Below are 46,890 nucleotides of genomic sequence, written 5' to 3' on the forward strand. Positions count from 1 at the left end.
CGGCCTCTTTGGGAGTGTTAAACCCCAACGTCTCCAGCTCCCGCTCCACAACGCCACTGGCTCCGCGCACTGGAAGCCCTGCCATCGCATCCAATGCGCGAAGTATCCGCAACAGCGTGTTGCGTTCGCGCCCGTCAAACGGCTTTTTCTTGGGCGGCTTATCCTCGCCGACCTCAGGCCATCCACCGGGTTCAAGGAAGAAGAAGAATGCGCCGCCCCGAAGCTGGCTTGGCAATGCCTTTTCAAGCCATGCCCGAAAGACGGCTTGATCTACTTCTGGCTCGATGTAGTCGGTCGAATGGTGCCGCCTCGCTTTGCGATTCAACCAGCCATTGGCAGGTTTAAGCTCGCCCGTCTCTAAAGCAGTTTCGGCGGCTCTGAGTAGCGGGGTAAACGTCCGTGGGTGTGGCGTTCCAAAAACCGGGGTGCGGCCGACGGCCAGGCTCACTGCATCTTCCAGTTTCAGCGGATTGACGAGTAACCACGCCAGCAACTCATCCGTTTCAGTCGGCTCGCCTGCCATACGCACACCTCTGCGCCCTTCAAAGGTGCCGCGCCAGCCGGGGAAGGTGCCCGGTTTTCGGGGATCAGCCTAGGCGCGGCTTTCAACGGTTTTCGGTCAGCTTGCCTTGCGCGTCATCGGTAGGACGTTGCCCCCAACCTTCAATGTGTCCAAGTAGTCCGCCCATGCCGCCATCATGTTGCGGCGTTCGGCAAGGTGCGCGGTGCGGTTGTAAGCGCGACCGTTTGGGTCTTTGACGGCGTGGGCTAACTGGTGCTCGATGTAGTCCGGGCGGAAGTGCAGCACTTCGTCTAGAACCGTGCGCGCCATTGCTCGAAAGCCGTGGCCGCTCATTTCGCCGGTGCCGTAGCCCATTCGGCGGAGCGCCGACAGCACCGCGTTGTTGCTCATGGGGCGCTGCGGACTGCGCGCGCTTGGGAACACATAGCGCCCCCGGCCAGTGAGGGCCTGCAGCTCGCGCAGGATTTCGACGGCCTGCGGAGCTAGTGGCACAAGGTGCGGCTCGCGCATCTTCATTTTCTCGGCTGGGATGTTCCATTGCGCCGTGTCCAGGTCGAACTCGGCCCACTCTGCTTGCCGCAGCTCGCCGGGGCGCACGAACAGCAGCGGCGCAAGCTTCAGCGCGCACTTGGTCACCAGTGAGCCTTGGTAAGCGTCCATGGCGCGCAGCAGGCCGCCGATGGCGTGCGGGTCGGTGATGGCGGCCAGATGGGTCTGCTTGACCGGGGGCAGGGCGCCCTTCAGGTCGGCAACGGGGTTGCGCTCCGCGCGGCCGGTGGCGATGGCATAGCGCATTACCTGCCCACAGTTCTGCAGCACGCGATGCGCCGACTCGACCGCGCCGCGATCCACGATGCGGTTCACCGTGGCCAAAAACTCCTTGGCCGCTATGTCGGCAATCGGCCGACTGCCCAGCCATGGGAAAATGTCGTTTTCCATCCGCAGCATGATCCGGCTGGCGTGCAGCTCCACCCAGGTGGCGGATTGCTTGGCATGCCACTCGCGCGCGATCACTTCAAAGCTGTTCGCCGCCCGTTCCTCGCCGGCGCTCTTTGCGGCCTTCCGCTGCTGCCCGGGGTCGACGCCTGCGGCCAACAACTTGCGCGCTGTGTCGCGCTTCTCGCGGGCGTCCTTCAGGCCGGTATCGGGGTAGGTGCCCATGCTCAGGGTCTTGCGCTTACCGTCAAAGCGGTAGTCAAAGCGCCACCAGCGCGAGCCGTTGGGGTTCAGCAGCAGATACAGCCCGCCGCCGTCGGCCATCTTGATCGGCTTGGCACCGGGCTTGGCGGAGCGTATGGCGGTATCGGCGAGCGGCATGACGGTAACACCCAGGCCAGAAGGGCCATCTACCGCCAAAGCTACCGTCAGTTACCGTCGGATTGCAACGGACTAGGTTGGACGTCTTTGGGCACAAAAAAGGCCGGAACCTTTGCTTTTGCTAGGTTTACCGGCCTTCGTTGGACTTCTTTGGAGCTTGAAATGGTGGAGGTGGCGGGAGTCGAACCCGCGTCCGAAGGTGTTCAACGCCTGAATCTACATGCGTAGCTCAACGTTCGATCTCGTTCCGCGACAAGCACGATGAGCAAAGCGCACCGCGAAACCAGCCTGCTTGATTTGACCTAGGACCGACAGGCGGCAGTCTTTGGCGATCCCGTGATAATGACCCTACACCGACGAGCACGAGCACAAGTGGGTTCGGGGCTTACGCCTTAAGCGGCGAGAGCGTAGTTGTCGTCGTTGGCAACTATAAGTTTGCTGCTGGATTAACGAGGAAAGCTGCCCCCTCGGCATGCATCAAGCCATCTCACTACCCCCGTCGAAGCCAGGACACCCCCGGGGAAACTTGTGACAGCCAATGAAGTATATGGTGTCGGCTTTGCGCACATCAATGAAGGCTTCGCGCCAGCGGTGCAAGAACGCACCTGCGGTTCAGCCGACGCGCCCATCAACCTTGGCGATTGTGTGCGTTCATCGTGCGCTGCTTTTCGCGTTGCCAGTCGCGCTCTTTCTCGGTGTCGCGCTTGTCGTGCTCCTGCTTGCCGCGCGCCACGCCGACCTCGACCTTCACCTTGTTGCCCTTCCAGTACATCGCGGTGGGCACGATGGTGTAGCCCTTGCGCTCGACCGCGCCGATCAGCTGGTCGATCTCATGTTTGTGCAGCAACAGCTTGCGGGTGCGACGGTCCTCGGCAATGACGTGGGTGGAGGCGCTGATCAGTGGCGGAATGGACGCGCCATGCAGGAAGATCTCGCCGTCACGGATCATGGCGAAGCTCTCGCCGAAATTGATGCGCCCTGCGCGCAGCGCCTTCAGCTCCCACCCCTGCAGGGCGATGCCCGCCTCGTAGCGTTGGTCGATGTGGTACTCGAAGCGTGCGCGCTTGTTGAGCGCGATGGTGCCGCCGCCCTTGGTGTCCTTGTCCTTGCTTTTGGCCATGTCCGCTAGACTTCCGGGCTGTTGCCCTGTGCCGGCTTGGCCGCATATCGGGCCGTACCTGGATGTTTTTTTGAAGAGGCTACCGTGATCGAGATTCGCCGCAGCGCGCTGGTGCCGTATACGCCCGCGCAGATGTTCGATCTGGTCAACGATGTCGAAGCATACCCAAAGCGCTTTGCCTGGTGTTCCGGTTCGCAGGTTTTCGAGCGCGGCGAGAACATGCTGGTGGCGCGGCTCGATCTCAAGATGGTGGGCTTCAACCAGAGCTTCACCACCCGCAACACGCTCGATCGCCCGCATCGCCTGCAGATGAGCCTGGTCGATGGCCCGTTCCGCAGCCTGGAAGGCTTGTGGTCGTTTACCGCGCTCGGCGACAGCGGATGCAAGATCGAATTCGCGCTGGACATCGACTACGCCGGATGGCTCGGCGCCGGCGCGGTGAAGCTCGGGTTCCAGGGGCTCGCCAGCCGCATGGTCGAGGACTTCAGCCGCGAGGCGAAGCGGGCCTATGGCTGAGCCGCAGGTCGAGATCGAGATCGTGTGGCCCCGACCGGAAGGGCCTCGTTCCTGGCGACTGCGGCTGCCGGCCGGTTCGACGGCAGCCGATGCATTGGCCACGGTGGTGCTGGCCGAGGGTTGGTCGCAGGACCCGTTCGAGGGATCGCCGCTGGGCGTGTTTTCCCGTCGAATCGAGCCGGCCTATGTCCTGCAAGGCGGCGACCGGCTGGAAATCTACCGATCGCTGCAGGTCGATCCGAAAGACGCCCGCCGCCGACGGGCGTCGCGCTCGCGCTGAGCAGCGCGAGCGCCCGGCACGCAGGTAGCGATCATTTGTCCGAGGGCTTGTCCCCGGCGCCAGCGTCCGACGGCGACTCGCTCTTGTCTCCGCGGGTTTCGTCGACGGGGTAGTTCACCTTGTATTTCTTCGTGTCGTTCAACAGCTGCTGGGCGTCTTGGGCAAAGAAGTCGCCTTCGGTGCGCACCAGCGTGTCGTTGTTGAAGGTGAGGGTGAAGGTGCGAACCTTGATCTCGCCGCCGCGATGCTGCTGGGTGGAGACGTAGTCCCAGCGATCCTGCTCGAACGGGCTGGCCACCGAGGGCGAGCCCATGAGCACGAGGACCTGGCGCTTCGTCATGCCTGGCTTGAGTTGCGCAACCGCTTCCTTGGTCAGGATGTTGCCCTGCTGCACGTCGGGGGTATACACAAGGCGGCAACTGGCCAGGGACAGCGCCAGCGTGGCGAAACCCAGCGTGCGAATCAGCTTTTGCATGCGTGTTGCGTCCCGAACGTAAAGGTGGTGGATGATACACTAACGGTCTTGCGGTACCGCGCGTGGAGCTTGCAATGGATCAGGAAACCCGGGAGCTGCGCAAGGCAGGACTCAAGGTCACGCACCCGCGCATGCGCATCCTGCAGATCTTCGAGGAAGAGGGAGTCCAGCACCTCTCCGCCGAGGACATCTATCGGAAACTGCTCGCCTCCCAGGAAGACATCGGGCTCGCCACCGTCTACCGAGTGCTGACCCAGTTCGAGGCCGCCGGCATTCTGATGAAGCACAATTTCGAAGGTGGTCAGGCGGTCTATGAACTTGATCGCGGCAAGCACCACGATCACATGATCGATGTGGACAGCGGAAAGGTGATCGAGTTCGTCAGCGAGGAGATCGAGCGTCTGCAGAAGGAGATTGCCGCCCGGCATGGTTACGAGCTGGAAGACCACAGCCTCGTGCTTTACGTGCGTCCCAAGGGCAGCCGGAAATAACCCGCTCCGCCGGTTCACGGCGGGCCGACGACGGGTCGCCTCCAACCTGCCACTGAAGTACAGACGAAAAAAAGCCGCAGGAGGACTCCTGTCCACCCACGGCTTATCCGTTACCTGGTGGCGTCCGGATCGTAGGCGAATTGCTCGCGCTGATCCGAAACGCCGTTGGTACCGGCCGAGCAGCAGTCCTTGCCACCCTTCGAAGCCACCGTCCCCACGGTGACTTCGGCACGCCATCTTGCAATGGCGGCTCCCCCACATCGATGGATTCGATCCTAACGAACCCTTCACGAACCGTGTATCGGAAAAATTCCTAGGCCGTGCGCGCGCTGAGGGTGGATTTCGGAGGCGGGGCGTTGTTGCCGCGCAGCAAAATGCGCAGGTGAACCCCCGAAGGGGACTGCCGCAGGCGGAACAGTCCACCCAGCGACGTCACCCGATCACGCATGCCTTGCAGGCCCCGCCCGCCGCGGGGCACCGTGCCGGGCAGGCCAATGCCGTCGTCACGTATGTCCAGCAAAGCCAGCGGGGTGCCGTGGCGTTCCCCGATGCGCAGCCGGAGCCGGAAATGGCTTGCCTGTGCATGTTTGACGGTATTCGTAGCGCTTTCCTGCACAAGACGGTAGATCGCCGTGCGCGTGTCGTCATCAAGCAGCCGGGGATCGCCATACATGTCCGTCATGTAGGCGATGCCCGCTGTGTCCAGCAGGTCGCGGATCGGTCCTTCCTCAAGCGCCCGCAACAGGCCGAATTCATCCAGCACGGCCGGGCGAAGGTCATCCAGCAACCGGTGCAAGGCGCGTCGCATGTGGCCGAGGATGGTGTTGACCGAATGGCCCACATCTTCCATGCCGACCGCCTTCAGGCGCCCCTGCGCGAGCTTGATGTGGGTCTGGATGGCGGTGATGTTCTGCCCCAGCTCGTCGTGGAGTTCGGCGGCCATGTAGCGTCGCTGGCTTTCCTCGGCCTGCAGGTTGCCACGCGCGGCATCGCGCAGCTGGCGGGCAAGCTGGTCGAGTCGTCGGTTCACCGCGGCCAGGTAGACGTTCTGCTCGGCGACCCGTTCGCTGCTGCGGCGCAAGGCGTCGGTCGCCGAGCCGAGCATCAGCGCGCCTGTGCCTGCTACCGCAAGGAACAGGTAGCCGGAGGCGCTGGGCATCGATTGGCCGACCACGTAGTCCACCAGGCTCATGCCCATGCTGGTGGTGACCATGGCGAGGCTGGCGCCGCGCCAGCCATGGCGGAAGGCGAAGAACATCACCGGGGCGAGTGAAAGCACGCGCGCAAACTGGGGTTGTGGCGCGGCGTGCTCGGAAAGCATCAGCAGGATCGCCATCGACGGCAGCATGACCAGCAGGCCATCCATGATCAGATGGGCCAGCATCCGGCGACTTGGGCGGGCTCGTGCCAGCATGATCATCACCGGGACGATCAGCAGCACGCCCAGATAGTTGCTCAGCAGGTCCAGTCCGAGCGCTTCCACCATCGGGCTGGAGGGGGTGGTCTGGTGCATCAGTGCCAGCAGCGCCGCATCGATGGCGGTAGTGGCCGTCACGATCAGCACGGCCGACAGGAGCAGGCGCGTCACGTCCTCCGGAACGCGCAGGCTTGGGTGCAGGTTGGCCTTGCGCAACAGCCACAGTCCGGTGGCCACGATCAGCGGATCAGGCAGGTCTCCCAAAAGAAAGCCGAGCCAGCCCATCGCGGCGTCGCGGTGGATTTCCAGCGCCGCGCTGGCACCCAGCTCCAGGCCCAGCAGCCATGGCCACTGGCGTGTGGGGGTGAGCAGCAGGGCGCCGAAGCGCAGCCCGAAGGGAAGCATCCAGTAGGGTTGCTCGGTGGGCCACAGCGCCAGCCAGGCGAGCAGGTAGCACGCGCCCAGAAACGGGCCGGAAGTGAGGAGACGGGTGGTCTGGATCCGCATCGGGGCATGTTACATGTGCGATGCTTCGGCAGGATGAGGAGGCCGCACCGCGGTCGAGGGAGAGGCATGTACAGCATCGTTCTGGTCGATGACCACGCCATCGTGCGCGAGGGATTCAAGCGCCTGATCGAGATGGAGCCGGATCTGGAAGTGGTCGCGGAATGCCGCTGCGCGGACGATGCGGTCGACGCGATCAACCGGCGTTCGCCGGACCTGGTGGCGCTGGACCTGTCTCTGCCCGACGGCAGCGGCCTGCCGTTGATCGAACACCTGCTGAGCGTCTCTCCTTCCAGCCGCATCGTGGTGCTGAGCATGCACGACGGCGAGCCTTACGTGTCCGAGGCGCTGCGTCGTGGAGCGAGCGGCTACGTGACCAAGGGCGTGGCGCCGGAGGAACTGGTGGCCGGGCTTCGCGCCGTGATGAACGGGGAGTGCTATCTCAGCTCCGATCTGCGCCGGCGCCGCGCCGAGCGGCCAGCCGAAGCGCTCGATCCGATCCAGCGCCTGACCGCCCGCGAGCGCGAAGTCTTCCTGCTGCTGGCAGCCGGGCGGGCCCCCAAGCAGGTGGCCGCCGAACTGGGTATTGGCCAGAAGACCGTCTACATCCACCGCGCCAGCCTGATGGGCAAGCTGGGCGCCGGTTCGGAGCTCGATCTTTACCGCATGGCCGCCGAGCGCGGTTTGCTGGAAGGCCCCGGCTGAGCTCAGCCCGCCTGCGCGCGCTCGAGCATCTGCTTGGCGTGGGCGCGGGTCGCCTGGGTGATCTCCACGCCGCCGAGCATGCGGGCCAGCTCGGCCCGGCGGCCGGCCGCGTCGAGCGCTTCGATGCGCGTGTGGGTGGAAGCCTCGTCGCTGTGCTTGCTGACCAGCAGGTGGGCATGTCCCTGTGCTGCCACCTGCGGCAGATGGGTCACGCACAGCACCTGTCGCATCGCGCCCAGTGAACGCAGCTTCTGCCCGACCACTTCGGCCACGGCGCCGCCGATGCCAGTGTCGACCTCGTCGAAGACCATGGTGCCCACACTGTCCTTGCCCAATGTAGCCACCTCGATGGCGAGGCTGATGCGGGCCAGTTCGCCGCCGGAGGCCACCTTGCGCAGTGGACGCGGCGGCTGGCCGGGATTGGCGCTGACCAGCAGCTCGCAGCGCTCGTGCCCTTGCGGGTCCGGCTCATTGTCGCCCCCGGGCTCCAGTTCGATCCGGAGCACGCCGCCGGCCATGCCGAGCTCGCCCATCAGGGTGCTGACCTCGCTGCCGAGGCGTTCGGCGGCGGCTAGGCGTTGCCGGCTCAAGCGCTCCGCGGCCGTCGCATATTCGCTTTGCAGCCGCGTCTGTCGCGCCGCCAATGCTTCCAGCGCTTCGCCCGCACCTTCGAGCTCGGTCAGCTCCTCGCGCATGGACTGCAGCTTGTCGTGAAGTTCGGCCGGTGGCAGGCGATGGCGGCGACCGAGTTCGTGCAGGCGGGTGAGGTGGGCGTCCACCTGGGCGAAGCGATCCGGGTCGAGATCCACATCCTGCGCGTAGCGCGCCAGGTCATCGGAAGCTTCGCCGAGCTGGATGCCGGCGTTGTCGACCAGCTCCAGCAGCGGGTTGAGCCGCTCATCCAGCGCGGCCAGCCGGGTCAGCTCCGCATGCGCCCGGCCCAGGGCACGGCGCAGGGCAAACTCGCTGTCTCCATCGATCAGTTCGACCACGCCGGAAGCGCCTTCGGCCAACCGCCCGGCGTTCGCCAGGCGCTTGTGCGAGGCTTCCAGCTCGACCAGCTCGGCCGGCGGAAGCGCCCACTTTTCCAGTTCGCCGACCTCGTGGCGCAGCAGTTCCAGGCGCTTGTCGCGATCGTCGCCGCCGCTGAGCTTGCGGATGCGCGCACCGAGCTCGCGCCACTGCACCGCCAGCTCGCGGACCTGGCCCAGCGTCTCCTCATTGCCGGCATAGGCGTCCAGCAGGGTCATCTGGTGCGCACGCGACAGCAACGCCTGATGCTCGTGCTGGCCGTGGATTTCCACCAGCAGGGTGGCCAACTCACCGAGCTGGCTGGCGTTGGCCGGGCGCCCGTTGATCCATGCGCGCGAGCTGCCTTCGGCGCGGATCACGCGGCGCAGCTGGCAGGCGCCGCCGTCGTCCAGTTCCTCGCGCTGCAGCCAGGCATGCGCCTCGGGCAGGTCGCCCAGCTCGAATTCCGCGGCCAGCTCGGCGCGGTCACTGCCGGCACGCACCATGCCGCTGTCGGCGCGTGACCCGGCCAGCAGCATGAGCGCGTCGACCAGCAGCGACTTGCCGGCCCCGGTTTCTCCGCTGACCACGGTCAATCCGGGGCCGAAGGTGATCTCGGCTTCTTCAACGACGGCGAAATGTCGGACGTAAAGCGAAGTGAGCATGGTGACCGGGTGTCTGGCGAATATATGGATTGTAGGGAGCATGGCCGGTGCCGGCGAGGTCCCGCCGTGCGACCGGGCCGCCCGGCGTGGTCGGCTTGCAAAGCGGGGCGCTAAACCTTATTTCTTGCCTGTCTCACGGATTGCCACAGCGCATGCCTCTTCTCCATGGTCACGAACTCGATGCACGCGCCCGTCGGCTGCTGCGCACGCTCATTGCGCAGTACCTGGTGGATGGCGAGCCGGTGGGCTCGCGCACGTTGTCGCGCTCGTCGGGCCTGGATGTAAGCCCCGCCACCATCCGCAACATCATGGCCGATCTCGAGGAAGCGGGGCTGGTGGTGTCGCCGCATACCTCGGCCGGGCGCATCCCCACGCCGCGCGGTCTGCGCCTGTTCGTCGACAGCCTGATCGAGCTGCAGCCGCTGGCCCGCGACGACATGGCGCGCCTCAAGCGCGAGCTGCCGCCGCAGCCGTCGACCACGCGCGATCTGCTCGGCAACGTGTCCTCGCTGCTGTCGGCGATGACCCATTTCGCCGGCGTCGTCAGCGTGCCGCGGCAAGGCGATTTCCCGTTGCGCCACATCGATTTCGTCGCGTTGCCGGATGCCCAGGTGCTGGTGGTGCTGGTGTTTTCCGACAACCAGGTGCAGAACCGCATCGTCCGCCTGGCCAAGCCGCTGGACACGCGCGAGCTGGAGCAGGCGGCCAACTACCTCAACGCCCACTTCGCCGGCCTGCGGCTGGACGATATCCGCGCCCACCTCCTGCGCGAGATCCGCGAGGCGGGCAGCGAGCTCAACCGGCTGCTGGCCAGCTCGGTCGAGCTGGCCGCGGCCTCGTTCGTGCCCCATGCCGAAGGCGAGGACGTACTGGTCAGCGGCCAGACAAACCTCATGGCGTACTCGGAGCTGGCCGATCTGGACCGCCTGCGCGAGCTGTTCGAGGCCTTCCAGAAGAAGAGCGAGCTGCTCCAGCTGATGGAAGTGTGTGCCCGCGCGCCGGGCGTGCGGCTGTTCATCGGTGAGGAGTCGGGCTTTACCGCGCTGGATGGCTGCAGTGTGGTCACCGCCAGCTACGGCGCCCAGGGCAGGGTGCTTGGGGCGATCGGGGTGATCGGTCCGACCCGCATGGCCTATGAGCGGGTGATCCCCGTGGTGCAGGCCACTGCCGGATTGCTCAGCGACGCCTTGAATCGGGCCGCGACGACCCTATAACCGCCCCCGGGAGGCGGGATTCCCCGCGCATATCGACGGTCGGCAGATCTTGCCGGCCAAGGTTTTCTGTTGGAGTGGATATATGCAGAACAACGATCCGCAGGCGCCGGAGCCGGGCCAGGAACACGCTCAGTCGCGGGAAGCCGCGTCCGGTGACGTTGCCAGCCTGCAGGCGCGCATCGCCGAGCTGGAGGCCAGCAACGCCGAGTTGCGCGAGACGGTGCTGCGCGAGCGGGCCGATCTGGAAAACCAGCGCCGGCGCCTGCAGCGCGATCTGGACCAGGCGCGCCGCTTCGCCAACGAGAAACTGCTCAATGACCTGCTTCCGGTGTACGACAGCCTCGAGCGCGGCCTGGCCGTTGAAGGTGGCGACATCGCGGCCATCCGCGAGGGCATCAGCCTGACGCTGAAGTCCCTGCTCAAGGTGGCAGAGAGCAACGGCATGGTGCAGGTCGATCCGCTCGGCCAGCCGCTCGATCCGGAGCGCCACCACGCGGTGAGCATGGTCGCGGCGCCGGGCCAGGCGCCGGGTACCGTGGTCAGCGTGCTGCAGAAGGGCTACGTGCTCAATGACCGCCTGCTGCGGCCGGCGCTGGTCGCCGTGGCGCAGGACTGACCCACGCGATAGACGGCAACACATACCAAAGCTGCGGGTCCGCCGGCATTGAATCGCCCAGGCCGGGCCCCATTCTGAAAACCAGTTCGCGGCCGCGGGGGCCGCTCAAAAGATTCGGAGCATAGACATGGGCAAGATCATCGGCATCGACCTGGGTACGACCAACTCCTGCGTCGCCGTGATGGACGGCACCTCGGTCAAGGTCATCGAGAATTCGGAGGGCGATCGCACCACGCCGTCCATCGTCGCCTTCAACAAGGACGGCGAAGTGCTGGTCGGCGCCTCGGCCAAGCGCCAGAGCGTGACCAACCCGAAGAACACCTTCTACGCGGTGAAGCGCCTGATCGGCCGCAAGTTCACCGATGCCGAGGTGCAGAAAGATCTCCACATCGTGCCCTACGGCATCGTGGCGCACGACAACGGCGACGCCTGGGTGCAGACCTCCGACGGCAAGAAGATGGCGCCGCAGGAGATCGCCGCGAAGGTGCTGATGAAGATGAAGAAGACCGCCGAGGATTATCTCGGCGAGACGATCACCGAGGCGGTAATCACGGTGCCGGCCTACTTCAACGACAGCCAGCGCCAGGCGACCAAGGACGCCGGCAAGATCGCCGGTCTCGACGTCAAGCGCATCATCAACGAGCCGACCGCGGCCGCATTGGCTTATGGGCTCGACAAGAAGGGGGGCGACCGCAAGATCGCAGTGTACGACCTGGGCGGCGGTACGTTCGACGTGTCGATCATCGAGATCGCCGAAGTCGACGGCGAGAAGCAGTTCGAGGTGCTGGCCACCAACGGCGACACCTTCCTCGGCGGCGAAGACTTCGACATGCGCGTCATCGACTACCTGGTCGAGGAATTCCAGAAGGAGCAGGGCATCGACCTGCGCAAGGACGCCCTGGCGCTGCAGCGTCTGAAGGACGCGGCCGAGCGGGCGAAGATCGAGCTGTCCTCCAGCCACCAGACCGACGTCAACCTGCCGTACGTGACGGCCGACGCGTCCGGTCCGAAGCACCTCAACATCAAGCTGACCCGTGCCAAGCTCGAGTCGCTGGTGGACGACTTGGTCAAGCGCACCATCGAGCCGTGCCGCACCGCGCTGAACGACGCCGGCCTGCGCGTGTCCGACATCAACGAGGTGATCCTCGTCGGTGGCCAGACCCGCATGCCCAAGGTGCAGGAGTCGGTGAAGGACTTCTTCGGCAAGGAGCCGCGCAAGGACGTCAACCCGGACGAGGCCGTCGCGGTCGGTGCGGCAATCCAGGGTGGCGTGCTGGGTGGTTCGGTCAAGGACGTGCTGCTGCTCGACGTCACCCCGCTGTCGCTCGGTATCGAGACGATGGGCGGCGTGATGACCAAGCTGATCGAGAAGAACACCACGGTGCCGACCAAGGCGTCGCAGACCTTCTCCACCGCCGACGACAACCAGACCGCGGTGACCGTGCACGTGCTGCAGGGTGAGCGCGAGCGTGCCAGCGCGAACAAATCGCTGGGCAAGTTCGATCTGCAGGGCATCGAGCCGGCGCCGCGCGGCATGCCGCAGATCGAGGTCACCTTCGACATCGACGCCAACGGCATCCTGCACGTGTCGGCCAAGGACAAGAAAACCGGCAAGGAACAGAAGATCGAGATCAAGGCCGGCTCGGGCCTGTCCGAGGAGGAGATCCAGCGGATGGTGGCCGACGCCGAGGCGAACAAGGAAGAGGACAAGAAGTTCCACGAGCTCGTCGCCACCCGCAACAAGGCCGACCAGCTGGTGCATGCCACTCGCACCGCGCTGAAGGAGCACGGCGGCAAGATCCCGGCCGAGCAGATGTCCACCATCGAAGGCGCGCTGTCGGATCTGGAAAAGGTCAAGGACGGCGACGACAAGGCCGCCATCGAGGCCAAGGTCGAGAAGCTGGAGCAGGCTGCGCAGGCGCTTTACGCGGCGGCGCAGTCCGCTGGCGGCGATGCCGGTGCGCAGTCGGCACCGGGTGGTGGTTCGGCCCAGCCCGATGACGTGGTGGACGCCGAGTTCACCGAGGTCAAGGACGGCGACAAGAAGTAAGCATCGGCGATCGGTGCAGCCGATACGCGACAGCCCGCGCCGGAGCCGCAAGCCGGCGCGGGCTGTTTGCTTGAGTGGGGCAGGCAGGTCCGTGGGCCTGATGCAGGGGCGTGATCGAGGTTGTGGGTATCTGAATGAGCAAGCGTGACTACTACGAAGTGCTGGGCGTGGAGCGCAGCGTCACCGAGGTGGAGTTGAAGAAGTCCTTCCGCCGCCTGGCGATGAAGTACCACCCCGACCGCTGCCCGGACGATCCCGCGGCCCAGGAGAAATTCAAAGAGGCCAAGGAGGCCTACGAGGTGCTCTCCGACGCACAGAAGCGCGCCATGTACGACCAGCACGGCCACGCCGCTTTCGAGGCCGGCATGGGCGGTCGCGGCGGCGCCGGCTTCGGCGACATGGGGGACATCTTCGGCGACATCTTCGGCGATATCTTCGGCGGTGGCGGCGGACGCGGGCGCCCCCGCCGCGGCGCCGACCTGCGCTACATCATGGAGCTGGATCTGGAAGAGGCGGTGTTCGGCATCGAGCGCACCATCGAGATCCCGACCCAGGTGAACTGCCACCACTGCAACGGCTCCGGTTCGGCCGACGGCAAGACCGTGCAATGCCGTACCTGCCACGGCCATGGCCGAGTGCGCATGCAGAACGGCATCTTCTCGATCCAGCAGGCTTGCCCGCACTGCGGCGGCAGCGGCCAGACCATCGAGAAGCCCTGCAAGCACTGCCACGGCGAGGGCCGCCTGGAAGAGACTCGCAAGCTGGCGGTGCGCATTCCCGCAGGCGTCGACAACGGCGACCGCATTCGCCTGGCCGGGCAGGGCGAGGCCGGTCCGGCCGGCGCCGAGTCCGGCGACTTGTACGTGGAGGTGCGGGTGCGCGAGCACGCCATCTTCCAGCGCGACGGCAACGACCTGTATTGCGAAGTGCCGATCCGCTTCTCGCAGGCCGCGCTCGGCGCGCAGCTGCCGGTGCCCACGCTGGAGGGCGAGGTGGAGATCACCATCCCGCCGGAGACGCAGACCGGCCATCAGCTTCGCCTGCGCGGGCGCGGCGTGAAGTCGGTGCGCAGCGGCCGCCATGGCGACCTGATCTGCCGCGTGGTGGTGGAGACACCGGTGCGCCTGACGCGCGAGCAGCGCGAGCTGTTCGAGCAACTGGAAGCCACCTTCGCCGGCAGCGGGGCGGAGAAGCACACGCCGCAGGCCAAGAACTGGGTCGACGGCGTCAAGCAGTTCTGGTCGCGCGTCACCTCCTGACACGCGCGCTGCAACGTCGTCGGGCATGATGCCGGCGCAATCGTTCCGTAGAAGGGGATGGACAGATGGGTGAGATCGTTCGCGTTGCCGTCAACGGCGCCACCGGCCGGATGGGACGGGCGCTGCTTGAGCTGCTGCGCCGCGATCGGCGCTTCGCCCTGGTGGCGGCCATCACCGCGCCGGATGCGCCGGAGATGGGCGCGCCGGTAGCCCACGGCAGCCAGCTCTGTTTCACGCATGACTGGTCGGCCATCGGCCCGCTCGACGTGGTGATCGATTTCAGCGGCCCGGACGGTCTTGCCTCCGCCCTGGCGCATTGCGAGGCGAACGGCGTCGCACTGGTCGTCGGCACCACCGGATACGGTGACGAGCTGGCTCGGCGGATCGACGCTGCCGCGGCGCGTATCGCGGTGCTGCGCTCGGCCAACTTCAGCCTCGGCGTGGCCGTGCTGGCGCGCCTGTTGCGGGAAGCTTCGGCTGCACTGGCCGACTGGGATCTCGAGATCGTCGAGGCCCATCACGGTCGCAAGGAGGATGCACCCTCCGGCACGGCCTTGCTGCTCGGTGAGTCGGCGGCGGCGGCGCGTGGTGTCTCGCTCGACGCACAGGCGGTGTATGCCCGTGAGGGGCGCACCGGGCCGCGCCAGCCGGGAACGATCGGCTTCGCAGTGGTGCGTGGCGGCGACATCGTCGGCGAGCACACCGCAATGCTGATCGGGCAGGGCGAGCGGCTGGAGCTGTCGCATCGGGCGACCGACCGATCGATCTTCGCGCGCGGCGCGATCGAGGCGGCGCACTGGCTGGCCGGCAAGCCGGCCGGCGCTTACGGTCTTGACGCGATGCTGGCCGAGCGCAGCGGACGCTGAGCGGCGTCAGTCGCGGTGCGAGGCGTCGCGCGCGCGACCGGCGCCGAGGCGGGTATCGAGCTTGCCGAACAGCTTCTTGAAGGCGCGTGAGAACTTGCCACGCCTGGTCTTGCGCAGCTTCTCCTCTTCGCTGGTCAGCCACGCCACCTGGATCACCCGCCGTTCGCCCTCGTAAGGCAGGTGGCCGTGGAAGGAGTTGTCGCAGCGCTTGAACACCGCGAACTCGCCGAATAGCGGCTTGAGTTCCGGCACCACGACGTCGTCGATGTTGTCGATGCGGTGCAGGAAGCGCAGGCAGCCGTCGCTGGTGTCAGGCCACTGCGCGTTGAGGTAGAGCAGGGCGGTGGCCACCTTCGAGCGGCTGTCGGTGTGGATGGTGCCGTGGCGCTTGTTCAACGAGCGGCACAGCGTGATCAGGGTCGGGTACTGGCCCAGGTTGTCGATCCCCAGGCGCTTGCCCACCGCATGGGCGAAATCCGCGGCGGTGAGGTGTTCGACCAGTGCGTTGATCGACGGCCCGCAGTCGGTCGGATCGTAGGGAAAGAATCCGGCGCTGGTGTAGCGCGGAAAGTCGCGCTCCAGCTCGCCGCGCGCGTCGTCCGGCAGCTGGCCGTGAGCGATCATGAACGGAAACGGCTCAAGCCGAACCTCGGTGTCCGGACGGTCGAGACGGGCGGGATCGAGCAGGACAACAGCGTTCATGGCCGGAAAATCTCCCTCAGGCAGCGGCGCAGTGTAGCGCCGCGTTGCGGCCATCGGCACACCTGCGCGAACCGCCTGTTCATCAGTGATCGGTGGACAGCAAAGGCCGCGGAGCCTATCATTGCGACCCGCCCAGACCCATCCACGACCTAAGGTCCACAAGCCAGCTTCACTGCGGCTTGCGGGCTTTGCTGCACCCAAAGGCGGCCTTCCCCATGCTTATTCCTGCTCTGCTTGCTCTCGAAGACGGCAGCGTTTTTCACGGCCACGCCGTGGGTGCCACCGGCCAGACGGTGGGCGAGGTGGTGTTCAACACCGCCATGACCGGTTACCAGGAAATCCTGACCGATCCGTCCTATGCCCGGCAGCTGGTCACGCTGACCTATCCGCACATCGGCAACACCGGCTGCAACGCCGAAGACGCCGAATCCACCTCCGTGCACGCCGCCGGCCTGATCGTGCGCGACGTGCCGCGCCGTGCGAGCAACTGGCGCAGCAGCGAGAGTCTGCCCGACTACCTCAAGCGCCACGGTATCGTCGCGATCGCCGGCATCGACACCCGTCGTCTGACGCGCATCCTGCGCGACAAGGGGGCGCTGGGCGGCTGCATCGTGGCGGGCGAATCGATCGATGTGGACGCCGCCATCGCCGCTGCCCGGGCCTTCCCGGGCCTCAACGGCATGGACCTGGCCAAGGTCGTCAGCACCACCAAACACTACGAGTGGAACGAGGGCATCTACGACCTGGACCGTACGGCCTTCAACCATCCGGAGAAGCGTTTCAAGGTGGTGGCCTACGACTTCGGCGTGAAGCAGAACATCCTGCGGCTGCTGGCCGAGCAGGGCTGCGACATCACCGTGGTGCCGGCGCAGACGCCCGCCGCCGAGGTGCTGGCCATGCAACCCGACGGCGTATTCCTCTCCAACGGCCCCGGTGACCCGGCGGCCTGCGATTACGCCATCGCCGCCACGCGCGAGTTGCTCGACGCCAAGCTGCCGCTGTTCGGCATCTGCCTCGGCCACCAGATCATGGGCCTCGCGCTCGGCGCGAAGACCCTGAAGATGAAGTTCGGCCACCACGGCGCCAACCATCCGGTGAAGGACCACGACGACGGCCGCGTGCTGATCACCAGCCAGAACCACGGCTTCGCGGTGGACCCGGCCACTCTGCCGCCAAACGTGCGGGTGACCCACAGCTCGCTGTTCGACGGTTCGCTGCAGGGTTTCGCCATGACCGACCGCCCCGCGTTCTGCTTCCAGGGTCACCCCGAAGCGAGCCCCGGACCGCACGACATCGGTTACCTGTTCGATCGATTTGCCGCCCTGATGCAGGAGGCCCGCTGAGATGGCCAAGCGTACCGATATCAAGTCCATCCTCATCATCGGCGCCGGCCCGATCGTGATCGGCCAAGCCTGCGAGTTCGACTACTCCGGCGCCCAGGCCTGCAAGGCGCTGAAGGAAGAGGGCTACCGGGTGATCCTGGTGAACTCCAACCCCGCCACCATCATGACCGACCCGGACACCGCCGACGCGGTGTACATCGAGCCGATCAACTGGCAGACGGTGGAGCGCATCATCGCCAAGGAGCGCCCGGACGCGGTGCTGCCCACCATGGGCGGCCAGACGGGTCTCAACTGCGCGTTGGACCTTGCCGATAACGGCGTGCTGGAGAAGTACGACGTCGAGCTGATCGGCGCCTCGCGCGAGGCGATCCGCATGGCCGAGGACCGCGAGCTGTTCAAGCAGGCGATGGCCGAGATCGGCCTCGATTGCCCCAAGGCCGCGGTCGCCCGCACCTACGAGCAGGCGGTGGAGATGCAGGCTGCCGTGGGCTTCCCCACGGTCATCCGCCCCAGCTTCACGCTGGGCGGCTCCGGCGGCGGCATTGCTTACAACGTCGAGGAGTTCGAGGAGATCGTCAAACGTGGCCTCGAGCTCTCACCGGTGCACGAAGTGCTGGTTGAAGAGTCGGTGCTGGGTTGGAAGGAATTCGAGATGGAAGTGGTCCGCGACAAGGCGGACAACTGCATCATCGTGTGCTCGATCGAGAACCTCGATCCGATGGGCGTGCACACCGGCGACTCGATCACCGTGGCACCGGCGCAGACCCTTACCGACAAGGAATACCAGCGCCTGCGCGACGCCTCGATCGCGGTGCTGCGCAAGATCGGCGTGGATACCGGCGGCTCCAACGTGCAGTTCGGCATCAATGCCGAAAACGGTCGCGTGGTGGTGATCGAGATGAATCCGCGCGTGTCGCGCTCGTCCGCGCTGGCGTCCAAGGCCACCGGCTTCCCGATCGCCAAGATCGCCGCCAAGCTGGCGGTCGGCTACACGCTGGACGAGCTGAAGAACGACATCACCGGGGGCCTGACCCCGGCCTCGTTCGAGCCGGCCATCGACTACGTGGTGACCAAGATCCCGCGTTTCGCGTTCGAGAAGTTCCCTTCGGCCGACGCCCGCCTCACCACCCAGATGAAGTCGGTGGGCGAAGTGATGGCGATCGGCCGCAGCTTCCACGAGTCGCTGCAGAAGGCGCTGCGCGGCCTGGAGATCGGCAAGAACGGCCTCAATCCGACCGGCCTGGACATCACCACCGACAGCGGTCTGGCCACGCTCAAGCGGGAGCTGCGCGAGCCGCGCCCGGATCGCGTGTTCCATCTGGCCGATGCGTTTCGCGCCGGCATGACGCTGGAAGAAGTCCACACGCTCAGCCGCGTCGATCCCTGGTTCCTGGCAGCATTCGAGGACATCGTGTTGACCGAGGGCGAGGTGCAGTCGCAGGGCATCACCTCGCTCGATGAGCCGCGCATCCGTGCGCTCAAGCGCATGGGCTTTTCCGACGCGCGCCTGGCCGAACTGGTGGGTACCGACGAGGCGGCCGTGCGCCACCTGCGCCGCACCTTGGGCGTGCGCCCGGTGTACAAGCGCGTCGACTCCTGTGCCGCCGAGTTCGCCACCACCACCGCCTACATGTACTCGACCTACGAGGAAGAGTGCGAGGCGGCACCAACCGATCGCGAGAAGATCATTGTGCTCGGCGGCGGCCCCAACCGGATCGGTCAGGGCATCGAGTTCGACTACTGCTGCGTGCATGCCGCGCTCGCCCTGCGCGAGGACGGCTACGAAACCATCATGGTCAACTGCAACCCGGAGACCGTCTCCACCGACTACGACACCTCCGACCGCCTGTACTTCGAGCCGCTGACGCTGGAGGACGTGCTGGAAATCGTCGATCTGGAAAAGCCCAAGGGCGTGATCGTGCAGTACGGCGGCCAGACCCCGCTGAAGCTTGCCCGTGCGCTCGAGGCGGCCGGGGCGCCGATCATCGGCACCTCGCCCGACTCGATCGACCTCGCCGAGGACCGCGAGCGCTTCCAGCAGATGATCGAGAAGATCGGCCTGCGCCAGCCGCCGAACCGCACCGCACGCAATGCCGACGAGGCGCTGGCGCTGGCCCGCGAGATCGGCTATCCGCTGGTGGTCCGTCCCAGCTACGTGCTCGGCGGCCGCGCCATGGAAGTGGTCTACGACGACGCCGATCTGGCGCGCTACATCCGCGAGGCGGTGCAGGTCTCCAACGATTCGCCGGTGCTGCTGGACCGCTTCCTCGACCATGCGGTCGAGGTGGACGTGGACATCATCGCCGACGCCGAGGGCAACGTGCTGATCGGCGGCATCATGGAGCACATCGAGGAGGCCGGCGTGCACTCGGGCGACTCGTCCTGCTCGCTGCCGCCATATTCGCTCTCCGGTGAGATCCAGAACGAGATGCGCCGTCAGGTCACCGCGATGGCCAAGGAGCTCAAGGTCATCGGCCTGATGAACACGCAGTTCGCCATCCAGGGCGATACCGTGTTCATCCTCGAGGTGAACCCGCGCGCTTCCCGTACCGTGCCGTTTGTCTCCAAGGCCACCGGCGTGCCGCTGGCCAAGATCGCCGCGCGCTGCATGGCCGGTCGTTCGCTGGCCGATCAGGGCGCGACGCGCGAGGTAATCCCTGCCTACTACTCGGTGAAGGAGGCGATCTTCCCGTTCCTGAAGTTCCAGAACGTCGATCCCATCCTCGGTCCCGAGATGCGTTCCACCGGCGAGGTGATGGGCGTGGGCCGCAGCTTCGGCGCCGCGTTCGCGCGCGGCCATGATGCCGCCGGGATCAAGACGCCGCCCAAGGGCAAGGTGTTCGTGTCGGTGCGCGACGCCGACAAGGATCGCCTGCTGCCGGTGGCGCAGGACGTGCTCAACCGCGGTTTCAGTCTGGTTGCCACCGCCGGCACCGCCGCGTTCCTTATCGAGCATGGCGTGCCATGCGAGCGCATCAACAAGGTGCTTGAGGGCCGGCCGCACATCGTCGACCTGATCAAGAACGGCGAGATCGTCTATATCGTCAACACGACCGAGGGCAAGCAGGCGATCGCCGATTCGTTCTCGATCCGGCGCGAGGCGCTGCAGCACCGCGTCACGTATTCCACCACCGTTGCCGGCGCGCGCGCCCTCGTCCATTCGCTGGATTTCCACGGCGACGGCGAGGTGCACAGCCTGCAGGAACTGCACAGGGAGTTGAACGTATGAGCCGTGCACCCATGACCAAGGCTGGCGCCGAGCGCCTGCGCGCCGAACTGGACCGGCTGAAGTCGCAGGACCGCCCGAAGATCATCGCGGCGATTGCCGAGGCGCGTGCGCACGGCGATCTGAAGGAGAACGCCGAGTACCACGCCGCCCGCGAACAGCAGAGCTTCATCGAGGGGCGCATTGGCGAGCTGGAAGCGGCCTTGTCCACCGCCGAGGTGATCGACATCACCAAGCTCGGTGCCGGCAACCGTGTGGTGTTCGGTGCCACCGTCGACCTGGAGGACGAAGACAGCGGCGAAGCGGTGACCTACCAGATCGTCGGTGACCTGGAAGCGGACATCAAGAAGCGCCTTATCGCGGTCTCCTCACCGATCGCCCGCGCGTTGATCGGCAAGAGCGCCGGCGACAGTTTCGAGTTCACCGCCCCCAACGGCGTGAAGCACTACGAGATCATTGCGGTGCGCTACGACTGATCAGCCGTCATCCCGTGGTGCAGCAGGTGCCACGGGATGATCAGGCAGCGTGGGTCGTGCCAGGAATCCAGGCAACAAAAAAGGCCGCTTGCGCGGCCTTTTTGCGTGACACGCAGTGCTGATGGATCAGCGCTGACGGGCCTTGAAACGCGGGTTGCTCTTGCAGATCACGAACACCTTGCCGCGACGGCGCACAACCTTGCAGTCACGGTGCCGCTGCTTGGCGGACTTCAAAGAGGAAAGCACCTTCACGGCCAGCTCCTGATACAAAAAGAAAATTCAAGTCCGCAAGTGTAACCGGCTCGCACGGGCATCACAAGCCGCCCGAGACTACCGTTTCCGTGACCACTGCCAGGAACTGGGCCAGTACCGGCGAGTCGTCGTTCGCCCGGCTGGCGACGGCCAGCAGCATGTAGGCATCGGGATCTTCCACGGGCACGTACGTAAGGCCGGCCAGGCGCACCGTGCGCATGGTCGCCGGTACCAGCGCAAGGCCGAGCCCTGCCGCCACCATGGCCAGCATGCCGTTGACCTGCTGGGCATGGCGGCGGATTTGTGGCTGGAAGCCCGCCTTGTTGGCCAGCAGGACCAGTCGGTCGTACAGCGTGGCGGCGACCTCGCGGGGCTGTGCCACGAAGGATTCGTGGGCGACCTCGTCCATGCGCAGGCTGCTTCGCCCGGACAGCGGATGGCCGGAGGGCAGGGCAAGGAGCAGCGGCTCGCGATCGAGCACCGTCATGCGCAAGGCCTTGGCATCGATGGAACGCTGGGGTTCGTCGCGCACGAAGCCGACGTCGATCTTGCCATCCAGCAAGGCCTCGAATTGCGGCTCGGTGTAGAGCTCGCACAGCTCGACACGCACGTTGGGCGCCACCTGCCCGTAGCGCAGCAGTACCCGCGGCAGGGAGGGGTGGAACGAGACCGACACGGTATAGGCGAGGCGGAGTTGACCACTGTGGCCGGCCGCGGCCGCGGCCACCTGGGTGCGCGCCTCATCGGCCTTCGCGAGGATCTGCCGGGCGTGGTCGAGAAAGATCCGCCCCGGTTCGGTCAGCGCCACCGAGCGCTTGGTGCGTTCCAGCAGCCGGACGCCCAGATCCTGTTCCAGCGCCTGGATCTGCTGCGAGAGCGGCGGTTGCGACAGATGCAGGCGCCGCGCGGCCCGCGTGAAGCTCAGCTCCTCGCAGACCGCCACGTAATAGCGGAGCTGGCGGAAATCAAACATATATGGAAATCAGATAAGTAAGGCGCCAAATATATATTGGAAGCGCGTACCCGGCGACCGTATGATTCTGCTCGTCCGTCACCTTCCCCTCCCCCTGGTGACGCGGCCCCGCCTCGCAGCGACGCTATCCCCGCGACTTTCGGCCTCCCCCCCTGAGCCACTGTCGACGCGTCGCTCGCGAGGCGCTTTCTTTTATGCGGTCGGGCGCCGGCATGCGTCCGATGAGCTCCTCCGCTGCAGCGGTCAGAGACGCGCTGCCAACCGGGTCCCCTGGTCGATCGCTCGCTTGGCGTCGAGTTCGGCCGCGACGTCCGCGCCGCCGATCACGTGCGTGGTCACGCCGGCCGCGGTCAGCCCATCGAGCAGGGCTCGATTCGGCTCCTGTCCGGCGCAGACCACTACGTGATCCACGGGCAGTACCCGGGGCGCGCCGTCGATGCGCACGTGCAGTCCCTCGTCGTCGAAGCGCTCGTAACTGACTCCGCCGATCATTTGCACCTGCCGGGATTTGAGCGTGGCCCGATGCACCCATCCGGTGGTCTTGTTGAGGCGCGCGCCGGGGCGGCCCTCGCTTCGCTGAAGCAGCCACACCTGGCGCGCGGGCGGTTCCGGATGCGGCGGCTGCAGGCCCCCGCGATGTGCCATCTGCATGTCCACGCCCCACTCGCGACTCCAGCGTGGGATATCGGTGCTGGTCGCCGGCCCCGATTCGACCAGGAATTCGGCGACATCGAAGCCGATACCCCCGGCGCCAATGATCGCCACCCGCGCCCCGACCGGATGGTCGCGCGCCAGCACCTCGAGATAGCTCAGCACGCGAGGATCATCGCTGCCGGGGAAGCTGATCTTGCGTGGCGTGATGCCGGTTGCCAGCACCACGTCGTCGAAGCCGGTGTCGATGAGCGACGCTGCCTCCACGCGAGACCCCAAGGCGAGCGTGACGCGGGCATCGGCCAATCGGTGGCCGAAGTAGCGCAGCGTCTCGTGGAATTCCTCCTTGCCTGGAATCCGCTTGGCGTAGTTGAACTGGCCGCCGATGCGGTCGGCCTGGTCGAACAGGGTCACCGCATGACCGCGCTCTGCCAGCGTCGCGGCACAGGCCATGCCCGCCGGCCCTGCGCCGACCACGGCAATGCGCCGGGCCGCAGTGGTCGGCGCCACAACCAGTTCGGTCTCGTGGCATGCGCGCGGGTTGACCAGGCAGCTGGCGCGCTTGTTCTGGAACACGTGATCCAGACAGGCCTGGTTGCAGGCGATGCAGGTGTTGATCCGGTCAGCGTGGTCCGCCGCGGCCTTGCGCACCCAGTGCGGATCGGCCAGCAGCGGGCGGGCCATCGACACCATGTCAGCCTGGCCGCTGGCGAGGATCTGCTCGGCGACGGCGGGCATGTTGATGCGGTTGGTGGTGATCAGCGGAATGCCGATCTCGCCTTTCAGGCGCTGGGTCACCCAGGCGAAGGCGCCGCGCGGCACCGAGGTCACGATGGTGGGGATGCGCGCCTCGTGCCAACCGATGCCGGTATTGATGAGGCTCGCGCCGGCCGCCTCGATCGCCTTGGCCAGCGTGACGATCTCGCTCCAGTCCTGGCCCTGTTCCACCAGGTCCAGCATCGACAGCCGATAGATCAGCAGGAAGTCCGGGCCGACCGCCTCGCGCGTGCGGCGCACGATCTCGATCGCCAAGCGCATTCGCCGGGCCGCATCGCCACCCCAGGCGTCGCTGCGGTGGTTGGTGCGCTCGGCGATGAACTGGTTGATCAGGTAACCCTCCGAGCCCATCACTTCCACGCCGTCGTAACCGGCATCGCGGGCCAACTGGGCGCTGCGCACGAAGTCGCCGATCGTGCGTTCCACCCCGCGGGCGCTCAGGGCGCGCGGCGTGAATGGGGTGATCGGAGACTTGATCGTCGACGGCGCCACGGAGAGCGGGTGATAGCCGTAGCGGCCCGCGTGCAGGATCTGCATGCAGATGCGTCCGCCTTCCGCATGCACCGCGCGGGTGACCTTGCGATGGCGCCCGACATGCCATGGCATCGACAGACGGCCACCGAACGGCTTGAGCCAGCCCTCGATGCTGGGAGCGATGCCGCCGGTCACCATCAGGCCGACGCCGCCGCGCGCACGCTCGGCGAAATAGGCGGCGAGCTTGTCGTAGTCGGCCGCGCGGTCTTCCAGACCGGTGTGCATCGAACCCATCAGCACCCGGTTGGGCAGGGTGACGTGGCCCAGGTCGAGGGGGGCCAGCAGGTGCGGGTAGGGCATGGCGGCAATCCGATCAAACGATCGTATGAATCTGCCTGCAAGCGCCACTCAAAAGCAAGCGCCGGCGCCCTGCGGGATCAGGCCAGCAGCCGCTCGACCAAAGCGATGTAGCGGCGTCGGGCCTCGTCGCGTTCGATGCCGCGCAGCTGCGCCCATGCCTCGTATTTGGCCGTGCCGACAAAGTCGAAGAAGCCCGGCTGCGGTCCCTGCACGTCGCCCTCGGAGCCCTGCTTGAACAGGGCGTAGAGCTTGAGCAGCGTATCGTTGTCCGGGCGCGTGCCGAGGCGTTTGACGTCTTCGGCGGCTTGCTCGAACGCGCGCTGCAGATCGCTCATGGATGGCTTGCCCCCGAGGCCCGGAACGGACCGTGCGCGGCTTGATAGCACGCACCCCGGTGGGGGTCAACGCGGTAACATGGGCGTTTGATTCCCAGCAGGAACCGCCCATGAGTCGCTCAGTCACCGTGCCCGTACTCACCATCGACGGGCCGTCGGGATCGGGCAAGGGCACCATCAGCCGGTTGGTGGCCGAGCAGTTGGGCTGGCGGTTGCTCGACTCGGGGGCGCTCTACCGGGCGGTGGGCTATGCGGCCGGCGCGGCCGGGCTGGATCTGTCCGATGTCGAGGCGGTCACGCGCTGTGCCCAATCCACCAGGATCCGGTTCCAGCCCTCCGCGGACGGACACGACACCCGGGTGCTGGTGAACGGCCATGATGCGACCGACGAGCTTCGTACCGAAACGGCCGGCGCCGCGGCGTCCGCCATTGCCTCGATTCCCTCGGTACGTCAGGCGCTTGTGGACATGCAGCTGGGGTTTCGCAAGGCGCCGGGACTGGTCGCCGACGGGCGCGACATGGGCACCGTGATCTTCCCGGATGCCGCGCACAAGGTGTTCCTCACCGCCAGCGCTGCCGAACGGGCGAAAAGACGCTATAAGCAGTTGAAGGAAAAGGGCCTCAGCGTTACACTTTCCGGCCTGCAGCGCGAAATTGAAGCGCGTGACGCCCGCGATGCCTCGCGAGCCGTCGCGCCGCTCAAGCCCGCCGCCGATGCGGTTCTGGTGGATACCACCGGCATGCCGATCGCCGACGTCGTCGCCAAAGTATTCGCCGTCGTTCGACCCTGACCGGTCGATCGACGGTTTCAGCGCCCCAGCCGCGGCATGGGGTTTTGGTCAACGGTGGCGAGGGGAACGTTCCCCGAATCACCCACAACCGGTGGGCCCATCAGTTCTTTGCGCATTACATCCGACGGCGCGCAGGGAATCACGGCCTTTCTTATTTCTGGAATCAACATGACTGAAAGTTTTGCCGAGCTGTTTGAACAGAGCCAGCAGGCCATTTCCAAGCTCAAGCCGGGCGCCATCGTCACGGGCATCGTGGTGGAGATCCGCAACGACGTTGTCGTGATCAACGCCGGCCTGAAGAGCGAAGGCATCGTCCCGATCGAGCAGTTCAAGGACGAGAAGGGCGAGTTGGAAGTGCAGGTGGGCGACGAGGTGAAGGTTGCCCTCGACGCACTGGAAGACGGTTTCGGCGAGACCAAGCTGTCGCGCGAGAAGGCCAAGCGTTCGATGGTGTGGGACGACCTGGAGCAGGCGTTCGACAAGGAAGAGACCATCACCGGCATGATCTCGGGCAAGGTCAAGGGCGGTTTCACCGTCGACATCAAGGACGTCCGCGCATTCCTGCCGGGCTCGCTGGTCGATGTGCGTCCCGTGCGCGATCCGGTCTACCTCGAGGGCAAGGAACTCGAGTTCAAGATCATCAAGCTCGATCGCAAGCGCAACAACGTGGTGGTCAGCCGCCGTGCCGTCGTCGAGACCGAGTTCTCCGAGGAGCGCGAGAAGCTGCTTGAGCGCCTGACCGAGGGTGCGGTGGTCAAGGGCACCGTCAAGAACCTCACCGACTACGGCGCGTTCGTGGACCTGGGCGGCATCGACGGCCTGCTGCACATCACCGACATGGCGTGGAAGCGCGTGCGTCACCCGTCCGAAGTGGTCAACGTCGGCGACGAGCTGGACGTCCGCGTGCTGAAGTACGACCGCGAGCGCAACCGCGTCTCGCTGGGCCTGAAGCAGCTGGGCGACGATCCGTGGGTCGCGATCGCCCGCCGTTACCCGGTCGGCAGCCGTCTGTTCGGCAAGGTCTCCAACGTCACCGATTACGGCTGCTTCGTCGAGATCGAGCCGGGTGTCGAGGGTCTGGTCCACGTGTCCGAGATGGACTGGACCAACAAGAACGTCAATCCGGCCAAGGTGGTGCAGGTCGGCGACGAGACCGAAGTCATGGTGCTGGACGTGGATGAAGAGCGTCGCCGCATCTCGCTGGGCATCAAGCAGACGCGTTCCAATCCGTGGGAAGCGTTCGCAGCGATGCACAAGAAGAACGACAAGGTCTCCGGTCAGATCAAGTCGATCACCGACTTCGGCATCTTCATCGGCCTGGACGGCGGCATCGATGGCCTGGTGCACCTGTCCGACATCTCCTGGCAGGCCTCGGGCGAGGATCTGGTTCGCAACTTCAAGAAGGGCGACGAGATCGAGGCCGTGGTGCTGGCGGTGGACCCGGAGCGCGAGCGCATCTCGCTGGGCATCAAGCAGATGGAGCAGGATCCGTTCGGCCAGTTCATGGCCAGCAATCCGCGCGGCACCATCGTCAACGGCACCGTGAAGGAAGTCGATGCGAAGGGCGCCACGATCGATCTGGGCGAGGGCGTCGAGGGTTACCTGCGCGCCAACGACATCGCCAAGGAGCGCATCGACGACGCCACCCAGCACCTGAAGGTGGGCGACAAGGTCGAGGCCAAGTTCACCGGCATGGATCGCAAGGGCCGCGTGCTGCAGCTCTCGATCCGCGCGAAGGACGAGGAGGAAGTGCAGGACCTGATGGCGGACTACGGTTCGGCCAGCACCGGCACGACCAAGCTCGGCGCGCTGCTGCAGGAACAGCTCAACAAGGCTGACTAAGTCCGGCGACCCGCCGGCAAGCAGAACGCGGGGCGGCTTCACGGCCGCCCCGCCGTTTCACGTCACGGACACTGGGGACCATGACCAAATCCGAGTTGATCGAGGCGCTGGCGAAGCGCCAGCAGCACCTTGCGTTCGGTGACGTCGAGCTAGCCGTCAAGAGCGTTATCGAACAGATGAGCCATGCCCTGTCCAACGGCGAACGCATCGAGGTGCGCGGGTTTGGCAGCTTTGCCTTGCACTACCGACCGCCGCGCATGGGTCGCAACCCCAAGACGGGCGAAGCGGTGGCGCTTCCTGGAAAGCATGTCCCGCATTTCAAGCCCGGCAAGGAGCTGCGCGAGCGGGTAAACCAGCAACTGGAGCTGGAGCAGGACTGAGCGGCTCTTTCCCGCAATGGACGAAGGCAGGCGACGATGAGTCGGTCCTGCCTTTTTTGTGGGCGAAACATCAGATGGTCGAGAGCCTGTGCCGGTCATGGGCGATCGGTTAAAGTCACGCGATGCGACTGCTTTCCTTGCTCATCGTGCTTGTCTTCATCGCGCTCGGCATTTTGCTGGGGGCGCTCAACGCCGATCTCGTCACCTACGACTTCGCCTTCGCGCGGCTGACCCTGCCCAAGGGGGCAGCATGGCTGGCGGCATTGCTGATCGGCTGGCTGCTGGGCGGGCTCACTGCCTGGTGGGGCATGCGCTGGCGCCAGCGCGCCACGCTGCGCCGTTCGCGCGAGGCCAAGCCGGCCGCGAATCGCTCATGAATCCGCTGTACGCGTTATTGCTCTTGCCGGTGGCTTTCATCAGCGGCTGGTGGACAGCGCGACGTGCCGGCGCGCGTCGTTCCGGCGCCAAGGTGAGCGAGCTCTCGTCGGACTATTTCCGCGGCCTCAACTATCTGCTCAACGAGGAGCAGGACAAGGCGATCGAGGTATTCCTCAAGCTCGCCGAATACAACCGCGATACGGTGGAAACTCATCTGGCGCTGGGCAATCTGTTTCGCCGGCGCGGCGAGGTGGATCGGGCCATCCGGCTGCACCAGCACCTGGTCTCCCGCCCGGGGCTCTCCGACGCGATGAAAACCGTGGCATTGCTGGAGCTGGGTGAGGACTACATGCGCGCCGGCCTGCTCGATCGCGCCGAAACGCTGTTCTGCGATCTCGTGGCGATGGACGCCCACGCCCCGTCTGCCTTGCGCCACCTGATCTCGATCTACCAGCACGAGCGCGACTGGAACAAGGCCATCGAGCACGCGCGGCGGTTGGAAGCGATGACCGGCGAGGATGAGTCCGCGATGGTCGCCCAGTTCTATTGCGAACTGGCCGAACGGTCGCGCCAGCATGGCGCGCACAAGGAAGCGGCCGACTACCTGAAGCAGGCCTTCGAATGCCAGCCGGACTGCGTGCGCGCCTTCATGCTTACCGGGCGCTTGCACGCCGAACAGGGCGAGCATGCTGCTGCGATCGTCGCCTACGAAGCCGCGGTGGCGGCGGATATCGCCTTTGTGCCGGAAATCCTCCCGCCGCTGCTCAACAGCTACGCCTGCACCCAGCAGATGGAGCGTGCGGAACACTTCCTGCAGGACATTCTGGGCCGTTACCACGGCATCTCGCCGGTACTGGCGTTGACGCGCCTGTACCAGCAGCGCGACGGCGAACGGGTGGCAGTGGATTTCCTCACCGCCCAGCTGCGCCAGCGCCCCTCGGTGCGCGGATTGATGGCGCTCATCGACGCCACCCTGGACAAGATCCACGGCGAGGCGCGCGACAATTTCCTGATCCTGCGCGACCTCACCAAGAAGCTGCTGGAAGGGCAGGCGATGTATCGCTGCAGCCGCTGCGGCTTCGGCGCCAAGGCGCACCACTGGCAATGCCCGAGCTGCAAGAGCTGGAGTACGATCCGCCCGATCCACGGCGTGGCCAACGAATAGCATGGGGATGGACGTGCCAGGGCTGGCCTTGCTGATCCCGCTGCTCTCGTTCCTGCTTTCCATGCTGATCGTGTGGGCGGCGATCGGCTACGCGCACCGCCGCGGCATGCTGGATCAACCCGGACAGCGGCGTTCGCACACCACGCCGACCCCCCGCGGCGGCGGCATCGGCATTGTGGTGGCGGCGCTGGTCCTGTTGCCGGCATGCCTGATCGTGCCTCCTGCGCAGCTGCCGCCCGCTGAAGCCGCCGCTCTCTGGCTCGGGCTGGCCATGGTGGCGGCCACCGGCTGGTGGGACGACCATCGACCGCTGCCGGTGGTGCCGCGCCTGGCCGTCCAGTCGCTGGCCGTGCTGGGCATGGGGGCGGCGATGGTGGGCTCAGGCATGCCGGTGCTCTGGTTGCCGCTGCTGCTGCTGGCCGGCGTGGGCAGCATCAACCTGCACAATTTCATGGACGGCATCGATGGCCTGCTCGCCCAGCAGGCCCTGTTCGTGTTCGCGGGAACCGCCGCACTGGCGGCAGATCAGTCGGCCTGGACCCTGGCCGACACATCACTGGTCCTGATGCTGGCGTGCCTGGGGTTCTGGCTTTTCAATCGACCGCCCGCGCGCATCTTCATGGGTGACGTCGGCAGTGGTGCCGTCGGTTTCATGGTCTTCGCGCTGGCGGCCTTGCTCTGGCGTGATCGCGCCGCGCTCATCTGGCCTCTGGCAACGCTCAGCGCGAGCTTCATTACGGATGCGGGATTGACCCTCTCAGTCAGGATCTGGCGCGGTCGCCGCTGGTACAGTGCGCATCGGGAGCATCTGTACCAGTGGCTGGTGCGCAAGGGAGCGACGCACCGCCAGGTGGGCATCGGTTATGCCGCATGGAACCTCGTGGTATGCGCTCCGCTCGCTGCGCTCGCCTGGCGCGAGTCAGGGAACGGTTGGTGGCCCTGCCTGGCAGCTTATGGGCTGACCGCCGCCGCATGGACAAGGCTGAAACGGCGCTGCCTGCGTCGTGGGCCGGTTAGGATTTGACATGTCATTGCGCAAAACCATCGCAGCTATCCACCCTCGTGCGGCCGTGGCCCTGCATGATCTCTTGGTGGCGGCACTTGCCTGGTGGATCGCCAAGACGCTCCGCTACGCGCTGATGCCGGATGCGGGGGTCAGCTTCTTTGCGCTTGAGTTTCCGCTGGTGCTGCTCGTGCAGGGTCTGCTGTTTACCTGGACTGGCCTCTACAAGGGGGTGTGGCGTTTCGCGAGTCTGCCCGACCTGTGGAACATTCTACGGGCTGCCGCGTTGGGAAGCTTTGCGATCGGCTTGGCGCTGTTTCTCTACAACCGCCTCGAGGGTGTGCCGCGCTCGGTGCTGCTGCTGTACCCCGTCGTGCTGGCGACCTTGCTGGGCGGGCCGCGTCTGCTCTACCGGTACTGGAAAGACAGCCGCGTGGACTTGTTCGAGTCCAAGGCCGTCAAGCGCGTGCTGATCGTTGGCGCGGACCGGGCCGGCGAAGCGCTGTTGCGCGACCTGCGCCGCGACAGCCGCTATTCGGTGGTCGGGTTCGTCGACGACCAGGGCAATCTGCGCGGCGCCAAGATCGGTGGCTTCCCGGTGCTGGGTACGCTGGATCAGCTGCCTGACGTGGCGCGCGAAACCGGCGTGGAAATGCTGCTCATCGCGTTGCCCGGCGCCTCGACCGCGCAGATGCGCCATGTGGTGGAACTATGCGACAGCACCGGGCTGCCGTACCGCACCGTGCCCCGGCTGGAGGACGTGGTCGCCGGCCGCGCGCATTTCAACGAGATCAAGGAAGTCGCGATCGAGGACCTGCTCGGGCGCGACGCGGTGGAACTCGACTGGACGGCCATTCGCGAAAATCTTACCGGGCGACGGGTGCTGGTCACCGGCGGCGGCGGCTCGATCGGCTCGGAACTGTGCCGGCAGGTCGCACGGCTCGGCGCGCAGTCGCTCACGGTGGTGGAGAACAGCGAATACAACCTCTACCGCATCGGCAAGGAGCTGGCGACCGAGTACCCGGAGCTGATCCTCAACGGCGTGCTGGCCGACTGCAGCGATCGCGTCGCGATGGCGCATGCCTTGGCCGAATACCGACCGCAGGTGGTGTTCCATGCCGCCGCCTACAAGCACGTGCCGCTGCTGCAGAACCAGCTGCGCACGGGCTTTCGCAACAACGTGCTGGCCACGCGCAACGTCGCCGAGCTGGCGCACGAGCACGGCGTCGAATGCTTCGTGCTGATCTCCACCGACAAGGCGGTCAATCCCACTAGCGTGATGGGTGCGTGCAAGCGCATCGCCGAGATCTGGTGCCAGAACCTCGGCGCGCGCTCGACCACGCGCTTCATCACCGTGCGTTTCGGCAACGTGCTGGACTCGGCCGGTTCGGTGGTGCCGCTGTTCCGCCAGCAGATCCGCGACGGCGGACCGGTGACCGTCACCCATCCGGAGATGTCGCGCTATTTCATGACCATCCCCGAGGCTTGCCAGCTGATCCTGCAGGCCTCCAGCTTGGGCCGGGGTGGCGAGATCTTCGCGCTGGACATGGGCGAGCCGGTCAAGATCCGCGACCTCGCCGAGCAGATGATCCGCCTGGCCGGCAAGAAGCCGGGCACCGAGATCCCGATCGTCTACACCGGCCTGCGCGCCGGCGAGAAATTGTTCGAGGAGCTTTTCCACGCGCTGGAAAACTACAGCGCCACCGCCCACGCCAAGATCTTCCTCGCGCAACATCGCGAGGTCCCGTGGGAGCTGCTGCAGGCCGTGATCAACAAGGCGGCCGAGGCCGTCGAGCGATTCGATGAAGAAGAATTGCGCCGCTGTGTGTCGAGTCTGCTGCCGTCGTTCCGCTGGAGCGATACGGCGCAGCCCGCCAACGTGGTGTCGATTCGCCGCCAGGAATCAGGAGAGAAGTAAGTGAGCAAGCCGCTGCGCAAGGTCGTGTTCCCCGTCGCCGGACTCGGCACGCGTTTCCTGCCCGCCACCAAGGTGGTGGCCAAGGAAATGCTGCCCGTACTGGATCGTCCGCTGATCCAGTACGCCGTGGACGAGGCGGTCGACGCGGGGGCCGACACGCTGATCTTCGTCACCAACCGCTACAAGCACGCCATCGCCGACTACTTCGACAAGGCCTACGAGCTGGAGGCCAAGTTGCAGGAGAAGGGCAAGGCCGAGCTGCTGGCGATGGTGCAGGGCACGCTGCCCAGGCACGTGCGCGCGATCTTCGTGACCCAGCCCGAAGCGCTGGGTCTGGGACACGCGGTGCTCTGCGCCAAGCCGGTGGTGGGCGACGAGCCGTTCGGCGTGATCCTGCCCGACGATCTGATCTGGAACGGCACCCACCGCGGTGCGCTGGGCCAGATGGCCGATCTGGCGCTGTCGCAGGATGCAGGCGTCATCGCCGTGGAAGAAGTCCCGCACGACGAGACCGACAAGTACGGCATCGTCGACGCCACGCCGGTCGACGACCGCAGCGCCGCCATCCGTCACATGGTCGAAAAACCCAAGCCGGCCGACGCGCCGTCGAACCTGGCGGTGGTCGGCCGCTACGTGCTGCCGGGCCGCATCTTCCAGCTGCTGGAGCAGACCACGCCCGGCGCCGGCGGCGAGATCCAGCTCACCGATGCCATCGAGGCGCTGCTGAAGGAGCAGGGCAAGGTGCTGGCTTACCGCTTCGAAGGCACGCGCTTCGACTGCGGCAACAAGGCCGGTCTGGTGCGCGCCACCATGCACATGGCCATGCAGGATCCCAAGCTGGCGGCGGTGGTGCGGGAGTTCGTCGCCACGCATTGAGCGATTCCCGCGACCGGATCGAGTCATCCGGTCGCGGGCCGTCCCCGCGCAGCCAGGCGCTTGCCTTGCACGCGGGCACGTAGGTATTCCATCCGCGCGGCGCTATGCTCGCCGCCTTTCCGGTCCCCGGCTCGGCGTCCCCCCATGCACCCGTCCTCGGCACCCTCCTACTATCGCGCCACCGCCAACCCCTATCCGGCCTTTGCTCCCTTGCAGGGGCGGCGAGAGGCCCGGGTCGCCATCATCGGCGGCGGCTACGCCGGTTTGAATACCGCGCTCGGGCTGGCCGAGCGTGGCGTCAAGGACGTCGTGCTGCTGGAGCGTGAGCAGGTTGGCTTCGGTGCCTCCGGGCGCAATGGCGGATTCGTGTTCGGCGGCTATTCGCTGGGCGAGCAGTCGCTGCTCGATCAACTCGGCGAGCCGCGCGCGCGCGCGCTGTTCGGGCTGACCACCGCCGCCGTGCAGCGCATCCGCGAACGCGTGGCCCGCTATGCGATCGCCTGCGATGCGGTCGACGAGGGCGTGATCTGGGCCAACTGGTTCCGCGATCCCGGCGTGCTGCGTCAGCGCCAGCAGCTGCTCGCCGAACATTACCGCGTGCACTGGGACTGGCTGGCGCAGAACGAGCTGCGCGAGCGCGTGCGCAGCTCGCGCTATTTCGACGGCCTGTACGAGCGCGATGCGCTGCACCTGCATCCGCTCAACTACGCCATCGGCCTGGCGCAGGCGGCCGCCGGGCAAGGCGTGGCGATCCACGAGGCCAGCGGCGCGCGGCGGCTGGAGCGCGAGGGCCTGCGCTGGCGCATCACCACCGCCCAGGGCGAGGTGATAGCCGATCAGGTGGTGCTGGCCTGCGGCGGGTATCTGGCAGGCCTGCAGAAAACCATCGATCGCGCCGTGCTGCCGATCGCCACCTACGCGATGGTCACCGAGCCGCTGGGCGATCGTCTGGACGACTGCCTGCACACCCGCGCGGCGATCTACGACAGCCGCTTCGCCTTCGACTACTACCGGCCGCTGCCCGACCGCCGGTTGCTGTGGGGTGGACGCATTTCGGTGCTCAACCGCTCTCCGCGGGCGGTGCAGCGCCTGCTCACGCGCGACCTGTTGCGCGTGTTCCCCCAGCTCAAGGGCGTGCGTATCGATTACGCCTGGTCCGGCCTGATGAGCTACGCCCGCCACCAGATGCCGCAGATCGGCAGCGACGGCAGCGGCCTGTGGTGGGCGCAGGCTTTCGGTGGCCACGGCGTGGCGCCGACCTGCGCGGCCGGCGAACTGCTTGCCGCCGCGATCGCCGAGGGCGACGACGGCTGGAAACAGTTTTCCGATTACGGCCTGCCCAGCACCCATCGTCCCGCCGGTTTCGCCGCCGCGCAGGCCACCTACTGGTGGCATGAATTCAACGACTGGCTGAAGACGCGACTGGAAGGCTGAGCCGATCCGGGCTGGGCGACCAGCGCGATTGCGGTTAACGTGCGGCCTTCTCACGGCGCATCCTTACCCGCATGACTGACATCGTTCCCGCTGCCGAAATCGTCTGGTCCGATTTCGAGAAAGTTCTCATCGTCGCCGGCACCGTCACCCGGGTGGAAGCGTTTCCCGAAGCGCGACGACCGGCGTGGAAGGTGTGGGCCGATTTCGGCCCCTGGGGCGAGCGCAAGACCAGTGCCCAGATCGCCGCGCTGTATCGCGCCGAGGATCTCGTCGGGCGGCAGATCGTCGGGGTGATCAATTTTCCCGAGAAGCAGATCGGTCCGTTCCGCTCGCAGTTCCTGCTGACCGGCTTCCACACCGACGAGGGCGTGGTGATCACCACGGTCGAGCGGCCGGTGCCGAACGGTGCGCGGCTGAGCTGAGGCGCCACCTCAGGCGGTGCGATCCAGCCACACCTCCAGCCCCTGCGCATTGAGCGTGATGTCCATGCCCAGCACCAAGCTTTCCAGCGCCTCGCGGCCCTGCAGCCAGCCGTGCGCCTCGGCGCGGCTGGCATAGAGGTCGGCCAGCGCTGATTTCAGCGTCTCGTGCCGGTTCGGCTTGCCGTTCGCCTCGCGCGCCAGCGCCACCATGGCATCGATCTGTGCGTGCAGGTCCGCGGCCAGGCGCTCCACCTGTTCCACGCGGCCGTAGTGGGTGAGGTACATCGCTTCGGGCTTCATCGCGAGCAGCCGGTCGATGGAGTCGTGCAGCGCTTCCGGATCGAACTGCACCGGCGAGGTGGTCGGGATGATGAACGCCCCTTTGTCGGTGTCCAGCTCGCGGTAGGACAGTCCGAACGTGTCGCCGGTGAAGCATGCGTTGGCCTTTTCGTCGTAGATCGCGATGTGGTGCTTCGCGTGGCCCGGCGTGTCGATGCAAAGCAGCGGCCGATCGCCCAGATGCACGATATGGCCGTCCGGCGCTTCCACCACGCGTTCGGCGGGAATCGGCCGCAGCCGGCCGTACGTCTCGTCCATCACCGTCTCGCCATACACGGCGCTGGCGCCGGCCCACAGCTGCGAGGGATCGATCATGTGGCGCGCACCGCGCGGGTGCACCACCAGCTTGGCATGCGGCAATTGCGCCATCAGCTCGCCCGCGCCGCCGGCGTGATCCAGGTGCACGTGGGTGAGGATCAGCCAGTCCACGTGCTCGGGTGTGAGCCCGGCCTCATCCAGCGCCGCCATCATGCGCGGCACGGCGTAATTGGTGCCGCAATCGATGAAGGCCGCGCGCCCGCCCTCCACCACGAGGTAGGCGGCGTCGAACTGCTGCCGCACGAAGCCGGTGTCGATGGTGTGGATGCCGTGTTCGTTGCTCATGCGCGCCTCCGCTGCAATCGAGCGTTCGAGGGTAGCAAGCCGGGACGTGATGAACAGTTGAACCTTTGTCGGGTATGTCGCGCCCCTGGCGACCGCAAGACCGGCGCGACGGGGCGGGCTTGTCCCACCAACGTGCAAGCGGCACCCTTTGGGTTTTCCCCCTCGGAGTGACAAGGATGCAGAAGACATACACGGGCAGTTGCCATTGCGGCGCGGTGCGCTTCGAGGCGGACATTGACCTGGCGGCCGGCACCAACAAGTGCAATTGCTCGATCTGCGCCAAGACCCGCAACTGGAACGTCATCATTCGGCCCGACGCGTTCCGCCTGCTGGCCGGGGAGGATGCGCAATCGGATTACCAGTTCGGCCGCAAGGCCACGCACCACCTGTTCTGCCGCAGCTGTGGCGTGCGCAGCTTTGCGCGCGGCTACGTGGAGGAGGTCGGCGGCCACTATGTGGCAGTGCAATTGGCGTCGCTCGACGACGTGGATCCGGCCGAGCTGATCGCCGCGCCGGTGCGCTACGCCGACGGGCGCCACGACAACTGGCATCACGCACCAGCCGAAACCCGGCACCTCTGACCAACAAGCAAAACGGCGGCCTTGCGGCCGCCGTTCTCGTCACGTCTCCGTGCGCGCGCCTCAGGCTGCGGCGTCCACCAGCACCAGTTCGGCATCTTCCAGCGCCGTCACGCGCAGGGCCGATTCGTTGCGGATGGCCGCGCCGTCGCGGGCATCCAGCTTCACGCCGTTGATCTCGACCGCGCCGGTCGACGGCACCAGGTACGCCTGCCGTCCGTCAGCCAGCACGTAGGTGGTGCTCTCGCCGGCCTTCAGCGTGGCGCCCAGCACGCGGGCGTCGGTACGCAGGGGCAGGGCGTCGCCATCGTCGGCAAAGCCACTGGCCAGCGCCACGAACCTGCCCGAGCGCTCGCCGCGCGGGAACGGCTTGGCACCCCACGAAGGTGGCTTGCCGGTTTCGGTCGGGATGATCCAGATCTGGAAGATCCGTGTGGTGCCCGATTCGAGGTTGTACTCGCTATGGGTGATGCCGCTGCCCGCGCTCATCACCTGCACGTCGCCCGCTTCGGTGCGGCCCACGTTGCCGAGGTTGTCGCGGTGGGTGATGGCACCTTCGCGCACGTAGGTGATGATCTCCATGTCGCCATGCGAGTGCGGCGGAAAGCCGGTGCCCGGGGCGATGGTGTCGTCGTTCCACACGCGCAGCGCGCCCCAGCCCATGCGCTTGGGGTCGTGGTAACTGGCGAACGAGAAGTGGTGCTTGGCGTTGAGCCAGCCGTGGTCGGCGCCGCCGAGGCTGTTGAAGGGTCTGCGTTCAATCATCACGTTCTCCCAGGTGGAGGCGCCGTCTGGCGCCATGGGGAGAACGATAGGCTTGTTTCCGGAATGCGCCTAGATGCGCAAAATGAACTGACTGTTGTTCAATTAGCTACATTTGGGAAACGATCATCCCTCCCACGCCAGCACGATCTTGCCGATGTGCTGCGAGCTTTCCATGAGCGCATGCGCCTGGGTCGCCTGTTCGGCCGGGAATACCTGATGGATCACCGGCCGGATCGCCCCGCGCTCGATCAATGGCCACACCACATCGTGCAGCTGCCGCGCGATCGCCGCCTTGAACGCCACCGGTCGGTTGCGCAGCGTGGAGCCGGTGATGGTGTGCCGCCGGCGCATCAGCGCGCCGGCGTTGAACTGCACCTCTGTGCCGCCCAGCGTGGCGATGATCACCAGCCGGCCGCCCTCGGCCATCGCTTCCAGCTCGCGCGGCACGTAGTCGCCGGCCACCATGTCGAGCACCACGTCCACGCCGCGGCCGTCGGTGAGCCGCTTCACCTCGGCGACGAAATCCTGCGTGCGGTAATTGATGGCGGTGGCGCCCAGCGCCTCGCAGGCGCGGCACTTGTCGTCGCTGCCGGCGGTGGCGAACACCCGGTGGCCCAGCGCGTGGGCGATCTGGATCGCGGTCACGCCGATGCCGCTGGAGCCGCCCTGCACCAGCAGCGTTTCGTCCGCGCCGCCTTCGCCGTGGCCGAGCTGGCCGCGGTCGAACACGTTGCTCCACACGGTGAAATGGTTTTCCGGCAGCGAGGCAGCTTCGACCAGGCTCAGCCCCTTCGGCACCGGCAGGCACTGGCCCAGCGGCGCCACCGCGTACTCGGCGTAGCCGCCGCCGGCGAGCAGCGCGCACACCGCATCGCCGGCCTTGAGGCCGAACGGGTTGGCGCTGTCGAAGTCGCCGTCCACCAGCGTGCCGGCCACCTCCAGTCCCGGCAGGTCGGAGGCGCCGGGCGGCGGCGGGTACTTGCCCTGGCGCTGGAACACGTCCGGCCGGTTCACTCCGGATGCCGCCACCTTGATCAGCACCTCGCCCGGGCCAGGCACCGGTCGCGGCCGCTCGCACTCGACGAGCGCTTCGGGGCCGCCGGGCTGGTGGATTTCGATGGCATGCATGCTGGTCATCGTGGCTGCCTCGCAGGTCTCGGAAAGCGGCCATGATCGCCCATCGGTGGTGCAGGGTGCGATGTACCCTTGCACCTCCATCGCGGGAGGAGCGCATGCGGCGAGGCTGGCGGACAGTTGCGACACGACGCGTGCCGGCATTCATGCGTCTGGCCCTTGCGGCCTTGCCGGTCCTGTTCGCGATCCAGCTTGCCGGCTGCGCGCTGGTCCACGTCAAGCAGGACAACCCCCGCACCTACGACGAGAACCGCCGCGGCGACGTGCTCACCACCGGCGCGCTGAGCTTCGCCACGCGCAATGCGATCTCCCGTCTCGGCCTCGATCCGGACGGGTGCGTCACCGTCGCCAAGCCCTGTATTCAGGCGCTGCGACAGGCGACCCTGCTCGACAACGACGCGCGCCTCTCGGCGTTGGCCGAGCTGGCGCTGGGCGAGGCACTGAAGGTCGACAAGACCGCGACCGACACCGACACGCATCGCGTCAGCGGCTATCTCGACGCGGCGCGTTACGCCTACGCCTACCTGTTCTTCGGCGACCGCTCGCCGCGCGAGCGTGCGTTCGAGGATCGCCAGACCCAGGTGCGCGACGACTACAACTACGCCGTCGAACGGGTGGCCGCGCTGATGTTCGAACAAGGCCAGCGGGCCGGGCGGTTCCATCCGCCGGTGCCCGGCAGCACCCAGGCGGTGGATGGCTGGCAGCTGCGCTACGGCAACATCGAGCTGGTGCTGCCGCGCGGCGCGCCGAAGCTGGAGGCGATGGTGCCCGCCTCGCGCCTGCGCATCGACGGGCTGGAAAGCGTCTACCGCCGCGACGGTCTGGGCGCCGAAGTGGTGATGGTGGCGCGCCCCACCGTCCAGGCCCGGCGCGCCAAGGCCACGCCGTTCGCCGACACCGGCTATCTGCCCGCCACCGTGCTGCTCACTTTCCCCGGCGACTCGCTGGCCGCCGTGCTCGACACGCGCGAGGCGGTGGTCGACGCGCTCGATCCGTACCGCCGGGACACTGCGCAAATGGACGGCCAAACGGTGCCGCTGGCCGCCAATTTCAGCGCGCCGTACGCCCTGTGGTTGGCCGATTCGGGCTTCGGCCGCAAGGCCATCGACAATCTGCTCGGGCGAGACAACGCGCTCGATCACCCGCGCGTGTTCCTCATGCAGCCGTACGACCCCGAGCGACTGACCGTGGTGATGATCCACGGCCTGGCGTCCAGCCCCGAGGCCTGGGTGAACCTCGCCAACGAGGTGATGGGCGACGAGGCGCTGCGCAAGCGCTACCAGATCTGGGAGGTCTACTACCCGACCAACGTGCCGATCCCGGTCAACCTGGTGCAGATCCGCGCGGCGCTGGCGCGGACCTTCGCCGCGCTCGACCCCAGCGGCACCGCGCCGGCCAGCCACCACGTCACGCTGATCGGGCACAGCATGGGCGGCGTGATCGCGCGGCTGCTGGTGGTCAACAGTGGCGACACGCTGTGGCAACGCATCTTCCACGCGCCGCCGGATTCGCCGCGGCGCAAGCGGCTCGCCGCGCTGGCGCCGTACCTTTCCATCACGCCGCTGCCCGGTGTGGACGAGGCGATCTTCCTGGCGGCCCCGCATGCCGGCACGCCGGTGGCCGGGCACTGGTTGGCGCGCATGGCAGCCAAGCTGATCCGCCTGCCCAAGACCCTGCTCGATGCCACCGCGCGCATTGCCGATGCGCTGGCCGGCGAGCTGCCAGAACAGGCCGCGCTGTTCCGCACCGCCCCCACCGGCGTCGACCTGCTGCGCGATACCAACCCGTACCTGCGCGCCACCGCGAAACTGCCGATCGTCCCCGACGTACGCTATCACTCCATCATCGCCCGGCGCAGCGCGGAAGGGCCGCTGGAACAATCCACCGATGGCTTCGTGCCCTATGCCAGCGCGCATCTCGATGGAGCAGCCAGCGAGAAGGTGATCGTCTCCGGCCACAGCGTGCAGGAGACGCCGCAGGCGATCCTGGAGATCCGCCGCATCCTGCGCGAGCACGCCGGACTGGGGCAGGGGGATGCGGTGCTGCCTTCATCAGGCGCGCGCTGAAAAGGTCGGCATGTCCGCACGCTCGGCACGGTGGCCTCGGCGAAGACTCCACCATTGCCCTGAGCTATGCCGTGCCAATCCCCTCTCCCTCCGGGAGAGGGGTCGGGGCGAGGGTTCGGTCGGAGCGAGATTCACTGTCTTGTCGGATCACCCATCGCGTACTGACCGAACCCTCATCCGTCGCTGCGCGCCACCTTCTCCCGAGGGGAGAAGGAAACGCCCGTGAGGCGATCGATCGTCGTGCAGTCACGCGCATGCCCAGAGCCGGCGCCCCGCTGGCGAAGTCGAAGCGCCGCAGCCCGCCAAGCGAACGGAAATCGCAACGCTCCAACAATCCCCTCTCCCTCCGGGAGAGGGGTCGGGGCGAGGGTTCGGTCGGAGCGAGATTCACTGTCCTGTCGGATCCCCCATCGCGCACCGACCGAACCCTCATCCGTCACTGCGCGCCACCTTCTCCCGGGGGGAGAAGGAAATGCCCGTGAGGCGATCGATCGTCGTGCAGTCACGCGCGTGCCCAGAGCCGGCGCGCCCTCCCAACCGTTCGCGCAGAGCGTGGCCGGCACCCCGCCGGCGAAGTCGAAGCGCCGCCGCCCAGTCCCGTGCCGGCTGGCGCCCCCAGCCATCCACGCCCCCGAGCCGCGCCGCTCAATGCCCCGCCTCCCGCCCACCATCACTCTCATCATCGCTGCGCACCTGCGCATGGCTGATCAGCGCGAAGATCAGGCTGCCGCCCACGATGTTGCCGGCCAGCGTGGGCAGGGCAAAGCGCATCACGTAGTCGCCCATGCTGGCCGCGCCGTCGAACACCAGGTAGAGCACCTCCACCGAGCCCACGATGATGTGGGTGAAGTCGCCCAGCGCGATCACGTAGGTGACGATCACGATCACCGCGATCTTGCCGCGTTCGGCCGCCGGCAGCAGCCACACCATGGTGGCGATCAGCCAGCCCGCCGCGATGCCCTTGGTGAACATCTGCCAAGGCGTGTTCTGCATCAGCGCCGCCCCCACCGCGTGCAGCGAGGCCTGGGTAGACGCATCGAACAGCTGCAGGTGCAGCACGCCCCACGCAAACAGCGCGCCACCGACCACATTGCCGGCGAACACCACACCCCACAGCCGCAGCAGACAGCCCAACTTGGCCCAGCCGGGGTCGGTCATCAGCGGCAGCACCGCCGTCATGGTGTTCTCGGTGAACAGCTGCTGGCGCGCCAGGATCACCACCAGAAAACCGAACGGATAGCCCAGGCATTCGATCAGGAACGCGCCGGGCAACCCCTCCACGTGATGGTGGAGCAGGGCGCGCGCCAGCATCGAGAAACCCATGGTCATGCCGGCTGCCAGCGACGACCAGCCCAGCGCCGACACGCTGCGCGCCAGCTCCTGTTCGCCCTCGCGGCGAATCGTCTCGTGCAGCACCACCGGCCGCGGCGGGCGCAGGTGATGTACGTCGCCGCGTTCCTCGCGCGACATGGCAAAGCCCTCGCCATCCTCCTTGGTGGTCTGCTCTTTGCTGGCCAGCTGGCTCATGGCGGCATCCCGGGGTGATCAATCCGGCCACCCTAGGCGGTTCACCGTCATGCTCGCGTCGTGAGCCGCCTCAAGTCGCACGTACGTGCGCCGATAAGCCAGTCAGTAGCCCCATTTCCCTGGCCCGCAGCGTGTCGCGGCCCTTGTTCTGTCATGGCCCTCGCGGAGGGTTGCGCATGGTCTTGCTTGCCGGTGTGTTGTTGACGCTTGCCACCTCCGATGCCCCGCCGATCGCGTGGCCTTCGGGCGGCGCGTATGCGGCCGGGGGCGGGATCATGCTGACCCTGATCGGGCTCGTCTCGCGCGTCGGCCTTCGGCGCAGCGGCAGTGCGCGCAACGCGCTGGCGGCATTCATCGCCGCGCGGCTGGAGCGCATCATGCTCGGCGGCGCGGAGAACTCGTTCTTTCTCGATCGCCTCAAGGCCAAGACCAGCGAAGATGTGGCGCGCGCCCGCGAGATCGCCGGCCATGCCGATGCCATCGCCGACACCACCCGCCAGATCGCCGACGGCGCCGCCCGCGCCAGCGACGTGGCCGCGCGTTCGCGCCAGGAGAGCGAGCGCGGCAGCGCCGAGATCGCCCGCAGCCTGGGCCGCTTCCAGCAGGCGCGCGAACGTGCCGCCGCCACGGTGCAGGACATGCGCACCCTGCAGCAGCAGGCCGAGACCATCCAGCGCATCGCCGATGTCATCGGCGGCATCGCCATGCAGACGCACCTGCTCTCGCTCAACGCGTCCATCGAGTCCGCTCGCGCCGGCGAGCACGGCAAGGGCTTCGCCGTGGTGGCGCACGAAGTGCGTGAGCTGGCCCATCGCGCCCGCGACGCCTCCAAGGAAATCCTGGCTTCGCTGCACGACGTGCACGACCAGGCCGACCGCACCGCCAGCGCCATGCAGGCGCTCAGCGACGAGGTGAACCAGGGTGCCGAGCAGGCCGAGGTGGCCGTGGAGGTGCTCGGCCGCATCGGCCATCTCGCGGCCGACGCCGAGCAGGAGATCCAGCGCATCGCCGGCATGGCCGCCACCCACGTCGACGCCACGCGGCAGATATCCGGTGCCGTGCAGGCGATGCTCGAGGGCCTTGCCCATACCGAGAGCGAACTGCCCAAGGCCGCCGACGCCAGCCTCGCCCAGGCGGATGTGGCCGAAGAACTGTTCGACGCCACCATCGACCAGGCCGACGAGCTGCACCTGCGCCTGCGCCAGGCGGCCATGCGTGCCGCAGCCCAAGTGAGCGCGCAGTTCGAGCGCAGCATCGACGAGGGCCGCATCACGCTGGACGATCTGCTCGACCGCGCCTACCAGAGCGTGCCCGGCACGCGGCCGGAGAAATTCCGCACCCGCTACGACAGCTACACCGACGAAGTGCTGCCGCCCATCCAGGAGCCGGTGCTGGCCGCCAACCCCGAGGCCGCGTTCGCCTGTTCGATGGACGACGGCGGCTACTTCGGCACGCACAACCGCGCCTTCTCGCAGCCGCTCACCGGCGACTACGAGAAAGACGTGAAGGTCAGCCGCTCCAAGCGTCGATTCACTGACCGCACCATCAGCCGCTGCGCCGCCAACACGCGGCCCTACCTGCTGCAGACCTACAAGCGCGATACCGGCGAAACCATGTACGACGTCTCCGCCCCGATCCTGGTCAAGGGCCACCACTGGGGCGCCTTCCGCATCGGCTACCGGCCGCCGGTGAGGTCCTGAGCCGAGCGCGTGATCAGGTGCCTGAAGGCTGTGCTCCGGCGATGATCACCGCGCCGGCGTTACCCGCCACACCGTGTTGCCCACGTCGTCGGCTACCAGCAGTGCGCCGCGGCCGTCGACCGCCACGCCTACCGGCCGGCCACGGGCCTGGCCCTGGGTATCCACGAAGCCGGTGAGCACGTCTTCGGGCAGGCCGCTGGGCCGACCATCGGTGAAGGGCACGAACACCACCTTGTAGCCGCTGATCGGCTTGCGGTTCCACGAGCCGTGCTGACCCACGAAGGCGCCGCCGGCGTAGTGCGCGGGCAGCAGGCCGGATGTATAGAAGGCCAGGCCCAGTGACGCGGTGTGCGGACCCAGTGCATAGTCGGGGGCGATCGCCGCGGCGACTTTCGCCGCATCGGTGGGCTGCATGCGCGTGTCCACGTGCTGGCCGTAGTAGCTCCACGGCCAGCCGTAGAAGCCGCCGTCGCGCACGCTCGTCATGTAGTCGGGCACCAGGTCCGAGCCGATCTCGTCGCGCTCGTTCACCACCACCCAAAGCGCGCCGCTCTGCGGCTGCCACGCCATGCCGTTGGGGTTGCGCAGGCCGGTGGCATACGGGCGTGACTGCCCGCTGGCAACGTCCACCGCGATGATCCGCGCGCGGTCGCGCTCCACCTCCAGCCCGTTCTCGCCCACGTTGCTGTTGGAGCCGATGGTGACGTAGAGCGTGCGCCCGTCCGGGCTGGCGATGAGGTTCTTGGTCCAGTGGTGGTTGAGCGGCCCGGCGGGCAGGTCGATCAGCTTGCGCCCGGGCGCGGTGATGCGCGTCTCGCCCTCGTGAAAGGGGAAGGCCATCACCGCGTCGGTGTTGGCGACGTAGAGCGTGTCGCCCACCTTCGCCATGCCGAACGGCGAATGCAGGTGGTCGAGCAGCACGCTGCGCACGTCGGCCACACCGTCGCCGTCGGTATCGCGCAGCAGGGTGATGCGGTCGGCGCTGGGCACGGTGGCGCCGGCCCGAGTCATGATGCGGTCGGCCACCCAGCCCTTGAAGCCGGCGCTGTCCTGCGGCCGCGGCGGGGCGTTGGTCTCGGCCACCAGCACGTCGCCGTTGGGCATCACGGCGAGCCAGCGCGGATGATCGAGATCCTTTGCGAAGGCCTGCACTGCCAATCCCGGCGCCGGCTTGGGGGCGGCGCCGGCCGGCCAGCCCACCGCCCTGGCGATCTTCACCGTCGGCAGCAGCGTGGCGTGCGGCGGCGGCAGGGTGGGATGCGGGCCGCTGCCGTCCCTCACGTCGAGGGTGGCGCTGTCGCCGCAGCCGCCGAGCGCGAGCAGCGTGGCGGTGAGCAGGGCGGTACACGAGCGGCGAAACAGGGGGCGCATGGCCGGACTCCATCAATGAAAAAGCCGGTGGGTTGCCCCACCGGCCATGTATACGCGCTTGCCCGCTGCACGGGTGCAGGCGGCGCGCACGCCATGTCACGTGTCAGTCGTCGGTACCGACCACCTTGCCGGTATCGGGATCGATCTGCAGCTTCACGTCCTTGCCCGCGCTGTTCTCGGCCTTGGCTCGCCACATGCCGTCCTCGAACTCCACGTCGTGCACGTCGGTGTAGCCGGCGCTGGCCAGCGAGGCGCGCACGTCGTCCTTGCTCAGGCGCGACACCTTCTGCTCATCCGCGTAGGCCTTGCCGCTGTCCGGGTCGATGCGCAGGTCCACGTGCTTGCCGTTGCCGCTGCGAGCCTCCGCGTGCCACATGCCGTGCTTGAACTTCAGGTCATCGATGTGGCTGTAGCCCTGGTCCTGCAGGCGCGTGCGCACCTGCGCTTCGGTGAGGGCGCCGTTGGACTGGGACTGCGCCATCGCGGCGCCTGCCACGCCCAGGGCGAGGGCGAGGGCGGCGGAAAGAGCGATCGTTTTCATCGCGGGCGTCTCCTGTGTAAAGGGAGTGGCGAGTCTTGGCCCGGTGCGATCAGCAAGCGGTGAAGGTGGCGTGGCGACCACGTGGTCCGTTCAGCCAGTTGCGTGCGAAAGCCAGACGCGTGGCGGTGCTAAGGTCGCGCAGGTCTGGCCTTGAGGGATGCCCTGCCATGTCCGGTTCCGATCACCGCGATCACGCCCCCGACCTCACCGCGCGCCTGCCGCCGCGCCAGGTGCTCACGGCCAAGTTCCCCGTGATGTCGATGGACGCCACGCCTGCGTTGAGCGCCGCCGACTGGACGCTCACCCTCAAGCACGGCGTGCGTCCGCTCAAACGCTGGGACTGGGCGGCCTTCAGCGCGCTGCCGCGGCAGCGCATCGTGCGCGATATCCACTGCGTCACCCGCTGGTCCAAACTCGACACCGCGTGGGAGGGCGTCGCCCTCGACGACCTGCTCGCCGATGCCGGCCTCGCCGCGCCCACCGGCTTTCTGCTCGCGCACAGTGCCGACGGCTACTCCACCAACCTCGCCACGGCCGACCTGCTCGACGGCCGCGCCATGATCGCCACCCATTACGACGGCCAGCCCCTCACTCCCGCCCACGGCGGCCCGGCCCGCCTGCTGGTGCCGCACCTGTACTTCTGGAAATCCGCCAAATGGTTCACCGGACTGCAATTCACCGCTCGTGAAGAAGCCGGCTTCTGGGAACTGCGCGGCTACCACTTGCGCGGCGATCCGTGGAAGGAGGAGCGGTTTGGGGAGGGCGGGTGAGGGCGCTATCTACTGGACAGGGGCGCGAGCTGCGGCCTGCGAGCCAGGCAAAGATGGCAGGATTAGGCGGGTGGATTAGGCTGCAGGATGTGCTTCAAGACGTTGATGGACCGGTAAATTGTCTTGGGATGCTCAGGATTCCACCGGATTAGGCCGCAGCGTTAGACTGCGTTTTGAAATCTACATAGCGTTAGATGCAGGGAGCGCACATGTCGCAGGAAACTGATAGCACTCATCGCGCAAAGGAAGGCATAGTCATCTGCCTTCGCGACCTCGGTGACGGCAGTTCTCGACTGATATTCGATGACGTTGTCGCGGACGACCCGGCTGCGCGGCAGCGAGTCTGGAGGCATAAAGTTTTCTTCACTCACAATGCGTACCCCAACGAGTCCTTAGACAACATGGAACTGTCAGACGAGCAGTTTCAAAAAATCGGCGAGGCGGTCGTTGCGCGCCTTTTAGCGATCAACAAACGTGTCAAATAGGTGGCTGCTCGGCAGGCATCTAACTCATCGTTCGAGGCGGACGGCTCCGCCGCCGCTCAACTCAAGCGTTAGGCCTCGCATGAAGCGTCATTGGGTCCTGCTGTCTTACACCACTGTGCTCGCGATGTCCGGCTGCTACGGCCCGGAGTCGCTGGGCAACAAATCCGACTGGGCTGCGCTTCAGGGCGTGGAGTACGCGCAACG

Annotated in this window: 43 protein-coding genes, 1 other RNA gene and 1 pseudogene (1 of these 45 cut by a window edge); 27 read left to right on the forward strand and 18 right to left on the reverse strand. The window is 66.8% G+C overall.

Going from position 1 to position 46,890, the window contains the following annotated elements:
- The 4 genes from ISP17_RS17140 to smpB form a co-directional block, all read right to left on the reverse strand.
- Positions 1–523: the 5' portion of a hypothetical protein gene (locus ISP17_RS17140; protein ID WP_404635310.1), read on the reverse strand. Its footprint begins 59 nt before the window's first position; only the first 523 of its 582 coding nucleotides appear in the window; it begins with the start codon at positions 521–523; the stop codon falls past the left edge of the window.
- Positions 524–619: 96 nt separating this feature from the next.
- The gene (locus ISP17_RS17145; protein ID WP_404635312.1) at positions 620–1,840 is read right to left on the reverse strand and encodes a tyrosine-type recombinase/integrase; all 1,221 of its coding nucleotides are present in this window, start codon (positions 1,838–1,840) and stop codon (positions 620–622) included.
- Positions 1,841–2,003: 163 nt separating this feature from the next.
- Positions 2,004–2,358, reverse strand: a transfer-messenger RNA (tmRNA) gene (gene ssrA, locus ISP17_RS17150).
- 110 nt (positions 2,359–2,468) lie between these two features.
- The gene (gene smpB / locus ISP17_RS17155; protein WP_404635314.1) at positions 2,469–2,960 is read right to left on the reverse strand and encodes an SsrA-binding protein SmpB; all 492 of its coding nucleotides are present in this window, start codon (positions 2,958–2,960) and stop codon (positions 2,469–2,471) included.
- A gap of 84 nt (positions 2,961–3,044) precedes the next feature.
- Here smpB and ISP17_RS17160 point away from each other — a divergent pair, with 84 nt between their 5' ends.
- Both ISP17_RS17160 and ISP17_RS17165 read left to right on the forward strand, forming a co-directional pair.
- Positions 3,045–3,476, forward strand: coding sequence for a type II toxin-antitoxin system RatA family toxin (locus ISP17_RS17160; protein WP_404635316.1), 432 nt, complete (start codon positions 3,045–3,047; stop codon positions 3,474–3,476).
- Positions 3,469–3,756: an RnfH family protein gene (locus ISP17_RS17165; RefSeq protein ID WP_404635318.1), complete on the forward strand. Its 288-nt coding sequence runs from the start codon at positions 3,469–3,471 to the stop codon at positions 3,754–3,756. Before ISP17_RS17160 ends, ISP17_RS17165 begins: the two co-directional genes overlap by 8 nt.
- A 31-nt stretch (positions 3,757–3,787) precedes the next feature.
- Here ISP17_RS17165 and ISP17_RS17170 read toward each other — a convergent pair whose 3' ends face one another.
- A complete protein-coding gene (locus tag ISP17_RS17170) occupies positions 3,788–4,231 on the reverse strand; it encodes an outer membrane protein assembly factor BamE (RefSeq protein WP_404635320.1) in 444 nt (147 codons plus the stop codon).
- A 74-nt stretch (positions 4,232–4,305) separates the two neighbouring features.
- On the opposite strand from ISP17_RS17170, the gene fur reads away from it, so the two are divergent.
- Entirely contained in the window at positions 4,306–4,722 is a 417-nt protein-coding gene (fur, locus tag ISP17_RS17175; protein WP_404635322.1) for a ferric iron uptake transcriptional regulator, read from the forward strand.
- Between the two features lie 313 nt (positions 4,723–5,035).
- Here the strand turns inward: fur and ISP17_RS17180 are convergent, their stop codons facing one another.
- The gene (locus tag ISP17_RS17180; protein WP_404635324.1) at positions 5,036–6,646 is read right to left on the reverse strand and encodes an MASE1 domain-containing sensor histidine kinase; all 1,611 of its coding nucleotides are present in this window, start codon (positions 6,644–6,646) and stop codon (positions 5,036–5,038) included.
- Positions 6,647–6,712: 66 nt separating this feature from the next.
- Between ISP17_RS17180 and ISP17_RS17185 the strand changes: the two genes are divergently transcribed.
- Positions 6,713–7,348 carry a response regulator transcription factor gene (locus ISP17_RS17185; protein WP_404635326.1) on the forward strand — a complete coding sequence of 212 codons (636 nt, stop codon included), beginning with the start codon at positions 6,713–6,715 and terminating at the stop codon, positions 7,346–7,348.
- Positions 7,349–7,350: 2 nt separating this feature from the next.
- Here ISP17_RS17185 and recN read toward each other — a convergent pair whose 3' ends face one another.
- Entirely contained in the window at positions 7,351–9,024 is a 1,674-nt protein-coding gene (gene recN / locus ISP17_RS17190) for a DNA repair protein RecN (protein WP_404635328.1), read from the reverse strand.
- 152 nt (positions 9,025–9,176) lie between these two features.
- On the opposite strand from recN, the gene hrcA reads away from it, so the two are divergent.
- The 5 genes from hrcA to dapB all read left to right on the forward strand — a co-directional run bounded on the left by hrcA (position 9,177) and on the right by dapB (position 15,029).
- The gene (gene hrcA, locus ISP17_RS17195) at positions 9,177–10,238 is read left to right on the forward strand and encodes a heat-inducible transcriptional repressor HrcA (RefSeq protein ID WP_404635330.1); all 1,062 of its coding nucleotides are present in this window, start codon (positions 9,177–9,179) and stop codon (positions 10,236–10,238) included.
- Positions 10,239–10,320: 82 nt separating this feature from the next.
- A complete protein-coding gene (gene grpE / locus ISP17_RS17200; protein ID WP_404635332.1) occupies positions 10,321–10,854 on the forward strand; it encodes a nucleotide exchange factor GrpE in 534 nt (177 codons plus the stop codon).
- Between the two features lie 127 nt (positions 10,855–10,981).
- The gene (gene dnaK, locus ISP17_RS17205) at positions 10,982–12,904 is read left to right on the forward strand and encodes a molecular chaperone DnaK (RefSeq protein ID WP_404635334.1); all 1,923 of its coding nucleotides are present in this window, start codon (positions 10,982–10,984) and stop codon (positions 12,902–12,904) included.
- Positions 12,905–13,038: 134 nt separating this feature from the next.
- Positions 13,039–14,163: a molecular chaperone DnaJ gene (gene dnaJ / locus ISP17_RS17210; protein ID WP_404635336.1), complete on the forward strand. Its 1,125-nt coding sequence runs from the start codon at positions 13,039–13,041 to the stop codon at positions 14,161–14,163.
- A gap of 65 nt (positions 14,164–14,228) precedes the next feature.
- The gene (gene dapB, locus ISP17_RS17215; protein WP_404635338.1) at positions 14,229–15,029 is read left to right on the forward strand and encodes a 4-hydroxy-tetrahydrodipicolinate reductase; all 801 of its coding nucleotides are present in this window, start codon (positions 14,229–14,231) and stop codon (positions 15,027–15,029) included.
- Positions 15,030–15,035: 6 nt separating this feature from the next.
- On the opposite strand, the gene ISP17_RS17220 is transcribed toward dapB, so the two are convergent.
- Positions 15,036–15,731, reverse strand: a complete 696-nt coding sequence (locus tag ISP17_RS17220) for a 2OG-Fe(II) oxygenase (protein WP_404635340.1) — start codon at positions 15,729–15,731, stop codon at positions 15,036–15,038.
- 215 nt (positions 15,732–15,946) lie between these two features.
- Here ISP17_RS17220 and carA point away from each other — a divergent pair, with 215 nt between their 5' ends.
- From carA to greA, 3 genes are read left to right on the forward strand one after another with little or no spacing between them, the layout of a single operon-like run.
- On the forward strand, positions 15,947–17,074 hold the full coding sequence (gene carA, locus ISP17_RS17225) for a glutamine-hydrolyzing carbamoyl-phosphate synthase small subunit (protein ID WP_404635342.1): 1,128 nt from the start codon (positions 15,947–15,949) through the stop codon (positions 17,072–17,074).
- 1 nt (position 17,075) lies between these two features.
- Complete coding sequence (gene carB / locus ISP17_RS17230) at positions 17,076–20,303, forward strand: carbamoyl-phosphate synthase large subunit (RefSeq protein WP_404635344.1); 3,228 nt, start codon at positions 17,076–17,078, stop codon at positions 20,301–20,303.
- On the forward strand, positions 20,300–20,776 hold the full coding sequence (gene greA, locus ISP17_RS17235) for a transcription elongation factor GreA (protein ID WP_404635346.1): 477 nt from the start codon (positions 20,300–20,302) through the stop codon (positions 20,774–20,776). The genes carB and greA overlap by 4 nt, the downstream gene beginning before the upstream one ends.
- Positions 20,777–20,902: 126 nt before the next feature.
- On the opposite strand, the gene ykgO is transcribed toward greA, so the two are convergent.
- The 4 genes from ykgO to ISP17_RS17255 all read right to left on the reverse strand — a co-directional run bounded on the left by ykgO (position 20,903) and on the right by ISP17_RS17255 (position 24,598).
- Positions 20,903–21,028: a type B 50S ribosomal protein L36 gene (ykgO, locus tag ISP17_RS17240; RefSeq protein WP_008215056.1), complete on the reverse strand. Its 126-nt coding sequence runs from the start codon at positions 21,026–21,028 to the stop codon at positions 20,903–20,905.
- Positions 21,029–21,089: 61 nt separating this feature from the next.
- Positions 21,090–22,001, reverse strand: a complete 912-nt coding sequence (locus tag ISP17_RS17245; protein WP_404635348.1) for a LysR family transcriptional regulator — start codon at positions 21,999–22,001, stop codon at positions 21,090–21,092.
- A gap of 243 nt (positions 22,002–22,244) precedes the next feature.
- On the reverse strand, positions 22,245–24,263 hold the full coding sequence (locus tag ISP17_RS17250; protein WP_404635350.1) for an FAD-dependent oxidoreductase: 2,019 nt from the start codon (positions 24,261–24,263) through the stop codon (positions 22,245–22,247).
- A gap of 77 nt (positions 24,264–24,340) precedes the next feature.
- Complete coding sequence (locus ISP17_RS17255; RefSeq protein WP_404635352.1) at positions 24,341–24,598, reverse strand: acyl-CoA-binding protein; 258 nt, start codon at positions 24,596–24,598, stop codon at positions 24,341–24,343.
- Positions 24,599–24,708: 110 nt separating this feature from the next.
- On the opposite strand from ISP17_RS17255, the gene cmk reads away from it, so the two are divergent.
- The 10 genes and pseudogenes from cmk (at position 24,709) to ISP17_RS17305 (ending at position 34,807) form a co-directional block, all read left to right on the forward strand.
- Positions 24,709–25,389 carry a (d)CMP kinase gene (gene cmk, locus ISP17_RS17260; protein WP_404635354.1) on the forward strand — a complete coding sequence of 227 codons (681 nt, stop codon included), beginning with the start codon at positions 24,709–24,711 and terminating at the stop codon, positions 25,387–25,389.
- Positions 25,390–25,557: 168 nt separating this feature from the next.
- Positions 25,558–27,231 carry a 30S ribosomal protein S1 gene (gene rpsA / locus ISP17_RS17265; RefSeq protein WP_404635356.1) on the forward strand — a complete coding sequence of 558 codons (1,674 nt, stop codon included), beginning with the start codon at positions 25,558–25,560 and terminating at the stop codon, positions 27,229–27,231.
- Positions 27,232–27,293: 62 nt separating this feature from the next.
- Positions 27,294–27,611 (forward strand): annotated as a pseudogene (locus ISP17_RS17270) (integration host factor subunit beta); the annotation flags it as partial.
- Positions 27,612–27,733: 122 nt separating this feature from the next.
- Positions 27,734–27,988, forward strand: coding sequence for a lipopolysaccharide assembly protein LapA domain-containing protein (locus tag ISP17_RS17275; protein ID WP_404635358.1), 255 nt, complete (start codon positions 27,734–27,736; stop codon positions 27,986–27,988).
- Entirely contained in the window at positions 27,985–29,154 is a 1,170-nt protein-coding gene (lapB, locus tag ISP17_RS17280; RefSeq protein WP_404635360.1) for a lipopolysaccharide assembly protein LapB, read from the forward strand. The genes ISP17_RS17275 and lapB overlap by 4 nt, the downstream gene beginning before the upstream one ends.
- A gap of 1 nt (position 29,155) precedes the next feature.
- Entirely contained in the window at positions 29,156–30,178 is a 1,023-nt protein-coding gene (locus tag ISP17_RS17285; protein WP_404635362.1) for an MraY family glycosyltransferase, read from the forward strand.
- Position 30,179: 1 nt separating this feature from the next.
- Complete coding sequence (locus ISP17_RS17290) at positions 30,180–32,075, forward strand: polysaccharide biosynthesis protein (protein ID WP_404635364.1); 1,896 nt, start codon at positions 30,180–30,182, stop codon at positions 32,073–32,075.
- On the forward strand, positions 32,076–32,951 hold the full coding sequence (gene galU, locus ISP17_RS17295; RefSeq protein WP_404635366.1) for a UTP--glucose-1-phosphate uridylyltransferase GalU: 876 nt from the start codon (positions 32,076–32,078) through the stop codon (positions 32,949–32,951).
- A gap of 144 nt (positions 32,952–33,095) precedes the next feature.
- The gene (locus ISP17_RS17300) at positions 33,096–34,385 is read left to right on the forward strand and encodes an NAD(P)/FAD-dependent oxidoreductase (RefSeq protein WP_404635368.1); all 1,290 of its coding nucleotides are present in this window, start codon (positions 33,096–33,098) and stop codon (positions 34,383–34,385) included.
- Positions 34,386–34,456: 71 nt separating this feature from the next.
- Positions 34,457–34,807 (forward strand): tRNA-binding protein, encoded by a 351-nt coding sequence (locus tag ISP17_RS17305; protein WP_404635370.1) that lies wholly within the window; start codon positions 34,457–34,459, stop codon positions 34,805–34,807.
- A gap of 9 nt (positions 34,808–34,816) precedes the next feature.
- Here ISP17_RS17305 and ISP17_RS17310 read toward each other — a convergent pair whose 3' ends face one another.
- Positions 34,817–35,749, reverse strand: a complete 933-nt coding sequence (locus tag ISP17_RS17310) for an MBL fold metallo-hydrolase (RefSeq protein ID WP_404635372.1) — start codon at positions 35,747–35,749, stop codon at positions 34,817–34,819.
- 176 nt (positions 35,750–35,925) lie between these two features.
- Between ISP17_RS17310 and ISP17_RS17315 the strand changes: the two genes are divergently transcribed.
- Positions 35,926–36,330 carry a GFA family protein gene (locus tag ISP17_RS17315; protein ID WP_404635374.1) on the forward strand — a complete coding sequence of 135 codons (405 nt, stop codon included), beginning with the start codon at positions 35,926–35,928 and terminating at the stop codon, positions 36,328–36,330.
- A gap of 60 nt (positions 36,331–36,390) precedes the next feature.
- On the opposite strand, the gene ISP17_RS17320 is transcribed toward ISP17_RS17315, so the two are convergent.
- The gene (locus ISP17_RS17320) at positions 36,391–37,092 is read right to left on the reverse strand and encodes a pirin family protein (protein WP_404635376.1); all 702 of its coding nucleotides are present in this window, start codon (positions 37,090–37,092) and stop codon (positions 36,391–36,393) included.
- Positions 37,093–37,215: 123 nt separating this feature from the next.
- Entirely contained in the window at positions 37,216–38,220 is a 1,005-nt protein-coding gene (locus tag ISP17_RS17325) for an NAD(P)H-quinone oxidoreductase (RefSeq protein WP_404635378.1), read from the reverse strand.
- Between the two features lie 152 nt (positions 38,221–38,372).
- On the opposite strand from ISP17_RS17325, the gene ISP17_RS17330 reads away from it, so the two are divergent.
- Positions 38,373–40,292: an esterase/lipase family protein gene (locus ISP17_RS17330; protein WP_404635380.1), complete on the forward strand. Its 1,920-nt coding sequence runs from the start codon at positions 38,373–38,375 to the stop codon at positions 40,290–40,292.
- Between the two features lie 645 nt (positions 40,293–40,937).
- Here ISP17_RS17330 and ISP17_RS17335 read toward each other — a convergent pair.
- On the reverse strand, positions 40,938–41,819 hold the full coding sequence (locus ISP17_RS17335) for a formate/nitrite transporter family protein (RefSeq protein ID WP_404635382.1): 882 nt from the start codon (positions 41,817–41,819) through the stop codon (positions 40,938–40,940).
- Between the two features lie 275 nt (positions 41,820–42,094).
- Between ISP17_RS17335 and ISP17_RS17340 the strand changes: the two genes are divergently transcribed.
- Complete coding sequence (locus ISP17_RS17340; RefSeq protein WP_404635384.1) at positions 42,095–43,519, forward strand: methyl-accepting chemotaxis protein; 1,425 nt, start codon at positions 42,095–42,097, stop codon at positions 43,517–43,519.
- Positions 43,520–43,564: 45 nt separating this feature from the next.
- Here ISP17_RS17340 and ISP17_RS17345 read toward each other — a convergent pair whose 3' ends face one another.
- Entirely contained in the window at positions 43,565–44,890 is a 1,326-nt protein-coding gene (locus ISP17_RS17345; protein WP_404635386.1) for a PQQ-dependent sugar dehydrogenase, read from the reverse strand.
- Between the two features lie 103 nt (positions 44,891–44,993).
- The gene (locus tag ISP17_RS17350; protein WP_404635388.1) at positions 44,994–45,431 is read right to left on the reverse strand and encodes a PepSY domain-containing protein; all 438 of its coding nucleotides are present in this window, start codon (positions 45,429–45,431) and stop codon (positions 44,994–44,996) included.
- A gap of 167 nt (positions 45,432–45,598) precedes the next feature.
- Here ISP17_RS17350 and ISP17_RS17355 point away from each other — a divergent pair, with 167 nt between their 5' ends.
- Both ISP17_RS17355 and ISP17_RS17360 read left to right on the forward strand, forming a co-directional pair.
- The gene (locus ISP17_RS17355) at positions 45,599–46,201 is read left to right on the forward strand and encodes a sulfite oxidase-like oxidoreductase (protein ID WP_404635390.1); all 603 of its coding nucleotides are present in this window, start codon (positions 45,599–45,601) and stop codon (positions 46,199–46,201) included.
- Positions 46,202–46,410: 209 nt separating this feature from the next.
- Positions 46,411–46,686 carry a hypothetical protein gene (locus tag ISP17_RS17360; RefSeq protein ID WP_377302938.1) on the forward strand — a complete coding sequence of 92 codons (276 nt, stop codon included), beginning with the start codon at positions 46,411–46,413 and terminating at the stop codon, positions 46,684–46,686.
- The last annotated feature ends 204 nt before the right edge of the window (positions 46,687–46,890 follow it).

This window comes from Dyella ginsengisoli (genome assembly GCF_044904665.1).
Classification (GTDB): domain Bacteria; phylum Pseudomonadota; class Gammaproteobacteria; order Xanthomonadales; family Rhodanobacteraceae; genus Dyella_A; species Dyella_A ginsengisoli.

Coding starts and splice junctions, on each gene's coding strand:
- ISP17_RS17145 (WP_404635312.1), bottom strand. CDS start 1,840: ATGCCGCTCGCCGATACCGCCATACGCTCCGCCAAGCCCGGTGCCAAG.
- smpB (WP_404635314.1), bottom strand. CDS start 2,960: ATGGCCAAAAGCAAGGACAAGGACACCAAGGGCGGCGGCACCATCGCG.
- ISP17_RS17165 (WP_404635318.1), top strand. CDS start 3,469: ATGGCTGAGCCGCAGGTCGAGATCGAGATCGTGTGGCCCCGACCGGAA.
- ISP17_RS17170 (WP_404635320.1), bottom strand. CDS start 4,231: ATGCAAAAGCTGATTCGCACGCTGGGTTTCGCCACGCTGGCGCTGTCC.
- fur (WP_404635322.1), top strand. CDS start 4,306: ATGGATCAGGAAACCCGGGAGCTGCGCAAGGCAGGACTCAAGGTCACG.
- ISP17_RS17180 (WP_404635324.1), bottom strand. CDS start 6,646: ATGCGGATCCAGACCACCCGTCTCCTCACTTCCGGCCCGTTTCTGGGC.
- ISP17_RS17185 (WP_404635326.1), top strand. CDS start 6,713: ATGTACAGCATCGTTCTGGTCGATGACCACGCCATCGTGCGCGAGGGA.
- recN (WP_404635328.1), bottom strand. CDS start 9,024: ATGCTCACTTCGCTTTACGTCCGACATTTCGCCGTCGTTGAAGAAGCC.
- hrcA (WP_404635330.1), top strand. CDS start 9,177: ATGCCTCTTCTCCATGGTCACGAACTCGATGCACGCGCCCGTCGGCTG.
- grpE (WP_404635332.1), top strand. CDS start 10,321: ATGCAGAACAACGATCCGCAGGCGCCGGAGCCGGGCCAGGAACACGCT.
- dnaK (WP_404635334.1), top strand. CDS start 10,982: ATGGGCAAGATCATCGGCATCGACCTGGGTACGACCAACTCCTGCGTC.
- dnaJ (WP_404635336.1), top strand. CDS start 13,039: ATGAGCAAGCGTGACTACTACGAAGTGCTGGGCGTGGAGCGCAGCGTC.
- dapB (WP_404635338.1), top strand. CDS start 14,229: ATGGGTGAGATCGTTCGCGTTGCCGTCAACGGCGCCACCGGCCGGATG.
- ISP17_RS17220 (WP_404635340.1), bottom strand. CDS start 15,731: ATGAACGCTGTTGTCCTGCTCGATCCCGCCCGTCTCGACCGTCCGGAC.
- carA (WP_404635342.1), top strand. CDS start 15,947: ATGCTTATTCCTGCTCTGCTTGCTCTCGAAGACGGCAGCGTTTTTCAC.
- carB (WP_404635344.1), top strand. CDS start 17,076: ATGGCCAAGCGTACCGATATCAAGTCCATCCTCATCATCGGCGCCGGC.
- greA (WP_404635346.1), top strand. CDS start 20,300: ATGAGCCGTGCACCCATGACCAAGGCTGGCGCCGAGCGCCTGCGCGCC.
- ISP17_RS17245 (WP_404635348.1), bottom strand. CDS start 22,001: ATGTTTGATTTCCGCCAGCTCCGCTATTACGTGGCGGTCTGCGAGGAG.
- ISP17_RS17250 (WP_404635350.1), bottom strand. CDS start 24,263: ATGCCCTACCCGCACCTGCTGGCCCCCCTCGACCTGGGCCACGTCACC.
- ISP17_RS17255 (WP_404635352.1), bottom strand. CDS start 24,598: ATGAGCGATCTGCAGCGCGCGTTCGAGCAAGCCGCCGAAGACGTCAAA.
- cmk (WP_404635354.1), top strand. CDS start 24,709: ATGAGTCGCTCAGTCACCGTGCCCGTACTCACCATCGACGGGCCGTCG.
- rpsA (WP_404635356.1), top strand. CDS start 25,558: ATGACTGAAAGTTTTGCCGAGCTGTTTGAACAGAGCCAGCAGGCCATT.
- ISP17_RS17275 (WP_404635358.1), top strand. CDS start 27,734: ATGCGACTGCTTTCCTTGCTCATCGTGCTTGTCTTCATCGCGCTCGGC.
- lapB (WP_404635360.1), top strand. CDS start 27,985: ATGAATCCGCTGTACGCGTTATTGCTCTTGCCGGTGGCTTTCATCAGC.
- ISP17_RS17285 (WP_404635362.1), top strand. CDS start 29,156: ATGGGGATGGACGTGCCAGGGCTGGCCTTGCTGATCCCGCTGCTCTCG.
- ISP17_RS17290 (WP_404635364.1), top strand. CDS start 30,180: ATGTCATTGCGCAAAACCATCGCAGCTATCCACCCTCGTGCGGCCGTG.
- ISP17_RS17300 (WP_404635368.1), top strand. CDS start 33,096: ATGCACCCGTCCTCGGCACCCTCCTACTATCGCGCCACCGCCAACCCC.
- ISP17_RS17305 (WP_404635370.1), top strand. CDS start 34,457: ATGACTGACATCGTTCCCGCTGCCGAAATCGTCTGGTCCGATTTCGAG.
- ISP17_RS17310 (WP_404635372.1), bottom strand. CDS start 35,749: ATGAGCAACGAACACGGCATCCACACCATCGACACCGGCTTCGTGCGG.
- ISP17_RS17315 (WP_404635374.1), top strand. CDS start 35,926: ATGCAGAAGACATACACGGGCAGTTGCCATTGCGGCGCGGTGCGCTTC.
- ISP17_RS17320 (WP_404635376.1), bottom strand. CDS start 37,092: ATGATTGAACGCAGACCCTTCAACAGCCTCGGCGGCGCCGACCACGGC.
- ISP17_RS17325 (WP_404635378.1), bottom strand. CDS start 38,220: ATGCATGCCATCGAAATCCACCAGCCCGGCGGCCCCGAAGCGCTCGTC.
- ISP17_RS17330 (WP_404635380.1), top strand. CDS start 38,373: ATGCGTCTGGCCCTTGCGGCCTTGCCGGTCCTGTTCGCGATCCAGCTT.
- ISP17_RS17335 (WP_404635382.1), bottom strand. CDS start 41,819: ATGAGCCAGCTGGCCAGCAAAGAGCAGACCACCAAGGAGGATGGCGAG.
- ISP17_RS17340 (WP_404635384.1), top strand. CDS start 42,095: ATGCTGACCCTGATCGGGCTCGTCTCGCGCGTCGGCCTTCGGCGCAGC.
- ISP17_RS17345 (WP_404635386.1), bottom strand. CDS start 44,890: ATGCGCCCCCTGTTTCGCCGCTCGTGTACCGCCCTGCTCACCGCCACG.
- ISP17_RS17350 (WP_404635388.1), bottom strand. CDS start 45,431: ATGAAAACGATCGCTCTTTCCGCCGCCCTCGCCCTCGCCCTGGGCGTG.
- ISP17_RS17355 (WP_404635390.1), top strand. CDS start 45,599: ATGTCCGGTTCCGATCACCGCGATCACGCCCCCGACCTCACCGCGCGC.
- ISP17_RS17360 (WP_377302938.1), top strand. CDS start 46,411: ATGTCGCAGGAAACTGATAGCACTCATCGCGCAAAGGAAGGCATAGTC.